Annotated in this window: 53 protein-coding genes and 1 pseudogene (1 of these 54 only partly in view); 31 read left to right on the top strand and 23 right to left on the bottom strand. The window is 71.6% G+C overall.

The features are described 5' to 3' along the window. Together glgB and AB0L95_RS32970 are read left to right on the top strand one after the other, a co-directional pair. Positions 1-1049, top strand: a 1049-nt coding sequence (glgB, locus tag AB0L95_RS32965) for a 1,4-alpha-glucan branching enzyme (protein ID WP_365168095.1), incomplete at its 5' end; no start/stop codon positions are given. 313 nt (positions 1050-1362) lie between these two features. Next, on the top strand, positions 1363-2157 hold the full coding sequence (locus tag AB0L95_RS32970; RefSeq protein ID WP_365168097.1) for a SigB/SigF/SigG family RNA polymerase sigma factor: 795 nt from the start codon (positions 1363-1365) through the stop codon (positions 2155-2157). A gap of 319 nt (positions 2158-2476) precedes the next feature. On the opposite strand, the gene AB0L95_RS32975 is transcribed toward AB0L95_RS32970, so the two are convergent. After that, positions 2477-2836 (bottom strand): ANTAR domain-containing protein, encoded by a 360-nt coding sequence (locus AB0L95_RS32975; RefSeq protein WP_365168277.1) that lies wholly within the window; start codon positions 2834-2836, stop codon positions 2477-2479. 151 nt (positions 2837-2987) lie between these two features. On the opposite strand from AB0L95_RS32975, the gene AB0L95_RS32980 reads away from it, so the two are divergent. The 4 genes from AB0L95_RS32980 (at position 2988) to AB0L95_RS32995 (ending at position 6223) form a co-directional block, all read left to right on the top strand. Beyond that, positions 2988-3647: a UdgX family uracil-DNA binding protein gene (locus tag AB0L95_RS32980; protein WP_365168100.1), complete on the top strand. Its 660-nt coding sequence runs from the start codon at positions 2988-2990 to the stop codon at positions 3645-3647. A gap of 277 nt (positions 3648-3924) precedes the next feature. Continuing rightward, positions 3925-4605 carry an ABC transporter permease gene (locus tag AB0L95_RS32985; protein ID WP_365168102.1) on the top strand — a complete coding sequence of 227 codons (681 nt, stop codon included), beginning with the start codon at positions 3925-3927 and terminating at the stop codon, positions 4603-4605. Further along, positions 4602-5273 carry an ABC transporter permease subunit gene (locus AB0L95_RS32990; protein WP_365168105.1) on the top strand — a complete coding sequence of 224 codons (672 nt, stop codon included), beginning with the start codon at positions 4602-4604 and terminating at the stop codon, positions 5271-5273. Before AB0L95_RS32985 ends, AB0L95_RS32990 begins: the two co-directional genes overlap by 4 nt. Beyond that, entirely contained in the window at positions 5270-6223 is a 954-nt protein-coding gene (locus tag AB0L95_RS32995) for an ABC transporter substrate-binding protein (protein WP_365168107.1), read from the top strand. Before AB0L95_RS32990 ends, AB0L95_RS32995 begins: the two co-directional genes overlap by 4 nt. 64 nt (positions 6224-6287) lie before the next feature. On the opposite strand, the gene AB0L95_RS33000 is transcribed toward AB0L95_RS32995, so the two are convergent. The 7 genes from AB0L95_RS33000 to AB0L95_RS33030 form a co-directional block, all read right to left on the bottom strand. Continuing rightward, positions 6288-7442, bottom strand: a complete 1155-nt coding sequence (locus AB0L95_RS33000) for a betaine/proline/choline family ABC transporter ATP-binding protein (protein WP_365168109.1) — start codon at positions 7440-7442, stop codon at positions 6288-6290. Between the two features lie 22 nt (positions 7443-7464). Next, positions 7465-8040 (bottom strand): LUD domain-containing protein, encoded by a 576-nt coding sequence (locus AB0L95_RS33005; protein ID WP_365168279.1) that lies wholly within the window; start codon positions 8038-8040, stop codon positions 7465-7467. A 65-nt stretch (positions 8041-8105) separates the two neighbouring features. Continuing rightward, positions 8106-9584, bottom strand: a complete 1479-nt coding sequence (locus AB0L95_RS33010) for a lactate utilization protein B (RefSeq protein ID WP_365168111.1) — start codon at positions 9582-9584, stop codon at positions 8106-8108. 31 nt (positions 9585-9615) lie between these two features. Then, on the bottom strand, positions 9616-10371 hold the full coding sequence (locus AB0L95_RS33015) for a (Fe-S)-binding protein (protein WP_365168113.1): 756 nt from the start codon (positions 10369-10371) through the stop codon (positions 9616-9618). A gap of 73 nt (positions 10372-10444) precedes the next feature. Further along, a complete protein-coding gene (locus AB0L95_RS33020; protein ID WP_365168115.1) occupies positions 10445-11893 on the bottom strand; it encodes a rhamnulokinase family protein in 1449 nt (482 codons plus the stop codon). Then, complete coding sequence (locus AB0L95_RS33025; protein ID WP_365168117.1) at positions 11890-13929, bottom strand: bifunctional aldolase/short-chain dehydrogenase; 2040 nt, start codon at positions 13927-13929, stop codon at positions 11890-11892. The genes AB0L95_RS33020 and AB0L95_RS33025 overlap by 4 nt, the downstream gene beginning before the upstream one ends. Positions 13930-14071: 142 nt before the next feature. After that, entirely contained in the window at positions 14072-14779 is a 708-nt protein-coding gene (locus tag AB0L95_RS33030; protein ID WP_365168120.1) for an SDR family NAD(P)-dependent oxidoreductase, read from the bottom strand. Positions 14780-14881: 102 nt separating this feature from the next. Here AB0L95_RS33030 and AB0L95_RS33035 point away from each other — a divergent pair, with 102 nt between their 5' ends. After that, positions 14882-15721, top strand: a complete 840-nt coding sequence (locus AB0L95_RS33035; protein ID WP_365168123.1) for a helix-turn-helix transcriptional regulator — start codon at positions 14882-14884, stop codon at positions 15719-15721. A 112-nt stretch (positions 15722-15833) separates the two neighbouring features. On the opposite strand, the gene rhaI is transcribed toward AB0L95_RS33035, so the two are convergent. Next, positions 15834-16994 carry an L-rhamnose isomerase gene (gene rhaI / locus AB0L95_RS33040; protein WP_365168125.1) on the bottom strand — a complete coding sequence of 387 codons (1161 nt, stop codon included), beginning with the start codon at positions 16992-16994 and terminating at the stop codon, positions 15834-15836. A gap of 335 nt (positions 16995-17329) precedes the next feature. On the opposite strand from rhaI, the gene AB0L95_RS33045 reads away from it, so the two are divergent. The 8 genes and pseudogenes from AB0L95_RS33045 (at position 17330) to sigJ (ending at position 26133) form a co-directional block, all read left to right on the top strand. Beyond that, the gene (locus AB0L95_RS33045; RefSeq protein ID WP_365168127.1) at positions 17330-18847 is read left to right on the top strand and encodes a sugar ABC transporter ATP-binding protein; all 1518 of its coding nucleotides are present in this window, start codon (positions 17330-17332) and stop codon (positions 18845-18847) included. Positions 18848-18902: 55 nt separating this feature from the next. Next, positions 18903-19997, top strand: a complete 1095-nt coding sequence (locus AB0L95_RS33050) for an ABC transporter permease (protein WP_365168129.1) — start codon at positions 18903-18905, stop codon at positions 19995-19997. Beyond that, positions 19990-20997, top strand: a complete 1008-nt coding sequence (locus tag AB0L95_RS33055; protein WP_365168131.1) for an ABC transporter permease — start codon at positions 19990-19992, stop codon at positions 20995-20997. The genes AB0L95_RS33050 and AB0L95_RS33055 overlap by 8 nt, the downstream gene beginning before the upstream one ends. Before the next feature lie 13 nt (positions 20998-21010). Then, the gene (rhaS, locus tag AB0L95_RS33060; RefSeq protein ID WP_365168133.1) at positions 21011-22093 is read left to right on the top strand and encodes a rhamnose ABC transporter substrate-binding protein; all 1083 of its coding nucleotides are present in this window, start codon (positions 21011-21013) and stop codon (positions 22091-22093) included. Positions 22094-22110: 17 nt separating this feature from the next. Next, positions 22111-22431, top strand: a pseudogene (locus tag AB0L95_RS33065) (L-rhamnose mutarotase). 172 nt (positions 22432-22603) lie between these two features. Next, positions 22604-23629 carry a LacI family DNA-binding transcriptional regulator gene (locus tag AB0L95_RS33070; RefSeq protein ID WP_365168135.1) on the top strand — a complete coding sequence of 342 codons (1026 nt, stop codon included), beginning with the start codon at positions 22604-22606 and terminating at the stop codon, positions 23627-23629. 150 nt (positions 23630-23779) lie between these two features. Further along, positions 23780-25081: an alpha/beta fold hydrolase gene (locus AB0L95_RS33075; RefSeq protein ID WP_365168137.1), complete on the top strand. Its 1302-nt coding sequence runs from the start codon at positions 23780-23782 to the stop codon at positions 25079-25081. Positions 25082-25239: 158 nt separating this feature from the next. Continuing rightward, positions 25240-26133, top strand: coding sequence for an RNA polymerase sigma factor SigJ (sigJ, locus tag AB0L95_RS33080; protein WP_365168140.1), 894 nt, complete (start codon positions 25240-25242; stop codon positions 26131-26133). Positions 26134-26137: 4 nt separating this feature from the next. On the opposite strand, the gene AB0L95_RS33085 is transcribed toward sigJ, so the two are convergent. Then, complete coding sequence (locus tag AB0L95_RS33085) at positions 26138-26332, bottom strand: DUF5999 family protein (protein WP_365168143.1); 195 nt, start codon at positions 26330-26332, stop codon at positions 26138-26140. A gap of 130 nt (positions 26333-26462) precedes the next feature. On the opposite strand from AB0L95_RS33085, the gene AB0L95_RS33090 reads away from it, so the two are divergent. Next, the gene (locus tag AB0L95_RS33090) at positions 26463-27293 is read left to right on the top strand and encodes a pentapeptide repeat-containing protein (RefSeq protein WP_365168145.1); all 831 of its coding nucleotides are present in this window, start codon (positions 26463-26465) and stop codon (positions 27291-27293) included. Here the strand turns inward: AB0L95_RS33090 and AB0L95_RS33095 are convergent. Next, a complete protein-coding gene (locus AB0L95_RS33095; RefSeq protein ID WP_365168147.1) occupies positions 27255-28778 on the bottom strand; it encodes a cytochrome P450 in 1524 nt (507 codons plus the stop codon). The two genes, AB0L95_RS33090 and AB0L95_RS33095, sit on opposite strands and share 39 nt — an antisense overlap. A gap of 130 nt (positions 28779-28908) precedes the next feature. Between AB0L95_RS33095 and AB0L95_RS33100 the strand changes: the two genes are divergently transcribed. Then, a complete protein-coding gene (locus AB0L95_RS33100) occupies positions 28909-29517 on the top strand; it encodes a TetR/AcrR family transcriptional regulator (RefSeq protein ID WP_365168150.1) in 609 nt (202 codons plus the stop codon). Between the two features lie 111 nt (positions 29518-29628). Further along, positions 29629-30354 (top strand): DUF2470 domain-containing protein, encoded by a 726-nt coding sequence (locus AB0L95_RS33105; protein WP_365168152.1) that lies wholly within the window; start codon positions 29629-29631, stop codon positions 30352-30354. Here AB0L95_RS33105 and AB0L95_RS33110 read toward each other — a convergent pair. The 3 genes from AB0L95_RS33110 to AB0L95_RS33120 form a co-directional block, all read right to left on the bottom strand. Beyond that, positions 30322-31536 (bottom strand): lactonase family protein, encoded by a 1215-nt coding sequence (locus AB0L95_RS33110; protein ID WP_365168154.1) that lies wholly within the window; start codon positions 31534-31536, stop codon positions 30322-30324. The two genes, AB0L95_RS33105 and AB0L95_RS33110, sit on opposite strands and share 33 nt — an antisense overlap. 148 nt (positions 31537-31684) lie before the next feature. After that, on the bottom strand, positions 31685-32962 hold the full coding sequence (locus AB0L95_RS33115; protein WP_365168156.1) for an FUSC family protein: 1278 nt from the start codon (positions 32960-32962) through the stop codon (positions 31685-31687). 110 nt (positions 32963-33072) lie between these two features. Next, the gene (locus AB0L95_RS33120; RefSeq protein WP_365168159.1) at positions 33073-33567 is read right to left on the bottom strand and encodes an FBP domain-containing protein; all 495 of its coding nucleotides are present in this window, start codon (positions 33565-33567) and stop codon (positions 33073-33075) included. Between the two features lie 120 nt (positions 33568-33687). Here AB0L95_RS33120 and AB0L95_RS33125 point away from each other — a divergent pair, with 120 nt between their 5' ends. Further along, positions 33688-34677 (top strand): DUF3626 domain-containing protein, encoded by a 990-nt coding sequence (locus AB0L95_RS33125; RefSeq protein ID WP_365168161.1) that lies wholly within the window; start codon positions 33688-33690, stop codon positions 34675-34677. On the opposite strand, the gene AB0L95_RS33130 is transcribed toward AB0L95_RS33125, so the two are convergent. Together AB0L95_RS33130 and AB0L95_RS33135 are read right to left on the bottom strand one after the other, a co-directional pair. Next, positions 34620-35258, bottom strand: coding sequence for a PAS domain-containing protein (locus AB0L95_RS33130; RefSeq protein ID WP_365168164.1), 639 nt, complete (start codon positions 35256-35258; stop codon positions 34620-34622). The genes AB0L95_RS33125 and AB0L95_RS33130 overlap by 58 nt on opposite strands. A gap of 77 nt (positions 35259-35335) precedes the next feature. Continuing rightward, positions 35336-35614, bottom strand: coding sequence for a hypothetical protein (locus AB0L95_RS33135; RefSeq protein ID WP_365168166.1), 279 nt, complete (start codon positions 35612-35614; stop codon positions 35336-35338). A 252-nt stretch (positions 35615-35866) separates the two neighbouring features. On the opposite strand from AB0L95_RS33135, the gene AB0L95_RS33140 reads away from it, so the two are divergent. The 3 genes from AB0L95_RS33140 (at position 35867) to AB0L95_RS33150 (ending at position 40970) form a co-directional block, all read left to right on the top strand. Next, positions 35867-39034, top strand: coding sequence for a cytochrome P450 (locus AB0L95_RS33140; protein ID WP_365168168.1), 3168 nt, complete (start codon positions 35867-35869; stop codon positions 39032-39034). Between the two features lie 257 nt (positions 39035-39291). Next, on the top strand, positions 39292-40581 hold the full coding sequence (locus tag AB0L95_RS33145; RefSeq protein WP_365168170.1) for an ROK family transcriptional regulator: 1290 nt from the start codon (positions 39292-39294) through the stop codon (positions 40579-40581). A gap of 131 nt (positions 40582-40712) precedes the next feature. Then, a complete protein-coding gene (locus AB0L95_RS33150; protein ID WP_365168173.1) occupies positions 40713-40970 on the top strand; it encodes a hypothetical protein in 258 nt (85 codons plus the stop codon). An 81-nt stretch (positions 40971-41051) separates the two neighbouring features. Here the strand turns inward: AB0L95_RS33150 and AB0L95_RS33155 are convergent, their stop codons facing one another. The 3 genes from AB0L95_RS33155 to AB0L95_RS33165 all read right to left on the bottom strand — a co-directional run bounded on the left by AB0L95_RS33155 (position 41052) and on the right by AB0L95_RS33165 (position 44156). After that, positions 41052-42020 (bottom strand): SDR family NAD(P)-dependent oxidoreductase, encoded by a 969-nt coding sequence (locus AB0L95_RS33155; RefSeq protein WP_365168175.1) that lies wholly within the window; start codon positions 42018-42020, stop codon positions 41052-41054. Between the two features lie 393 nt (positions 42021-42413). Then, complete coding sequence (locus AB0L95_RS33160; protein ID WP_365168177.1) at positions 42414-43076, bottom strand: HAD family hydrolase; 663 nt, start codon at positions 43074-43076, stop codon at positions 42414-42416. Positions 43077-43127: 51 nt separating this feature from the next. Next, positions 43128-44156: a PHP domain-containing protein gene (locus tag AB0L95_RS33165; protein WP_365168179.1), complete on the bottom strand. Its 1029-nt coding sequence runs from the start codon at positions 44154-44156 to the stop codon at positions 43128-43130. A gap of 110 nt (positions 44157-44266) precedes the next feature. Here AB0L95_RS33165 and AB0L95_RS33170 point away from each other — a divergent pair, with 110 nt between their 5' ends. Next, positions 44267-44515: a hypothetical protein gene (locus AB0L95_RS33170; RefSeq protein WP_365168182.1), complete on the top strand. Its 249-nt coding sequence runs from the start codon at positions 44267-44269 to the stop codon at positions 44513-44515. Between the two features lie 118 nt (positions 44516-44633). On the opposite strand, the gene AB0L95_RS33175 is transcribed toward AB0L95_RS33170, so the two are convergent. Beyond that, complete coding sequence (locus AB0L95_RS33175) at positions 44634-45872, bottom strand: family 16 glycosylhydrolase (protein WP_365168184.1); 1239 nt, start codon at positions 45870-45872, stop codon at positions 44634-44636. Between the two features lie 236 nt (positions 45873-46108). After that, the gene (locus tag AB0L95_RS33180; RefSeq protein WP_365168187.1) at positions 46109-46669 is read right to left on the bottom strand and encodes a VanZ family protein; all 561 of its coding nucleotides are present in this window, start codon (positions 46667-46669) and stop codon (positions 46109-46111) included. Positions 46670-46922: 253 nt separating this feature from the next. Between AB0L95_RS33180 and AB0L95_RS33185 the strand changes: the two genes are divergently transcribed. The 6 genes from AB0L95_RS33185 to AB0L95_RS33210 are packed head-to-tail and all read left to right on the top strand — an operon-like array spanning position 46923 to position 50678. After that, positions 46923-47105 (top strand): hypothetical protein, encoded by a 183-nt coding sequence (locus tag AB0L95_RS33185; protein ID WP_365168189.1) that lies wholly within the window; start codon positions 46923-46925, stop codon positions 47103-47105. Beyond that, positions 47102-47554, top strand: a complete 453-nt coding sequence (locus AB0L95_RS33190) for an MrpF/PhaF family protein (RefSeq protein WP_365168191.1) — start codon at positions 47102-47104, stop codon at positions 47552-47554. The genes AB0L95_RS33185 and AB0L95_RS33190 overlap by 4 nt, the downstream gene beginning before the upstream one ends. Beyond that, the gene (locus AB0L95_RS33195; RefSeq protein WP_365168193.1) at positions 47547-47810 is read left to right on the top strand and encodes a hydrogenase subunit MbhD domain-containing protein; all 264 of its coding nucleotides are present in this window, start codon (positions 47547-47549) and stop codon (positions 47808-47810) included. The genes AB0L95_RS33190 and AB0L95_RS33195 overlap by 8 nt, the downstream gene beginning before the upstream one ends. Then, entirely contained in the window at positions 47807-48574 is a 768-nt protein-coding gene (locus tag AB0L95_RS33200; RefSeq protein WP_365168196.1) for an MnhB domain-containing protein, read from the top strand. The genes AB0L95_RS33195 and AB0L95_RS33200 overlap by 4 nt, the downstream gene beginning before the upstream one ends. Further along, positions 48571-48918, top strand: coding sequence for a sodium:proton antiporter (locus tag AB0L95_RS33205; protein ID WP_365168199.1), 348 nt, complete (start codon positions 48571-48573; stop codon positions 48916-48918). Before AB0L95_RS33200 ends, AB0L95_RS33205 begins: the two co-directional genes overlap by 4 nt. After that, a complete protein-coding gene (locus AB0L95_RS33210) occupies positions 48918-50678 on the top strand; it encodes a proton-conducting transporter membrane subunit (RefSeq protein WP_365168201.1) in 1761 nt (586 codons plus the stop codon). Before AB0L95_RS33205 ends, AB0L95_RS33210 begins: the two co-directional genes overlap by 1 nt. Positions 50679-50703: 25 nt before the next feature. On the opposite strand, the gene AB0L95_RS33215 is transcribed toward AB0L95_RS33210, so the two are convergent. After that, the gene (locus AB0L95_RS33215) at positions 50704-51384 is read right to left on the bottom strand and encodes a DUF4230 domain-containing protein (RefSeq protein WP_365168204.1); all 681 of its coding nucleotides are present in this window, start codon (positions 51382-51384) and stop codon (positions 50704-50706) included. A gap of 302 nt (positions 51385-51686) precedes the next feature. On the opposite strand from AB0L95_RS33215, the gene AB0L95_RS33220 reads away from it, so the two are divergent. Beyond that, positions 51687-52640, top strand: a complete 954-nt coding sequence (locus AB0L95_RS33220) for a ribose-phosphate pyrophosphokinase (protein WP_365168206.1) — start codon at positions 51687-51689, stop codon at positions 52638-52640. Between the two features lie 154 nt (positions 52641-52794). After that, entirely contained in the window at positions 52795-55074 is a 2280-nt protein-coding gene (locus tag AB0L95_RS33225; RefSeq protein ID WP_365168209.1) for a DUF1996 domain-containing protein, read from the top strand. 98 nt (positions 55075-55172) lie between these two features. Here the strand turns inward: AB0L95_RS33225 and AB0L95_RS33230 are convergent, their stop codons facing one another. Continuing rightward, a protein-coding gene (locus AB0L95_RS33230; protein WP_365168212.1) for an anti-sigma factor antagonist crosses the window boundary here: on the bottom strand, positions 55173-55254 show its final stretch. 305 nt of this gene lie beyond the right edge of the window; 82 of the gene's 387 nt are visible here — the last part of the coding sequence; the start codon falls outside the window, past its right edge; it ends in the stop codon at positions 55173-55175.

A 55254-nucleotide genomic window follows, 5' to 3' on the forward strand; every position in this document is an offset into this window, starting at 1 on the left:
TCGCCAACGCGGTGTACTGGTGCGAGGAGTTCCACATCGACGGTCTGCGCGTGGACGCGGTCGCCTCCATGCTCTACCTGGACTACTCGCGCGAGCACGGCCAGTGGCGGCCGAACGAGCACGGCGGGAACGAGAATCCCGACGCGGTCGCGTTTCTGCAGGAGATGAACGCCACGGTCTACCGCCGTTGCCCCGGGGCGGTCACCATCGCCGAGGAGTCCACGGCCTGGGACGGCGTCACCCGGCCCACCGACCACGGCGGACTCGGCTTCGGCCTGAAGTGGAACATGGGCTGGATGCACGACTCGCTCGTCTACGCGTCCAAGGACCCCGTGCACCGCAGGTACCACCACCACGAGATGACGTTCTCGATGGTGTACGCGTACAGCGAGAACTACGTCCTGCCCATCTCGCACGACGAGGTGGTGCACGGCAAGCGGTCGCTGGTGTCGAAGATGCCCGGCGACTGGTGGCAGCAGCGCGCCAATCACCGCGCCTATCTGGGCTTCATGTGGTCCCACCCGGGCAAGCAGCTCCTGTTCATGGGACAGGAGTTCGCCCAGGGCGACGAATGGTCCCAGGCCCATGGCCCCGACTGGTGGCTGCTCGACCCGGGCTACGATGCCGCGGCCGACCACCGGGGCGTGCGCGACCTCGTGCGCGACCTGAACGCGATCTACCTGCGCACCCCGGCCCTGTGGCAGCGCGACACCGAACCGTCCGGGTTCCGCTGGGTGGTCTGCGACGCCGCCGACGACAATGTCTTCGCGTTCCTGCGCTTCGACGCGGACGGCGCCCCCCTGCTCGCCGTGTCCAACTTCTCGCCGGTCGTCCGTCACCACTACCGCCTGGACGTGCCCGACGACGTACCGGCCTGGGACGAGGTCCTCAACACCGACGCGGCTCGCTTCGGCGGCAGCGACGTCCGCAACACCGGCCCTGTGACGCCCGGCACCGGTCCCGGGCACGGCATCCGCCTCACGCTCCCCCCGCTCGCCACGCTCTGGCTGCGCCCCGCCACGGAAAGTCCCACGACCGGGAGCCGATGAATTCCCTGGAATTACCAGGGCCTTGAAATTCCATGCCCCGAACCGTGCTCCGGCGCTTTGCCGCGCCGCATTGCCCGCTCACTTTTCGGAGCGATGAGAAGACCATGAGTAACCCCGGTGAGCCATGAAACGTACCTCAGGAATTGTTTGGTGCCAGGAAAGTCGGGAATGGCTCATAAGAGTGCTTCGGACAGGAGGCACCTCCGTGGAAACTGGCCCAGCAGATCCCGGGTGTGTGACTCTCCGCGTGGTCCGTCGATGCGCCTTCCCACGGTGACTGCCCAGTCAGCCCCTTGAGGGAGTTGAAAGCTCGATGCGCATCACGGTCAAGGCCAAGCAACATCCCCATGACGACGCACCCGACACCACCGACGCTTTCGCGCAACTGCGCGAACTGCCCGAGGGCCCCGAACGCCAGACGCTGCGCGAGCACATCGTGCGGTCCTGGCTGCCGATGGCCGACCGCATCGCCCGGCGGTATCGAGGGCGGGGCGAGTCGGTCGAGGACCTCTGCCAGGTCGCGGCGCTGGGACTGGTCAAGGCGGTCGACCGCTACGACCCGGCGCGGGGGTACGCCTTCGAGAGCTACGCCATCCCCACCATCACTGGTGAGATCAAGCGGCACTTCCGCGACCACATGTGGGTCCTGCATGTGCCCCGCCGGGTCCAGGACCTGCGCAACCGGGTGCGGACGGCGGTCAAGGAGATATCCCAGGAATCCCCCGGGCACGGCCCGACCGTCGCCGAGATCGCCGAGCACGCCCACCTCAGCGAGGAGGACGTCCGGGTGGGTCTGGAAGCCATGGACAGCTTCACCGCCCTGTCCCTGGATGCGGAGGTCGCAGGCAGCGACGACGGATACGCACTGGGCGACGCCCTCGGTGAGGCCGACTCCGGGTACGACCTGATCGTCGACCGAGAGGCCGTCAAGCCGTGTCTGCGGTCGCTCCCCGAGCGCGAGCGCACCATCCTCTATCTGCGCTACTTCTGCGGAATGACCCAGAGCCGGATAGCGGACCAACTCGGTATTTCCCAGATGCATGTCTCACGACTGCTCAGCGGATGCTGTGCCCGGATACGCGAGGAGGCGCTCGCCGATATTGCCTGAGACTCGGCGACCCGATGTCGCGCCTGCTACCGGGAGTCCGTCCGCACCGAATCCAGAGGCTGCTCTCCCGCCCCATGCGACCGGATCGCATCCGGCCGCCCGGATCGGCCACTCGTCGACCGGACGGCCGTTTGCGGGCGGGCTCACTGCCGAACCCTCCCGGGAACGGCTTGGCAGTGCGCCGCTCCTTCCGGACTATCCGTGAGAGGGTATTTGAAACACGCGGCCCGCGGGCAACGGAGGGAAATCGACGGGATATTGACCGGGGCCCGCCGAACAGGCCGGACGAGTGACATCGGGGCGGGGCCGGGGCGGGAACTCAAGGGCGCGGCGGGTCCTCCGGGAGCCGCGTAGGTCCGTAGCGGTCGAGCGTGTCCTCCAGAAGATCGCGGACATCGGTCGGCAGATCCCCGCCGCCTCCCCAGATCAGGATCAGCTCCGCGACATGGCGCAGCTTGGTGTTCGCGTGCTGGGAGACCTCCCGGAGCACCTCCCACCCCTGGGCCGGGGTCACATGGCCGACGGCCACCAGCATCCCGATCGCCTGGTCCACGACCGCGTGCGAGGTGACGGCCTCCTTGAGCTGGCTGACCTCCTCCTCCAGCTCGAAGATCCGCTCCGTCTGGGGCGCCGTGGCGTCCGGCTCCCGCTTCCCCGGCCTGCCCGGATGGGCGTCCATGGTCATCGGCCCCTCCGAGGCGGCGTGACGGCGTGGCGCGTGCGATGTCGGCTTCCTCCATCGTCGCCACTCCGCCAGGGGTGTGCGAGCCGGGGGGAGGGGTACTCCGAGTTCTGGGCCCGGCCCGGCGGGGCCCGGAAGCGAGGCCGGTATGAGCCGTCCCGACGACGCCCGGGCGAGCGCCTACGACGCGACGCCCTTCCTGCCGGACGACGGCGAGCCGGCCGCATATCGGCGCGCCGCCGCGGACTGCCGTGGCTGCCCCCTGTACGCGAACGCCACCCGGACCGTGTTCGGCAGCGGGGACACCTCGGCACGGGTGGTGCTGGTCGGGGAGCAGCCCGGTGACCAGGAGGACCGGCAGGGCGAACCCTTCGTCGGACCGGCCGGACATCTGCTGGACCGGGCGCTTGCGGAGGCGGGGATCGACCGCGGCACGGCCTACGTCACCAACGCGGTCAAGCACTTCAAGTTCACCGTGGTTCCCGAACGCGGCAAGCGGCGCATCCACAGGGCGCCGAGCCTGCGTGAGCTGAGCGCCTGCAAGCCCTGGCTGCGTGCGGAACTGGACCTGGTCCGCCCCGAGGTCGTGGTGGCCCTCGGCGCCACCGCGGGCAAGGCACTGCTGGGCAGCTCGTTCCGGGTGACCAAGGACCGGGGGAGCCTGCTGCCGATGCCCGGCGCCGACGAGCAGTACGTCGTGGCGACCGTGCACCCTTCGGCGGTCCTGCGCGCCGACGACCGGGAGGCGGCGTACGCCGGTCTCGTCTCGGACCTGAAGGTGGCGGCACGGGCCCTGAACCAGCACTAGGGCGTGTTTCGAAAGTCCCGTCCGGCCCGCGACTCGCCCAGGCTGGCGGCTGGGAGGTGCCCCCAGGCACGGCACCTCGCCGCGTTGTCGGGGTCGTCCGCGTATGCCCAGTACGCGGACGCCCCTCCGCCTTGCGATGCACCGCACCAGACGCCGCGGGCCCCGCCCTTCGGGCGGACGACCCTACTTTCGAAACACGCCCTAGTAGCGTGGGACCGCACCCCGGACGGACCCCTACGACCTGCGGGCCCGCTCACCCACCCGGTGCAATGGACCCGTGACCGCGCCCCCGGACGACTGCCTCGCCCGCAACGAGTGGATCTGCGGCGCGTACGTGCGCACCCGCCGTCATATCCTCCTGGACGCGGTGGCTGAGCATCTGCAGCTGACCGCGGCGTCCGTGCTCATCGGTCTCGTCGTCGCCGTGCCGCTGGCCCTGCTGGCGCGCCGCTGGACCGGGATCGCCGGGCCTGTGCTCGCCGGCACCACGATCCTCTACACCATCCCGTCCCTGGCGATGTTCTCGCTGCTGCTGCCCCTGTACGGACTGTCACCGACTCTGGTGGTCGCCGGTCTGGTCCTCTACTCGCTCACCCTGCTCGTCCGGAACATCCTCGCCGGGCTGCGTGCCGTCCCCGAGGAGACCCGGCAGGCGGCCCACGGCATGGGATACGGCCCGATCCGGCTGCTGCTCGCCGTGGAACTCCCGCTCGCCCTGCCCGCCGCCATGGCCGGCCTCCGCATCGCCACGGTCTCCGCGGTCTCCCTCGTCACCGTCGGGGCGATCGTCGGCTTCGGCGGACTCGGGAATCTGATCTACGCGGGCATGAACACGTACTTCAAGGCGCAGGTGCTGACCGCTTCCGTGCTCTGCGTGCTGATCGCCGTGGCCGCCGATCTGCTGCTGCTCGGCGTGCAGTGGCTGATCACCCCCTGGGCGAGGGCGGCCCGCGGATGAGGACCCTCGGCGAGGCCTGGCACTGGCTCACCGACCCCGCGCACTGGCCGGGCGACGACGGCATCGGGCACCGGCTGACGCAGCACGTCCTGCTCACCCTCTGCTGTCTCGTCGTCAGCTGTGCGATCGCCCTGCCGGTCGCCCTGGTCCTCGGCCATCTCGGCAGGGGCGGGGCGCTCGCCGTCAACATCTCCAACGTCGGGCGTGCCGTCCCCACCTTCGCCGTCCTGGTGCTTCTGCTGCTCACCCCGCTCGGCCGCTGGGGGGAGGGGCCCACCGTCGTGGCCCTCGTGCTGTTCGCCGTACCGCCCCTGCTCACGAACGCCTACGTCGGCATGCGCGAGGTCGACCGCAGTGTCGTGCGGGCGGCGCGGGGCATGGGGATGACGGGCCGGCAGACGCTGCTGCACGTGGAACTTCCCCTCGCGCTCCCGATGGTCCTGAACGGGGTGCGGATCGCCGCCGTGCAGCTTGTCGCGACCGCGACCATCGCCGCGCTCGCGGGCGGAGGGGGACTGGGCCGGATCATCACCGCGGGCTTCAACCTGGCGAGCACACCGCAGGTCGTGGCCGGGGCCGTACTGGTGGCGGCGCTGGCGCTGATCGTGGAGGGGGTCTTCGAAGCCGTCGAGCGGCTGGCCCCGCCCCGCGCCGGAGGAGTGCGATGAGACGGTGCGCGGCGGCCGTGTGCCTGCTCCTGGGGTGCCTCATGGGCCTGCTCGCCGGCTGCGCCACGGGTCCTTCCCTGGAGACCCGCGGCCGGGTCACCGCATCGCCGCGCGACAGCGGACATCTGACCGTCGGCTCGGCCGGCTTCACCGAGAGCGATCTGCTCGCCCAGATGTACGCCCTGCTGCTGAACCGCGCGGGCTACAAGACATCGCTGATCACCGTCGCCAACCGTGAGCTGTACGAACCCGCCCTGGAATCAGGGCAGATCGACGTCGTCCCCGAGTACGCGGCCACCTTCGCGGACTGGCTCGACGCCAGGGCCAACGGCCCCGATGCCCCTCCCGTCGGTTCGCCGGACCTCGACGCCACCATGAAGGCCCTGCGCGCACTCGCCGCACCCCGTGGGCTCACCGTGCTCGACGCCGGCCGGGCGGTCGACCAGAACGCCTTCGCCGTGTCGGCGGCCTATGCCCGTGAGCACCGTCTGAGGTCGCTGAGCGACCTCGGCAGGTCCGGGCTGAAGGTACGGCTCGCGGCGGGCGACGAATGCGTACGGCGGCCGTACTGCGCACCGGGGCTGAAGAAGGTGTACGGCATCGACATCATCGGCGTCGACCCCAAGGGCGTCGGTACCACCCAGGCCAAGCGGGCCGTGCAGAGCGAACGGGACCAGATGGTGCTGACGACCACCACGGACGCGACCCTCGACGCCTTCGGACTGGTTCTGCTCGCGGACGACAGACATCTGCAGAACGCGGACTACATCGTCCCGGTCGTGAGTCGCTCCCGCGCCGGCGGCGCACGGGTCGCCCAGGCGCTCGGCGTCCTGAACTCCGTTCTGACCACGCGGGATCTGGCGTCGATGAACCAGCAGGTCGACAGCTGGCGCCGACTGCCGCAGGACGTGGCCCGCGCCTATCTCACGGACAAGGGCCTGTTGACATGACGCGGCCCCGCCGCCGGCCGGCCGGGCGGGCGCCGACGGCCCGACGTACCGACGGCCGGCGTCCTCACGCGTCCGCCACCGACTCGTAGGTCACCTCCCGGCGCGAGACGCCCCGCGCGTCCGCGTCCACCGAGCGGCGGAGCGCCTCATGGAGCTTGGCCGGCGTCAGGACCCCCAGGAAGCGGGGCCCGTCCAGTACCGCCACCCAGCCGGCGTCGTGCTGGAGCATCACCCCGAACGCCTGCCGCAGCGGAGCGCCCACCGGCACCCAGGAGTTCATCCGGTGCGCATGGTCGCGGACCGGACCGCCCCGGGCCAGTTCGTCGACGCCGGCCCAGCCGTGCAGATCACCGGCGGAGTCGAGCACGACCGCCCAGCGTGCGCCCTGCGCGTTCAGCCGGGCCGCCGCCCGCCCGCCGGCCTCGTCGAGCCGTACGACCGGCGGCTGCTCCAGGTCGCTCGGCTCGATCTCCGTCACCGACAGCCGCTTCAGCCCCCGGTCCGCCCCCACGAACGCGGCGACGCGCGGTGTCGCGGGCGTCCCCAGCACCGTCCCGGGCGTGTCGAACTGCTCGATGCGCCCCTGCCCGTACACCGCGATCCGGTCGCCGAGCCGGACGGCCTCCTCGATGTCGTGCGTGACCAGCAGCACCGTCTTGCGCACGGCGGTCTGCATCCGCAGGAACTCCTCCTGCAACTGCTCCCGCACCACGGGGTCGACCGCCCCGAACGGCTCGTCCATCAGCAGCACGGGCGGGTCGGCGGCCAGCGCCCGCGCCACCCCCACCCGTTGCCGCTGGCCGCCGGACAACTGGTCCGGATAGCGCGGCCCGTACGTCTTCGGGTCCAGGCCCACCAGGTCGAGCAACTCGGCCGCGCGGGCCCGTGCCCGCGCCCTCTTCCAGCCGAGCAGGCAGGGCACGGTCGCCGTGTTGTCGAGCACGGTCCGGTGCGGGAACAGCCCGACCTGCTGGATCACATAGCCGATCCGCCGCCGCAGCCGCACCGGATCGACGGTCGCGACATCCTCGCCGCCCACGAAGATCCGTCCCGAGGTCGGCTCGATCAGCCGGTTGACCATCATCATCGTGGTCGTCTTGCCACAGCCGGACGGTCCGACCAGCGTGACCAACTCGCCCTCACCGATCTCGAAGGACAGGTCGTCGACGGCCGTCGTGCCGTCCGGATACCGCTTGGTGACCTGCTCGAACCGGATCATTCCCTCACGCTAGCCGCGCCGGTCACACCTCGCTCACCAGCACCACCTCCAGGGTGCGCGGACCGTGCACCCCCTCGACCCGGTCCAGCTCGATGTCGCTGGTCGCGGACGGCCCGGAGATCCAGGTCAGCGGGCGGCCCGGGGTGAGCCGCCGCAGTGCCTGGGGCACGGAGTCCACGACCTGGTCCGGGACGCGTACGACACAGATGTGGTGGTCGGGGACGAGGGTGATACGGCGGCGGCCCTGATCCGGTGAGCCGTCCAGCACCAGGGTGCCGGTCTCGGCGATCGCGACCGCGCAGCCGGTGACCACACTGTCGACGCGGTCGAGTTCGTACGGGGTGCTCTCCGCCCGGTCGGGCACCTGCTCGACGCCCGTGAGCCAGCCGGACGGCAGTCCCGGGGGTACCAGCACCGTCCGCGCGCCGCGCGCCGCGAGCAGACCGGCCAGGGTCGAGGGCAGCTCCGCGGTGTCCGTCCGGTGCACGATCGCCCGGTAGTCCGCGAGGTTCTCCGCGAGCAGGTCCGCCGTCTCGGCCGGGGTGCGCTCGCCGTGCCGCTCCCGATAGTCCCGAGGAACGTCCTGCTCGTACGGCATGTCGGCCTTGGGCACGTCCGCCAGCGCGCGCCGCACCCGGCCCAGGATCAGATCCCTGCTGCCGCTCACCTGTCCGCCTCCTTCCCTCCGTGCGTGCGCTGCCACCAGTCGCGGAACGGCTCCGGGGGCAGCGTCGGCAGGTCCCGGCTCGCGCTCCACGCCCGGCCCGGGCCGGGCAGGGTCCGCGGCAGGAAGCGACGCGAACGCGACGCCAGGCGCTGGCCCGTGCGCAGCGCGTCGGGGTGGCTGAACGCCCAGAGCGCCGCCCGCATCGCCGCCCGTTCGGCCGCGTGTCCCCGCGCCGGCCGCAGCACGACCTTGTTGCCCGCCCGGGTCGCGGGCCCTCCCTCCGCCACCCGTTCCCGCAGATGCACCAGCACCTCCGGGATGTCGATGGCGACCGGGCACACGTCGTAGCAGGCGCCGCACAGCGACGAGGCATAGGGCAGCGAGGCGTCGATCGCGCTCTGGGTGCCCCGCAGCTGAGGGCTGAGGATGGCTCCGATCGGTCCCGGGTACACCGAGCCGTAGGCATGGCCGCCCGCCCGCTCGTACACCGGGCACACATTGAGACACGCCGAGCAGCGGATGCAGCGCAGGGCCTGACGGCCGACCTGGTCGGCGAGGGTGTCGGTCCGGCCGTTGTCGAGCAGCACGAGGTGGAAGGCGCGCGGGCCGTCCCCGCCCGTCGTGCCGGTCCACATCGACGTGTACGGGTTCATTCGCTCGGCGGTCGAGGACCGGGGGAGCGTTTGGAGGAACACCTCCAGATCCCGCCAGGTCGGCACGATCTTCTCGATGCCGACGACGGAGATCAACGTCTCGGGCAGCGTGAGGCACATCCGCCCGTTGCCCTCCGACTCGACCACCACCAGCGTGCCCGTCTCCGCGACCATGAAGTTCGCGCCCGAGACGGCGACCTTGGCGCGCAGGAACTTCTCCCGCAGATGCAGCCGAGCCGCCTCGGCGAGTTCGGCGGGTGTGTCGGTGAGCCCGTCGGGAGCGGGACGGCCCCACGCGCCCATCTCGGAGCGGAAGATGTCGCGGATCTCCCCCCGGTTGCGGTGAATCGCGGGGACCAGGATGTGCGAGGGCCGGTCCTTGCCCAACTGCACGATCAGCTCGGCGAGATCGGTCTCGTAGGCACGGATGCCATTCGCCTCCAGCACCTCGTTGAGACCAATCTCCTGCGTGGCCATGGACTTGACCTTCACGACCTCGGACTCGCCGGTCGCCCTCACCAGTTCGGTGACGATCCGGCCCGCCTCCTCCGCGTCCGCCGCCCAGTGGACGATGCCCCCGGCCGCCGTGACCGCCTGCTCCAACTGCACGAGATAGCGGCCGAGATGACGCAGCGTGTGGTCCTTGATCCGCTTGCCCGCCTCGCGCAGCTCCGCCCAGTCCGACATCTCCGCGACGGCCCTGGCCCGCTTGGCGCGGATGGTGTGGGTGGCGTGCCGCAGATTGGCCCGCAGTGTCCTGTTGCCCACCGCCTCGCGCGCGGCCTCGGGAAACGCCGGCATACCGACGAACGTCCCGCTCATACGGGGCCACCCTTCATCACGACGACGCCCCTCATGCCGGCGGCTCCTCCTCCGTGCTCGCCAGGATCTCCGCGATGTGCACCGGCCGCATGCCGACGCGCAGACGTGCCATCGTGCCGCCGATGTGCAGGAGACAGGAGTTGTCCGCCGCGCACAGCACCTCCGCACCCGTCGACTCGGCGTTGCGTACCTTGTCGACGCCCATGGCCGCCGAGACGTCGGGGTTCTTCACGGAGAAGGTGCCGCCGAAGCCGCAGCACTCCTCGGCACCGGGCAACTCGATCAATTCCAGTCCCTTGACGGCCCGAAGCAGCCGCGTCGGGCGGTCGCCGAGCCGCAGGCTCCGCAGCCCGTGACATGTCGGGTGGTAGGTCACCGGATGCGGGTAGTACGCACCCACGTCCGTCACTCCCAGCACGTCCACCAGGAACTCGGTCAGTTCGTACGTCTTCGGGACCACGGACGCCACGGTGGCCGCGAGGGCGTCCCCGCGGCCCTCCGCCTGCGCCCGCTCTCCCATGCGCGGATACAGCTCCCGCACCATCGCCCCGCAGGACCCGGAAGGGGTCACGATCGCCTCGTAATCCCGGAATACATCGGAGAACTTCACCGCGAGCGGCTCGGCCTGATGGCGATAGCCGGTGTTGTAGTGCGCCTGCCCGCAACAGGTCTGCGCCAGCGGGAAGTCGACCTCAACGCCCAGTCTGGTCAGGAGCTTCACCACGGCGCGGCCGGTGTCCGGATAGAGCGTGTCGTTGACGCAGGTCAGGAACAGAGCGACACGCATCGCGGCTCCTTGGGGTTGATCATCGGATGAGTACAGGGTAATCGGCGGACGCGGCCTGGGGGAGACCTCTGTCTCACGGCGCGGCGAGACGGGACTCCGCGGCACGCCACGACGCCGGGTCGCCCCGCGGCTCGTACCGGGTCGGCGGCTGCGTACGGGCGAGCAGGCGCCGCAGGTCCGTGCGGTCGCCGAGGAGCCCGTCGGCCCGGGCCTGGACGAGGACGTTGCCGAGAGCGGCCGCCTCCGCGGGCCCGGCCAGCACCGGCAGTCCGCAGGCGTCGGCCGTCAGCTGGCACAACAACGCGTTGCGGGTGCCGCCCCCGACGATGTGCACGGCGTCGACCGGATGGTCGGCGAGCCGCTGGGCATCGGCGACGGCCCGGCGGTGCGCGAGCGCCAACGAGTCGAGGATGCAGCGCGTGATCTCGGCGGGGGAGTCCGGCACCGGCTGCCCGGAGGCCCGGCACGCCTCGGCGATGCGGCCCGGCATCCGGCCGGGCGCCAGGAACGCCGTGTCTCCCGCGTCCACGACGGACCGCAGTGCGGGCACGTCGGCCGCCGCCGCGAGCAGCGCGGGCAGGTCCGGGTCGTGCCACTCCCGCAGGCACTCCTGGAGCAGCCACAGCCCCATGATGTTGCGCAGACAGCGGATCGTGCCGTCCAGGCCCAGCTCATTGGTGAAGTTGGCGGCGCGGCTCGCCTCGGTCAGCACCGGAGCCTGAAGTTCCAGTCCGGCCAGGGACCAGGTGCCGGTGCAGATGTACGCGAACCGTTCGCCCACGGCCGGTACCGCGGCCACCGCGGAGGCCGTGTCGTGCGAGGCGACCGCGGTCACCGGGACCGGACCGGTCAGCCCGGTCCGCGCCAGTACGCCGGGGCGTAGCAGGCCCGCCGGGTCACCGGGCCGGCGCAGCGGGGCGAACAGGCTCAGGTCGATGCCCAGCCGCTGTGCGAGGCCGTACGACCAGTCACCGGTATGGGGGTCGAGGAGCTGGGTGGTGGAGGCGTTGGTCAGCTCGGTGCCCTGCTCACCCGTCAGCCAGTAGCCGAGCAGGTCGGGGATGAGCAACAGCCGCCTGGCCCGCGCGAACTCCGCCGAGGAGCGGGCCGCCATGAGCTGGTACAGCGTGTTGAAGGGCGCGTACTGCACCCCCGTGGCGGCGTACAGCTCCTGCGCGGGCACGGTCGCCCACACCTTCTCCGCGATGCCCTCGGTACGGGTGTCGCGGTAGTGCACCGGGTTGCCGAGCAGAGCGCCGTCGGCGTCCAGGAGCCCGTAGTCCACCGCCCAGCTGTCGATGCCGACCGACCGGACGGGGCCGCCCGCGCGCAGCCCGTCGAGGACGCCCGTGTACAGGGACAGGATGTCCCAGCGCAGCCCCTCGGGAAGGGCGACGGGCCGGTTCGGGAACCGGTGGGCCTCGGTCAGCTCCAGGGTGCCGCGGCCCACACGGCCGACCATGACCCGACCGCTGGACGCGCCCAGATCGACCGCGGCGTACGACGTCACGGCCGCGCTCATCGCAGAAAAGCGGCCGGCACACCCGCGTCGACCGGGACATGCAGCCCCGTGGTGTGCGTCAGGTCGCCGCCCGTCAGCGCGAAGACGGCACCGGCGACATGCTCCGGCAGCACCTCCCGCTTCAGCAGGGTGCGTTGGGCGTAGAACTCACCGAGCTTCTCCTCCTGGACGCCATAGACGGCCGCCCGCTGGGCGCCCCAGCCGCCCGCGAAGATCCCGGAGCCGCGCACCACACCGTCCGGGTTGACCCCGTTGACACGGATGCCGTGGTCGCCCAACTCGACTGCCAATAGGCGCACTTGATGCGCCTGGTCGGCCTTTGTCGCCGCGTAGGCGATGTTGTTGGGACCGGCGAAGACGGCGTTCTTGGAGGCGATGTAGACGATGTCACCGCCCAGCCCCTGCGCGATCATCACCCGGGCCGCCTCACGCGAGACGAGGAAGGAGCCCCGGGCCATGACGTTGTGCTGGAGGTCCCAGTCCCGCGCCGATGTCTCGAGAAGCGGCCTGGAGAGGGAGATTCCGGCGTTGTTCACCACCAGGTCGACGCCACCGAAGGCCAGCAGTGCCGCCCGGAACGCCTCGGCGATCTGCTCCTCGGACGTGACGTCCACCGTGACGGCGACGCCCCGGTCCGCACCGCCGAGTTCCTCGGCGACCGCCGTGGCGGTCTCCGCGTTCAGGTCGGCGACGACGACGCACGCGCCCTCGGCGGCCAGCCGGTGCGCGATCGCCCTGCCGATCCCGCTGCCGGCACCCGTCACCAGCGCCACCCGGGTGGCCAGCGGCCTGGGCTTCGGCATCCGCCGGAGCTTGGCCTCCTCCAGCGCCCAGTACTCGATACGGAACTTCTCCGACTCCTCGATGGGCGCGTACGACGACACGGCCTCGGCGCCGCGCATCACCTGGATGGCGTTGACGTAGAACTCGCCCGCCACGCGCGCGGTCTGCTTGTCCTTGCCGAAGGAGAACATGCCGACGCCGGGGACCAGCACGATCGCCGGGTCCGCGCCGCGCATCGCGGGGGAGTCGGGCAGGGCGTGACGCCCGTAGTAGGCGGCGTACTCCTCGCGGTACTCGGCGTGCAGCTCCGTCAGCCGGGCGATCGCCTCGTCGAGCGGTGCGGTCGCGGGCAGGTCGAGGACCAGCGGGCGGACCTTGGTGCGCAGAAAGTGGTCCGGGCAGGAGGTGCCGAGCGCGGCGAGGCGCGGGTGCTCGGCGCGGGCGAGGAAGTCGAGGACGACACCGGAATCGGTGAAGTGCCCGACCTGTGCCCGGTCCTGGGAGGCCAGCGCGCGCACGTACGGGGCCAGCGCCGCCGCCCGCTTCCGGCGCTCCGTGTCGGACAGTGGCTCGTACCCGTCGAGCACCGGCCCGAACGGCTCCGCTTTGCCGTGCCGGGCGAGGAACTCCTCGGCGGTGCGGATGATGTGCAGGGAGTTGCGCTCGCACTCCTGGGCCGTGGTACCCCAGGCGGTGATGCCATGACCGCCGAGCACGCAGCCGATCGCCTGTGGGTGGGTCTCTTTGACGGCCGCGATGTCCAGGCCCAGTTGGAAGCCGGGCCGCCGCCAGGGGACCCACACCACCGTGTCGCCGAAGCACTCGGCGGTCAGCTTCTCGCCGTCGGCGGCGCACGCGAGCGCGATCCCGGAGTCGGGGTGGAGGTGGTCGACGTGGGCGGCGTCCACCAGACCGTGCATGGCGGTGTCGATGGACGGGGCCGCGCCGCCCTTGCCGTGCAGGCAGTAGTCGAACGCGGCGACCATCTCGTCCTCCCGCGCCACGCCCGGGTAGACGTCCCTGAGCGCCCGCAGCCGGTCCAGTCGCAGCACCGCGAGCCCGGACTCGGTCAGCGTGCCGAGATCACCGCCCGACCCCTTGACCCACATCAGCTCCACGTCACCGCCGGTCACGGGGTCGGTCGCGGTGCCCTTGGCGGAGGTGTTGCCGCCGGCGTAGTTGGTGTTGCGGGGGTCGGCGCCGAGTCGATGGGAGCGGGCCAGGAGGGCGGCGGCTTCGGGGTGAGATGCCATGACGTCTCGGTCCTCCCTGTCGGTTGAATCGTTTCAGGAACGTAGTGGGCGGACGTGGCCCCGTCAAGGTGGCGTCGGGCGGTCACATACGGCAGTAGTGGTGCGTGCCGGAGCACGCACCACCGCGTGGCGCCGGGGCGTCTTACCAGGGAAGCGAACCTTCCGCGTCGAAGTAGCCCCCGGTCGGGCCGTCCGGGCCCACCTGGGCCATGCGCACGATGATCTCGGCGCCCTGCTCCACGGTCTGGAGGCCGGTGTGGTGGTTCAGGTCCGTGGCCGTGTAGCCGGGCTCCACCGCGTTGATCCGCATGTCCGGGAACGCCTTCGCGAACTGCACCGTGACCATGTTGACCGCCGCCTTCGAGGCTGGGTAGGCGACCCCGGGATAGCCGTACGCGGGCGTCCCCTCGGCGGTGACCCTGGCCAGCGAGGCCAGACCGCTGCTGACGTTGACCACCACGGGGGCGGCCGATCGCCGCAGCAGCGGCAGGAAGGCGTGGGTGACGCGGACCAGACCGAAGACGTTCGTCTCGAACACCGCCCGCATCGCGTCGGCGGTCACCTCCGCGGCGCCCATCACGCCACCGTCCGGCGTCCGGTTCTCGACGCCGGCGTTGTTGACGAGGACGTCCAGTCCGCCGTCGGCCTCGATGCTCTTGGCCGCGGCCGCGACGGACGCGTCGTCGGTGACATCGAGCAGGACGGCTCGCGCGCCCAGCTCTTCGGCGGCCCGGCGTCCGCGATCGGCGTCCCGGCTGCCGATGTACACGGTGTGCCCCGCCTCGACGAGCCGACGGGCGGTCTCGAAGCCGAGACCCTTGTTCGCTCCGGTGATCAGTGTTGTTGTCATGGCTCCAGGGTGGTGCGCGGCCCGCCGCACAGCCAGGGACCCCCTCTTCCTGGGACCACCGGTACCAGGAAGACACGCGTTCCACAGGGGACACTGGTCGGCATGGCGACGCCGGAGTTCGGCAAGGCGGTGCGCCGCTGGCGTGACCGGGTCCCACCCGAGGCGGCAGGGCTGCCCTCCGGCGGGCAGCGGCGCGCGCCCGGCCTGCGCCGCGAGGAGCTGGCGTTGCTGGCCGGGATCTCCGTCGACTACATCACCCGCCTCGAACAGGGCCGCGCGTCCCACCCCTCGGCCCAGGTCGTGGAGGCCTTGGCCAGGGCACTGCGGCTGTCGGCAGCCGAGCGTGAGCACCTGTTCCGGCTCGCCGGGCTGACACCGCCGGGCCCCGACACCGTTCCCGCGCACCTCACCCCGAGTGTCCAGCGACTCCTGGACCGGCTGACAGGAACCCCCGTCGCCGTCTACGACGCCTCCTGGACCCTGCTTCTGGCCAACCCGCCGTATGCCGCGCTGATGGGCGATCCGTCGGGATGGCGCGGCAACGAGCGCAATGCCGTGTGGCGCAATCTGCTCGGCCAGGGCACCCGGGTGCGGCACACTCCCGAGTCCCGGCGCGCTTTCGAGGCCGCGCTGGTCGCGGACCTGCGCGCCGCCGCCGACCGCTATCCGGCCGACCCCAGGCTGCGGCGCCTGGTCGGGGAACTGCGCGCGCACAGCGAGCGGTTCGCCGAGCTGTGGGACTCCGGAGCGGTCGGCCACCATGAGTCCGCCCGTAAGACCGTCGACCATCCGCAGGTGGGCCCGGTGGACCTGGACTGCGATGTGCTCACCGTGGCGGGCGCCGACCTGCGCATCATGGTCTACACGGCCGAGCCCGGCACCGAGGACGCCGAACGCCTCGCCCTGCTGACCGTGCTCGGGACCCAGGCACTGCTGGGATAGCCGCGGCCCGGCTGCCGCCGGACGCGCGCCGGCATCCGACCGTGCGCTTTCGCCGGTCGGGCCGGTGGTGCGTCCCGTCGGTCGCCGGTGTGCGCGGCCGGCGGACCCGCGCTCACGCGCCCCAGCCGGCCTGCTGTCCGCCGAGCCGCTCCGCGGCGATCGTCTCCGCCCAGCCGGACCGGTGGTAGGCGGCGATCGGGTCCGGGTCCAGCCCGCGGTCCTCGCGGACCTCGGCGAGCAGCGGCCGTACGTCGGTGTTGTAGGCGTCCATGAGCACCGCGTTCGCGCCGAGCACATCACCGGACCGCTGCGCCGAGGCGAGCGCCTCGGCGTCCACGAGCAGCGCCTTCGCCGTCGCCTCCTGCACATTCATCACGGAACGGATGATCGCCGGGATCTTCGGTTCGATGTTGTGGCACTGGTCGAGCATGAACGCCACGTCCGGGCCGAACCCGCCGCCGCGCACCACCTCGTACATGATGCGGAAGAGCTGGAAGGGGTCGGCGGCGCCCACCATGAGGTCGTCGTCGGCGTAGAAACGGGAGTTGAAGTCGAAACCGCCGAGCCTTCCCTCGCGCAGCAGCGTGGCGACGATGAACTCGATGTTGGTGCCGGGCGCGTGGTGCCCGGTGTCGACGACGACCTGTGCCTTCTCGCCGAGCCTGAGACAGTGCGCGTAGGCCGTGCCCCAGTCCGGGACGTCGGTCGTGTAGAACGCGGGCTCGAAGAGCTTGTACTCCAGCAGCATGCGCTGACCGTCGCCGAGCCGTGCGTACACCTCGGCCAGGCCCTCCGCCAGCCGGTCCTGCCGGGCGCGGATGTCGTCCTGGCCCGGGTAGTTCGTCCCGTCGGCGAACCACAGTTTGAGGTCCTTCGACCCCGTGGCGTCCATGATGTCCACGCACTCCACGAGATGGCCGACGGCCTTGCGGCGCACCGCCGCGTCCGGGTGGCAGATGCTGCCCAGCCGGTAGTCGTCGTCCTGGAAGGTGTTGGAGTTGATCGCACCCAGCCGCAGGCCCCGTTCGCGCGCGTGCTCGGCCAGGGCCGCGTAGTCGTCGACCCGGTCCCAGGGAATGTGCAGCGCCACCGTCGGCGCGACCCCTGTGAACTCGTGCACCTTGGCGGCGTCGTCCAGTTTCTCCTGCGGCGTGCGCGGCACCCCCGGCTGCGCGAACACCTTGAACCGAGTGCCCGAGTTCCCGTACGCCCACGACGGCGTCTCGACGGCCTGGGTCTGCAGCGCGGCCTTCACCGCGGCGAGCTCGGTCACTTCGGGGCTCCTGAGGTGTCGGAGGGATCCACATGTCATGAAGCGATGCCATGAAGCCGTTTCATGAAGCCGTTTCATGAAGTGGTGCGTGAAGTCGTGCATGAAGCGATGCGTGAAACGATTCAGGACGGAAGCTAGGAGTCTCCAGGGGGAGTGTCAATCCCCCTCGCGGGCCCGTCCGTTCGTGACTCCCGTGTGACATCTGGCTCTCGGAACTTTTTCCAGGCGACCCCATTGACTCGACAAGGCTGGCGCGCCTACCGTCCCCGGCAACCCATTTGAAACCTTTCACAATGCCGGAAGGGCCGCCCCGCCGGTGTCGTCGAGGAGCTCCCATGACCCAACCGTCCGCCACGGGTCCGGCGCCGGTGCTGGCGCTCAGGGACATCTCCAAGTCCTTCGGCGCGGTACGCGCGCTGCGGGAGGTGTCCTTGGAACTGTTCCCCGGCGAGGTGCACGCCCTCGCGGGTGAGAACGGCGCGGGCAAGTCGACCCTCATCAAGACCCTCGCCGGTGTCCACCGGCCGGACGCCGGCCAGGTGCTGCTGGACGGCGAGCCGACCGTCTTCCACGGCCCGGCCGACGCACGCGACGCCGGCATCGCCGTGATCTACCAGGAACCGACCCTCTTCCCCGACCTGTCGATCGCCGAGAACATCTTCATGGGCCGCCAGCCACGGCGTGCCCTCGGCCGCATCGACCACAAGGCCACCCACGCGGCGACCGCGGCCCTGATGCGGCGCCTCGGCGTCGCCCTCGACCCGGAGCGCCCCACACGCGGCCTGTCCATCGCCGACCAGCAGATCGTCGAGATCGCCAAGGCGCTGTCCTTCGACGCCCGGATCCTGATCATGGACGAACCCACCGCCGCCCTGACCGGCAGCGAGGTGGCCCGGCTCTTCGGGGTCGTCCGCACCCTGCGGGACCAGGGCGCGGCGGTGCTGTTCGTCTCCCACCGGCTGGAGGAGATCTTCCGGGTCTGCCGGCGGGTGACCGTCCTCCGCGACGGGGCCCTGGTCGCGAGCGAGTTGCTGGAGGGGATGACCGAGGACGATCTCGTACGGCGTATGGTCGGACGCGATCTCGACGCGCTGTATCCGAAGCAGGACGTGCAGCCCGGCGGAGTGGCTCTGAGCGTACGGAGGCTGACCCGGGAGGGGGTCTTCACGGACGTGTCCTTCGATGTGCGCCGCGGAGAGATCGTCGGTCTCGCCGGGCTCGTCGGCGCGGGCCGTACCGAGGTGGCGCGGGCCGTTTTCGGCGTGGACCGGTGGGACGCGGGAGAGGTCGAGGTCGACGGGAGGGCACTGACCAACGGGGCGCCCTCCACCGCCATGGCCGCGGGGCTCGCCCTCGTGCCCGAGGACCGGCGCGCCCAGGGTCTGGTGATGAACATGTCCGTCGAGCGCAACATCGGTCTGACCGGGCTGCGCACGACCACCCGGGCCGGGCTGATGAACCGAGGCGCCGAACGCAGCCGTTCCCTCGACTGGGCCGTCAGGTTGCAGGTGAAGTACGCCCGGATCGCCGACGCCGTCTCCACCCTGTCCGGCGGCAACCAGCAGAAGGTCGTCCTCGCCAAGTGGCTGGCCACCCGTCCGAAGGTGCTCATCGTCGACGAGCCGACGCGCGGCATCGACGTCGGTACGAAGGCCGAGGTGCACCGGCTGCTCAGCGAGTTGGCCGCCGAGGGGGTGGCCGTCCTGATGATCTCCTCCGACCTGCCCGAGATCCTCGGCATGGCCGACCGGGTGCTCGTGATGCACGAGGGCCGGCTCACCGCCGACATCCCGCGCTCGAAAGCCGGCGAGGAAACCGTGATGGCCGCAGCCACCGGGAGGGCCGCCGTATGACAGCCATGGAGAGGGCCTCCGTGACGGCCCCCGTCGTCACCGGGAGGGCCGTCGTATGACAGTGACCGCGCCCCGTGCCGCCCCCGCCGCCGAGGTGCCGGGGTCCGGCGGCGCCCGGCTGGTCGACCGTGTTTTCCGGATGCGTGAACTCGCCCTCCTCGCCGTCTTCGTGGTGATGATCGTGGTCACCCAGTTGGGCAACAGCGAGTTCCTCTCCGAACAGGGCGTCAAGGACCTGCTGCTCAACGCCACCGTCCTGGTGCTGGTCGCCACCGGCCAGTCCCTGGTCGTGATCACCGGGAACGTCGACCTGTCCGTCGGCTCCACCCTCGGCATCAGCGCCTTCGCCGCCGGCATCTACCTGCACGGCGGTGGGAACGCGGTCGTGGCGCTGCTGCTCGCGGTCCTGGTGGGCGTCGGCTTCGGCCTGCTCAACGGGCTGCTCGTCAGCCTCGGTCAGGTGCCCGCACTCGTCGTCACCCTCGGCACTCTGTACGTCATCCGCGGCATCGACTCCATCTGGGTCGGGTCGCGCCAGATCACGGCGGCCGATCTGCCGGGTGGATTCGTCGACTTCGGCTCCGGCGGCATCACGGCGATCCCCTGGCTGGCCCTGATCGCCCTCGGCGTCCTGGTCGCGACCGCGTACCACCTCAAACACTTCGGCAGCGGGCGCGAGTTGTACGCGCTCGGGTCCAACGCCGAGGCCGCACGGCTCGCCGGCATTCCGGTCCGCAGGCGGATCCTGACCGCGTACATCTTCTGCGGCGCCCTCGCCGGACTCGCGGGCGGGCTGTACCTCGCCCGGTTCGGTAACGTCGACTCGGGCACCGGCAGCGGCTACGAACTCACCGTCGTCAGCGCCGTCGTGGTCGGCGGTGTCGCCTTCACCGGCGGCTCCGGCAGCGTCTACGGAGCGGCGCTCGGCGCCCTGCTGCTGACCTCCGTCAACAGTGTGCTGCCCGCTCTCGGCGTCAGTTCCGTCTGGGTGCTGGCCATCAACGGCGTCCTGCTCCTGCTCGCCATCGCGGTCGACCGCGCCGTCGCGCTGCGTGTGGCCGTGGCCCTGAAGAGGTCGGGCGCGAGAAGGCCCGCCGTGAACCAGCCGGCCCGACCGGCACCCGAGGAGGGGAACGCACCCCATGCCTGACTCGTTGACGCGCGCGATCCGCTGGGACACGGTCGTCGGCGCCCTGCTCCTCGTCCTCCTGCTGCTGTCGTTCTCCTTCGTGGACGGCTTCGGCAACGCCCTGAACCTGTCGTTCCTCATCGGCAACACCCTGCCGATCGCACTGATCGCGCTGCCGATGACTCTCCTTGTGGTCGCGGGGGAGATCGACCTGTCGGTCGCCTCCACCGCCGGCCTGTCGGGCGCCGTACTGGGCAAGCTGTGGAACGAGGGGATGGCGATCGAGACGATCATCCCGCTGTGTCTGCTGCTCGGTCTGGTGTGCGGCCTGGTCAACGGCCTGCTGGTGACCAGGCTCGGACTGCCGTCCCTCGCCGTCACCATCGGCACCCTCGCCGCCTACCGGGGCATCGCACAGATCGTGCTCGGTTCGGACGCCGTGACCGACTTCCCCACGCAGTACCTCGACTTCGCGGCCGGGCGCATCGGGAACACCTTCGTACCCCAGGCGTTCCCGGCCTTCCTGGTGCTGCTCGCTGTCGCCGTGGTCGTACTGCACGCGACCCCGTTCGGCCGGTCGCTGTTCGCGATCGGCGCGAGCGAAGAGGCCGCACGCTTCGCCGGCATCCGGGTCAGGCGGACCAAGCTGACCCTGTTTCTCGCCACCGGTCTCATGGCCTCGCTCACGGGCGTGTTCTGGGCCCTGCACTACGCCAGCGCCCGCTACGACAACGCCACCGGGCTCGAACTCTCCGTCGTCGCTGCCGTACTGCTCGGCGGTGTCGACTTCGACGGCGGCCAGGGCACGCTCGGCGGCGCGATCGCCGGGGTGTTCCTGCTCGGTGCGCTGCAGAACGTGATGAGTCTGCTGAACGTCTCGGCGCAGTCGCAGATCGTCGTCACCGGTGTCCTGCTCGTCGTCTCCGTGCTCGGCCCCCGCGTCGGGCGACAGATCTCCGTCGCGAGGGCGGCCCGCCGAGCCGTGTCCGCTCCGCCCCCGTCCCTCCGCTCACCCGCGTAAAGGATCTCCGCCCATGCGTGCTTCAGCGATCCGCCGTGGCTGCACGGCCCTCGCCGCCGTCGCCTCCCTCGCCCTCGCCGCCACCGCCTGCGGCGGCACCACCAAGAACGACGTCAAGAACGAGAGCGGCGGCTCGACCGCCTCGGCCGGCAAGGCGGACCCGGGCGCCGCCCTCAAGAAGGGCCTCACCGTCGGCTTCCTGCCCAAGCAGGTCAACAACCCGTACTTCACCTCCGCCGACAAGGGCGGCGAGAAGGCCCTCATCGAGCTGGGCTCGAAGTCGAAGGAGGTCGGCCCGTCCAGCGCCACCGACACCGCCGGCCAGGTGAGCTACGTCAACACGCTCACCCAGCAGCAGGTGAGCGCGATGGCCGTCTCCGCACAGGATCCGGGGGCCCTGTGCACCGCGCTCAAGCAGGCCATGAGCAACGGCATCAAGGTCGTCACCTACGACTCCGACACCCGGCCCGAATGCCGTGACGCCTTTGTGTCCCAGGCCAGTGCCGAGGACCTGGGCCGCACCGAGGTGCGGCTGCTCGCCCGGCAGATCGGCTACCGGGGCGAGATCGCGATCCTGTCCGCCGCGCAGACCGCGACGAACCAGAACACCTGGATCGGCTATATGAAGGACGAGTTGAAGGACCCCAGGTACAAGGACGTCAAGCTGGTCAAGATCGCCTACGGCAACGACGACGCCCAGCAGTCCTTCCAGCAGACCCAGGGCCTTCTGCAGGAGCACCCGGACCTGAAGGGGATCATCTCCCCGACCACCGTCGGTATCAAGGCCGCCGCCCAGTACCTGTCCGGGTCCAAGTACAAGGGCAAGGTCCGGCTCACCGGTCTCGGCACCCCGAACGACATGCGCAAGTACGTCAAGAACGGCACGGTCGAGGCGTTCGAGCTGTGGGACCCGGCCAAGCTCGGCGAACTGGCCGCCCGTACCGCCGTCGCCCTGGTGTCCGGGCAGATCACCGGCAAGGAGGGCGAGACCTTCAAAGCCGGCGACACCTCGTACACCATCGGCAAGGACGGCGTGATCAACCTGGGCAAGCCGACCGTGTTCGACGCCGAGAACATCGACCAGTTCGACTTCTAGTGCCCGGGAGCCCTTCGATGCAGCGCGTGTGCTTCGTGCTCCAGGTCCGGGCCGACCGTCTCGACGAGTACCGCGAGCGCCATGCCGCGGTATGGCCCGAGATGCTCAGGGCCCTCTCGACGGCCGGCTGGCACAACTACTCGCTCTTTCTGCGCGAGGACGGCCTGCTGGTCGGCTACCTGGAGACCGAGGACTTCGCCGCCGCCCGAGCCGGAGCGGCGGCCACCGAGGTCAATTCCCGCTGGCAGGCGGAGATGGCACCGTTCTGAGTCGCGCCGCACGGCGCTCGACCGGATGAGGCCATGCGGCCCCTCACCGAGGTGTTCCACCTCGCCTGACCCGGCGGCCGGCTCCCGCACACGGAGACCCGGGAGGACGCCCTTGCCACCCCGTCGGTGGACTTCCGGCTTCCGGTTCGACCCGGTGCCCGACCGGGGCGGAAGTGGGGCGGCATGCAGGTAATGTGAGGTTTTCCCCGCCGCCCCTCGTAGCCCTGGAGGTTCCCGCCCGATGGCCCAGTCGGTGGGTATCAAGGATGTCGCCCGCGTCGCCGGAGTCTCCGTGGGCACGGTCTCGAACGTCATCAACCGTCCCGAGACCGTCGCCGCTCCCACCCGCGCACGTGTGCTGTCCGCGATCGACCGTCTCGGCTATGTGCGCAGCGAGTCCGCCCGGCAGTTGCGGGCGGGGCGCAGCCGGATCATGGGGCTGCTCGTTCTCGACATGGGCAACCCGTTCTTCGTGGATGTGGCCCGCGGCGCCGAGCGGGCCGCCCGCGAGGCAGGGCTCGGGGTGATGGTCTGCAACAGCGCGCAGAACCCCGCGGAGGAGGCCGAGTACCTCTCGCTCTTCGCCGAGCAGCGGGTGCGCGGCGTCCTGCTCACCCCGGCCGACGCGACCGGCCGCAACATCGAGGCGTTCCGTCGCCACGGCATCCCGTTCGTGCTGGTCGACCGGGTCGCCGAGGGCACCACGGAGTGCTCGGTCTCGGTGGACGACGTGGCGGGCGGCGCCCTGGCCGTGCGGCATCTGGTCGACGCCGGGCACCGCTCCGTCGCCTACGTCAGCGGGCCGCCCGGACTCCACCAGGTCAGGGACCGCCGCATCGGCGCCCTGAACGCGCTGGCCGAGGCCGGGCTCGGCCCCGAGGCGCTGCGGGAACTGCCCACCGAGCGCCTGGACGTCGCCGCGGGCCGGGACGCCGGTGCCCGGCTGCTCGGGCTCGCCGACCGACCGACGGCCGTCTTCTGCGCCAACGACCTGCTCGCGCTCGGCGTCCTGCAGGCCCTGTACGCGGCCGGGGTGAGCGTTCCCGAGGATCTCGCCCTCGTGGGCTACGACGACATCGAGTTCGCCGCGGCGGCAGCCGTGCCCCTCACCTCTGTTCGGCAGCCCGCCGTCACCATGGGCGCGCTCGCCGCGGAACTGCTGCTGGAGGAGACAGAGGCGGAGGAGGGGGCGCGCGAGCACGAGCACCAGCGGGTCGTGCTCCAGCCGGAGCTGGTGGTGCGCCGCTCCAGCCTGGCGGCGCGCTGACCCCCTCCGACGCGGCGGCCCCGTCGTACGGGCGACCGGCACCGGCTGAGCGGCTGGACAGGGACGGCTTCTCGATCCCCGGGCGTGAACACCGCCGGATCATGTGCTGAACTGGCACGCGTCCTGATTCCGTCCGTCCCGGGAGCCCCTTTGAGCCTCAGCTACCGTCAGCCCGGTGTCGTCCTCACCGACCGGTGCTTCACCGTGCCCCTGGACCACGACGCGCCCGACGTGGAGACGATCGAGCTGTACGCACGGGAGGTCGTCGCGAGCGGCACGGCGGACGCCGACCTGCCCTGGCTGCTCTACCTCCAGGGCGGTCCCGGCTTCGGGGCGCACCGTTTCATCGGAAAGCAGGCCTGGCTGGGCCGCGCCCTGGAGGACTATCGCGTCCTCCTCCTCGACCAGCGCGGCACCGGCGCCTCCACGCCCGCCAACCGTCAGACGCTCCCGCTGCGCGGAGGTCCGCGCGAACAGGCCGACTACCTGACCCGCTTCCGCGCCGACTCCATCGTCCGCGACTGCGAGGCCGTCCGCCCCCAGGTCACCGGCGGCGCCCCCTGGACCGTCCTCGGGCAGAGCTTCGGCGGCTTCTGCACCGTGAACTACCTCTCGACCGCGCCCGAGGGCCTGCGGGCCGCCCTGATCACCGGCGGACTGCCTTCCCTCGACGCGCACGCGGACGACGTCTACCGGGCCGCGTACCCCCGTATCGAGCGCAAGGTCGCCGCCCACTACACCCGCTACCCGCAGGACGTCGAACGCGCTCGTCGCATCGCCGAGTACGTGCTCCAGCACGAGCCCGTCCTGCCCGGCGGCTACCGGCTCACCGTCGAGGCGTTCCAGTCCCTCGGTATCCTGCTCGGCGGCGGCGAGGGCAGCCACCGCCTCCACTTCCTCCTTGAGAACGCCTTTGTGCACACCCCGGGGGGCCTCGCGCTCTCCGACGCCTTCCAGGAGGAGGTGCAGACCCTCCTGTCCTACGCGGGCCACCCCCTGTACGCGCTCGTCCACGAGGCGATCTACGGCCAGGACGGCCGCCCCACCGCCTGGTCGGCGGAGCGGGTACGGGCGGAGTTCCCGCAGTTCGACGCGGCCAAGGCACTGGCCGGCGACGGACCGGTGCTGTTCACCGGTGAGTCCGTGCACCCCTGGATGTTCGACACCGACCCGGCGCTGCGCCCGCTGCGCGACACCGCGCACCTGCTCGCCGAGCACACCGGCTGGACCCCGCTGTACGACCCCGCCCGTCTCGCCGCCAACGAGGTGCCGGCGGCCGCGGCGGTCTACCACGACGACATGTACGTCGACACCGGGCACGCCCTGCGGACGGCCCGGGCGATCCGCGGACTGCGGACCTGGGTCACCGACGAGTTCGAGCACGACGGCGTCCGCGCGGGCGGCCCGCGGGTCCTGGACCGGCTGCTGGCGCTGGCGCGGGACGAGGTCTGACACCGGTGCGCACGCCCGTCGCCGTCCGACGCTCGGGCCGGGGCGGCGGGCGGGCGCGACGGCCGTCGAGGCGGGCACGATATTTCCTCAACACCGGCGCGCTGTCCATGCTTTGATCGTCCGTGGAGCCCAGGACGGGACCGGTCGAACGGGGATCGATGAACGACGTGGAACTGCTGGCGGACCGCTTCCAGGAACACCGGGGGCAGCTGCGCGCCGTCGCCTACCGGATGCTCGGCTCGCTCAGCGAGGCCGACGACGCCGTTCAGGAGACCTGGCTGCGCCTGAGCCGCTCCGACGTGAGCGAGGTGCAGAACCTCGGCGGCTGGCTCACCACCGTCGTCGGCCGGATCTGCCTCGATCTGCTCCGCTCCCGTGGCGCGCGGCGCGAGGAGCCGATGGAGGACACCTTCGTCCCCGACCCCGTCGTCACCCCCCTGGACCGCGTCGATCCCGAACAGGAGGCGCTGCTCACGGACTCGGTCGGGCTCGCTCTCCTGGTCGTCCTGGAGACACTGGAGCCCGCCGAACGGCTGGCCTTCGTTCTGCACGACATGTTCGCCGTGCCCTTCGACGTCATCGCGCCCGTCGTCGGGCGCAGCTCCGCCGCCACCCGGCAGATCGCGAGCCGGGCCCGCCGCAGGGTGCAGCAGGCGGGGCCGGCGCCCGATCCCGACCTCGGGCGTCAGCGCGAGGCGGTCGAGGCGTTCCTCGCGGCCTCACGCTCCGGCGACTTCGACGCCCTCGTCGCCGTACTCCACCCGGATGTGGTGCTGCGGGCCGACTCCGGCCCCCTGGTCCGTGGTGTGGCCGCGTCCAAGGTGGTGCAGGGTGCGACGGCCGTGGCCCAAGGGGCGCTCCTGTTCCGGCAGCTCTCCCCATACGCGCGGATCGTGCTGGTCAACGGCATGGTCGGCACGGTCACGGCGCCCGAGGGGCGGCCCCAGTCGGTCATGGCCGTCGCCGTCGTGGACGGCAGGATCGCCCGGATCGACATCCTGTCGGACCCCGAGCGCCTGGCGCGGCTCGACTTCACGGCGGTGCTGGCCTGACCGCTCAGCGCGCGGTCCGCTCCACCCCGCTCAGCGGAGCCACGGCCCGGCCGTCCGGCAGCAGTTCGCCGGTGTCGTCGAAGACGATCGTGCCGTTGCACAGCAGGCTCCAGCCCTGCTCGGGGTGGGCGGAGACGACCATCGCCGCATCGTGGTCGGGACGGTCGGCCGGTGGGCACGGCGGCCAGTGCACGCACATGACGTCTCTCCTGGGGTCGTACGACAGGTACCTCCGTGGTAGCGGTCCTTGTTTTCGTACGGATGAGAGGACTCCCACGGCGCAGGAAACTCGGCGGTGAGCTTTGCCTGCGGCACCTACCATGGATGCCATGCACACCACCCCGGCCGACCGCTCCGACCTGCGCGCGGACTGCAGCAACTGCTTCGCGCTGTGCTGCGTCGCCCTGCCCTTCGGGCGCTCGGCGGACTTCGCGGTCGACAAGGACGCCGGCACGCCCTGCCGCAACCTCCAGGACGACTTCCGCTGCGGCATCCACACCGGGCTGCGCTCGCGCGGCTTTCCCGGCTGCACCGTCTACGACTGCTTCGGCGCCGGGCAGAAGGTCTCCCGGATCACCTTCGGCGGTCAGGACTGGCGGTCGGGCGGCCCCGAGCACGCCCGCCGGATGTTCGACGTCTTCCCCGTGATGCGCCAACTCCACGAACTGCTCTGGTATCTGACGGAGGCGCTGACCCTGCCCGCGGCCCGTCCGGTCCACGCGGACCTGCGCCGCATGCTGGAGACGACCGAGCGCCTGACGTCGCGAACGCCGCAGGAACTGGGGGAGTTGGATGTGGGCGCGCACCGGCAGGAGGTCAATGTGCTGCTGTTGCGCACCAGCAAGCTGGTCCGCTCGGGCACGGGACGCCGTGGCAGCAACCGTCGGGGCGCCGATCTCCTCGGCGCCCGGCTCAAGGGAGCCGATCTGCGGGGTGCCGATCTGCGCGGCGCCCTGCTCATCGCCGCCGACCTGACGGGCGCCGATCTGCGCGGAGCGGATCTGATAGGCGCCGATCTGCGCGACGCGGACCTCACGGACGCCGATCTGACGGGCGCGTTCTTCCTCACCCAGCCGCAGATCAACGCGGCCCGGGGCAGCGCGGGCAGCCGCCTGCCGGCGTCAGTCACCCCTCCCGGTCACTGGACAGCGGGCCCCTGACGGGGCCGGCGGCGCCTCGTCGACGGCCGCCGGGGTGCGCGCGAGGGCGGCCCGCCGGTCGAGGTGCAGCCGCAGCCCCTCCGGGATCACCGTCAGCCGCTCCGCCACCCGCAGCCGGTAGCCGGGGTCCGGCCGCACCTCGTAGCGGCGCAGCAGAAGCGCCAGCACCAGCGTCGCCTCGTGCAGCGCGAACTGCCGCCCGATACAGGCCCGCGCCCCGGTCCCGAACGGCTTGAAGGTGTGCCCGGGGCGCGCTCGTGCCGCTCCCGCCTCGAACCGGTCCGGGTCGAACCGCTCCGCGTCCGCGCCCCACACCTCCGGATCCCGGTGCAGCAGGGGTGTGAGGACCAGGGCCCAGGCGCCCCGGCGCATCGGGTGGACGCCGTCGAGCACGGTGTCGTGCCGGGCCTCCCGCGCGTAGGCGGGGGCGGTCGGCCACAGGCGCAGGGACTCGTCCAGGACCCGGCGCACATACCGCAGCCGGGCGACCTGCTCGTAGCCGGGCCGGGCGGTGTCACCCCACACCCGGTCCACTTCCTCCCGGGCGCGTGCGGCGATGTCCGGATGCCGGGAGAGATAGTGCAGGGCGAAGGAGAGCGCCCCCGAGGTCGTCTCGTGACCGGCCACCAGGAAGGTGATCACCTGGCGCCGGATGTTCTCGGGCGCGAGCCGTTCCCCGGTCTCCGGATGCGTGGTCTCCAGCATCCGGTCGAGCAAATCGCCGCCGCCGTCGCTGCCGGTGCGTCGGGCGCGCACCAGCTCGTCCACCGTGCGGTTCAGATACGCCATGTCCGCCTCGTTGCGCCGGGCGGCGTCGCGCAGCAGCAGCGAACTCAGCGGCCCGGGAACGACGTTGCGGCGCTGCGCGAACGTCAGCGTGCCGACCATGGCGGTCACGAAGGGATGCGGCCGGGAGCGCTCGAAGGAGCCGAAGTCGTGGCCGAAGCCGGTGCGTGCGATCGTCTCCAGCGTCAGCTTGGTCATGTCCCCGGGAACGTCCACGGCCCGGCCGGCCGCCTGCTCGGCATCCCAGCGGTCCAGCAGCCGCTCGGCCACGTCCAGCATCATCGGGTGGTAGCCCGCCATCGCCTCGCGGCTGAAGCCGGGGGCGAGAACGTCGTGCGCCAGCTGCCAGTTGGGCTCGTCGTTGTACGCGGTGAACAGTCCGTCCCCGGCGATCGGCCGGAGGTTGGCGACCCCGAGGCCCACATGCTTGGCGAAGCGCGACTCGTCGGCGAGGTCGGCCACGAGGCGCCCGCCCCACACGAAGACGATCTCCCGGCTGAAGAACTTCCGCCGGAAGACGGGGCCGAGCATCCGGCCGTAGCGCATCGAGTCCTGCAGCGGCCTGCGGCGGTCGGCGCCGAACACATCCCCGATGACCGGGAGCCGGTGCGGCGGGTGCGGGATGCGGTCCAGCTGCGGCCAGCCCAGTTCCGCATTCCGGAAACCCCTGGGCAGCGCGGTCGCCGTCGTCTCCGCCATGACGCCATCTCCCTTGATGCAACGCAGGTCGGGCCCAGGTCGAGCAGGGCGAACGAGCGTGTTGTACGTCGGTTCAATAGCGCTTTCAGTCTCCTGCGCTCGTCGAACCGGCGTCAAGTAGAGTGCCGTCATGGCCGCGAACCAGGGGGAGCGCACGCGCCGCCGGCTCAGCACCGGGGAACGCAGGGATCAGCTCCTCGCCGTCGGGGCCCGGCTGTTCTCGGAGAACCCCTACGACGAGGTGTGGATCGAGCAGGTCGCCGAGATCGCCGGGGTCTCGCGCGGGCTGCTGTACCACTACTTCCCGACCAAGCGGGACTTCTTTGCGGCGGTCGTGGAACGCGAGAGCGAGCGGATGCTCCGGATGACGGAGGCCGTCCCGGGGATCGCGGTGCGCGATCAACTCGCCGCCTCGCTGGACACGTTCCTCGCCTACGTCGAAGAACACGCGCACGGCTTCCGCGCCTTCCATCGCGCCGACGCGGCCGGGGACCAGGCCGTGCGGAGGGTCTACAGGCAGTCACTGGGCGCGCAGGAACGGCAGATCCTGGCGGCGCTCGCGGCGGATCCGGAGTTCGGCCCGGCCGTCGTGGAACGGCCCGACCTGAGGATCGCCGTCCGTGGCTGGCTGGCCTTCACGACGGCGGTGTGCCTGGAGTGGCTCAGGGGGGCCGCCCTGTCCCGGGACCAGGTGCGCGACCTGTGCGCTCGCGCGCTGTGGGGTGTCATCGCCTCCTGAGGGGGCCGGTGGGCCCTGAGGACGTCCCTGCCCGGCGCGTGCCGGGGCCTGGTTGGCGCGCAACTCGATCTCTGATAAGTTAGGCAAGGCTTACCTAAGGAGGTCGAGGGAATGGGTGACCGTCATGCCTGGACGGCCGCGCCCGCGGCGGCGGAGCGCGCCCGATCGGTGCTGGCCGCCGCATGGTCCTGCGCGGTGACCGCGGAGGGCTGCCGGGAGGAACTGGTCGGAGCGCACACCGCCCTGGCGGACGGCCGGGTGCTGCTGCATCTGCCCGAGGACAGCGCGCCGGCCGCCCTCGCGCTCTGCGCACCGCGCGGAGAGCCGTCCGTGGTACTGGAATTCGCCGATGTCGCGCCGGTCCCGCTGCGTTCCCGGATCCGTGCGCGGCTCTGGCTCGCCGGCACGCTGGTGCCCGACGAGGGGAACCTGGTCCTGCGGCCGACGCGCATCGCGCTGCGCCGGGCCAGGGGTGTGGCCGCCGTCGACCCCGCCGAGTACGCGACCGCCGAGCCCGACCCGCTCGCCGCGACCGAGGCCCGGCTGCTCACCCACCTGGCCGACGCCCACCTCGACGCCGTCGAGCGGCTCACCCGTCTCGTCGAGCCGGACAGTCTGCACGGCGCGGTACGTGTCCAGCCGCTCGCCGTCGACCGGCATGGGCTGACCCTGCGCATCGAGCGGACCCGCGATCATGGCGACGTACGCCTGACCTTCCACCGGCCCGCCGACGACGTCGCCGAGCTGACCGAGCGGATGCATGTGCTGCTCGGGCAGGCCGCCCGGGCCGCCTGCCCCCGGACGCTACAGCGGCAGCGCACAGACGGCGACCGGTGAGGCGAACGGCTCGCCCGCGAGCCGCAGCTCACCGCTCGCCCGGTCCACATGGAAGACGCTGACCGTGCCGGACCGCTGGTTGGCCGTGAACAGCAGCCTCCCGTCCGGCGAGAGGGCGAGATGACGCGGGAAGTCGCCGCCCACCGGCACCGTGTCCAGCAGCCGCAGCCGGGCGCCGCCCGCCTCGACGGCGTACCGCGTCAGAGTGTTGTGGCCGCGGTTGGCGAGATAGGCGTACGCGCCGTCCGCCGTCACCGCGAACTGCGCCGGATAATTCGTCCCCGCGCCCGTGCCCGTGGACTGCGGCTCGCCCGGGGTGAGGCGGCCCGTCGCGGGGTCGTAGGCACAGACGACGGCGGTGTTGTCGACCTCGTTGGCGAGATACGCGAAGCGGCCGCCGGGGTGGAACGTGAGATGCCGCGGTCCCGCGCCCGCCCGGGTCCGCGCCAGGGAGACCTCGGTGAGCGTGCCACGGGACGGATCGAGACGGTAGGTGTACACGGTGTCGGTGCCCAGGTCCACCGCCAGCACATGACCGCCGTCGGGGGCGGTGAGGAACTGGTGCGCGTGCGGTCCCTGCTGCCCGGGCCCCGGCGGCGGGCTGGTGTGGGTGACGAGGTCGGTTCGCTCGCCCAGGGCGCCTCGGGCGTCGATGGGATGCACCGCCACGCTGCCCGAGAGGTAGTTGGCGCTCAGCAGCCACCGCCCGCTCGGATGCACCGACAGATGGCACGGACCCGCCCCGCCCGTGCTCCGGGTACCGAGGATCCGGTGCCCGTCCAGACGCACGGCCGTCACCGAGCCGTCCTGCCGCTCGTCGACGGCGTAGAGCGTGCGCCCGTCGGGATGTACCGCGAGGTACGAGGGGTCGGGCACGCCGGTCAGTGTGCCGGTGCCGGTGACCGCGCCGCTCTCCGGGTCGTATGTCGCGAGGCCGATGCCCCGGCCACCGCCCTCGACGGAGGTGTACGTTCCGACGTACAGCGGACGGGGGCCGACGGGGCGGCGCGGCGGCGGGGACGCGTCGGCCGGGGCGGGCCGGGCCGCGTCCGAGGTCTGCTCGGGCAGGGCGGGTGCCGGGATCGTGGTCACCGCGGTGGCGGCCGTGGCGGCACCGAGGAACCGACGTCGGGTCCAGCCCCCGCCGGACGAATCCCGCGCCGGTTGCGCACCCCTGTTCATGCCCGCACCTCGAAACTCGACGGCCTCACCTGCCACAGCCACCATGACCTGCACCGGCCGTCAAGTGCAAGGCGGGCAACGGGTATTGCGTCGCATGCAACGGTTGCCCGGCCGGTCCCGGTCTCCGCCGGGGTGCGGCCGAGCCGCTTCACCCGGAACGACCGGGTGGCCCAGGACGGTCCCGGCCTCGCAGGAGCTCGCGCAGCCGGGACAGCCCGGGGCGGAGCACGTTCTCCCGGAGCCTGGTGAGCAGCGGGTTCCGCTCGCGCTGCTCGCTGGCGCAGCGGTCCAGTTCCTCCAGCAGACGGCGGGTGCGGTGCTCGGTGTCGAGCTCGTCCAGGATGCGGTTGACCTCGGTCAGCACGGCGCCCTGGAACTGCCACTGCCGGGTGTCCCGCTGGACGCCCTCCAGCAACAGCTGGGCCAGCTTGTCGCGGGTCGCCCCCGCCGTGACCAGCTCCTCGGTGAGCCGGGTCTCGGCGGACTCGGCGCTGCGGCTGACATCGGTGGTGACGAGCACCGCGAAGCTGACCACGGCATCGGCGATCTCGGACAGCAGCCGCTCCAGCGTCGCCCCCGCCTCCGGCTCGAACAGGGGGTCGGGGTCGCGTTCCTTCGCCAGGTCGGCGAGGGTCCGGGTGATCACCCGCAGCACCACCGTGCAGATCTCCAGCGTGTCCAGGCCGGTGCGCAGCACGATCCGGTGCAGCAGGCCCTCGCGGACCCGGGGGTTGAGCTTGAGACTGTCCTCGGCCTGCCGCAGCGCCGCGTCCACCTCGACGATGTCGTGGTCCAGCTGGCGCGCCTCGTACAGCCGTACGGTCGCCAGGGCCACCGGGACCCGGCCCGCCGCCTGCTCGCCGACGCGCAGCATCAGCTGGCGCATCCGGCGTGCCAGGTCCTCGATGGACTGTCCGGCGGGGCCCACCCACACCGGGGGAGCGAAGAACAGGTTCGTCAGCAGGCCGACCACCGCGCCGATCAGGGTCTCCAGGACCCGCGCCCACGCCGTGCTGCCGACCTGGGTCACCCCGAGGACCAGCATGGCGCTGATCGCCACTTCGGGAACGTACTCGCTGACCCGTACGAGATGGCCGACGGCCAGGGAGGCGATGATGATCAGGGCCAGGCTCCACCAGGTCAGGCCGACCAGGATGCTGAAGCCGATGGCGATGACGACGCCCGTCACCACGGAGTTCACCCGGCGCACGCTGTTGGTGATCGTCGCGTAGAGCGTCACCTGGACCACCAGGAGCGCCGTCAGGGGCGCGGTGAGCGGAGCAGGCTCCGGACTCAGACGCACCGCGACCACATAGGCGACGGTCGCGGCCGCGGTCGAACGAACCGCCTGGACGACCTCGGGCACCTGGCGCAGCTTCGCGATCCGGGCGGTGACCCTCGTCCACGTCTCACGCACATCTTGCATCCCTATGGCTCTTCCCGCTCCACCTGGGCATCGAACGTAAGGGTGGGGAGCGTCACCGTGTGCGGGGTGCCGGGCCGGGCCGACGGGCGGCTTGCCGCCCCCGCCCCCGGTCAGGCGTGCAGCTTGTCCAGGAAGGCCGACAGGTTGTCCGTCATCCGGGCGAGCTGCTGCTCCGTGGTGAGCGTCTCCTCGAAACGACCGCCGGCCTCGGGCACCTTCTTCCCGCGTATGTACAGGGGGCAGGCGAGGTCGGTGCACATGTAGATCCCCACCGAGTTCCCCTCGCGCCCCGCCGCGCCCGCCTTGCGGGCCGTCATCAGGGAGACGCCGTTGCCGGGGTGCGTGGTCAGACAGAGCGAGCACATGCTCCGGTGCAGGAAGCCGCGCTGCGAGGACGGGAAGCGCAGCGCGATGCCGACGAGCCGGTCGGCCCGCTCGGTGACGAGGTAGCTGCGGTCCGGTGCGCCGGGGTCCCGCCAGCCCAGGAAGTCCAGGTCGTCCCAGGGGCGTTCGTCCAGGTCACGGGGGATCGCCAGCCGCTTCGCCTCTCCCTTCGAGCAGTTGACGAACGAGCTGCGGATGTCCTGCTCGGTGAGCGATCTCATGAGGGGTCCTTCTGCGGAACGGTGCTGAATCCAGAGAACATGGGCCCTCGGCTCCTGGGTCAATAACCTAGGGCCCATAGGTTTCTGCCTAAATTAGCAAGCAGGATCGGGGGAGAACCAATGAATTTCCGAAGCGACCCGAAGGCGACCACGAGGCCCGAGCGAGCCCTACGCCATGTGGCCGCCCGCTCCGCGGGGCCGGTGGTGAGCCGGGAGCTGCGGGTGACGCTCAACTTCCATCCCGACCGGTTCGCCGACGGTCGGCCGATCCTCGAGGCCCTGGCCGCGGACGGCGCGTACCGCTCGCAGTTCGTCACCGGCACCAGCAACGGCGGGCTCACCGCCCACCCCGGTGGCGATCGTTGGCGCTGGGAGAGCCGGATCTTCGGCGGGGCGTACGACACCGCGCCGGCGCACCAGCGACCGGTGTACGGGGCGCTGAACTTCCGGCATCAAGTCGTGGGCGCGGCGCCACGCTTCGGCTCCTCCCACTTCCGGCTGACCGCCGACGCGCTGGCGCGGGCCACGTTCTGCTACCCGGACAGCGCCGCCGAGCCGTCCCACTTCGGGGTGGCCGCGGGGATGGATCTGATCGAGCGAGCCGAGGCCGACGACCGGGACGCCCTCGACGACTACATCGAAGCGCATGTGCACGGTCCTGTCGTGCCGGCACGGGACGCGGAGGCCCTGGTCCTGGACGCGAGCTACCGCGACACCCCGGTCGAGGCCGCCGCCCGCCGGCTCCCGTGCCCGCTCGAATGGCACCCCGGGTACCGGCTCTCCGTGGCCGAGCTGCGCCGCCATCCGGACTTCCGTGGTCCGCAGTACGTCGAGTTGGGGGCGCACATCGCCGTCGGGGGACACCTCGACCCGAGGATCATCGGTGACGCCGTGCGCACGGGCCGATACGATCCGCAGGACCTGAAGAAGGTGCGGCACTGCCTGGCGCGCTTCGGCGCGCCGCACGGCGCGGGAACGGCGTCGGTGCCGCGGGCGGCGCCGCTCGTGCCCGGCGCGATCCACGCGGACGGCGGATCCGAGGCGCTCGCGACTCAGCAGCCCGCCACCACCGGCGGCCACACCCCCGGCGCGAGAACGCCCAGCGCATAGGCGCGTGCCACCAGCTCCGTACGGTTCGCCGCGCCCCAGCGTTCGGACAGGCGGCGCAGGTGGTAGGCGACGCCGTCGGCGGTGAGACCGGTCTCCCGCGCCGCCTGGGCCGTGGTCGCGCCCCCGGCGAGCAGGGCGAGGATCCGGGCCTCGGCGGGACTCGCCGACGGGGCCGGGGAGCACTCCTGCGCCGTGGGCCGCTCGCCCAGTACGCGCACCACGATCAGCAGCGCGGTCGTCGCCTCGGCCGAGTCGCTCACCGGGTCCGCGGTCAGCTCGCCGCGGCGCGGCACGCCGTCGGCCGCGTCCCAGCACACGGACACCGGATAGCGCGAACGGTGCCGCAACCGCAGCGCATGGGCGATGCGCTCGATCTGGGTCGGTTCCTGTGGCCGGAACAGGTCCAGTACGTTCCGCCCCCGCAGGCTCCCCGGCGTGCCACCCCACTCGGCCGCCATCGCCGGATTGGCCAGTACGACCGTCCCGTACACATCGCACACCGCGACCGGTATCGGGATCCGGTCGAAGAGCGTCAGGGCCCGATTCCGCCACACGACGTCGGGCGCCTGCCCCGACTCCATCCGCACCCTCCCAGCCTGCCTGGGCAACGATAGACGCCCAGGTCAGGGGTTGAGGACGAGGCCTCTCGGCGGAGCCGTCAGGCGTCTTCCTCCGGAACGCCTGCCTGTGCTCGCGCCTCGGCCTCGACGTCGCTGCGTGTCCTGCTGTGCTCCTTCGCGTAATCGGCGATCTCGATCTGAAGATCGCGGTCGAGATCCCGCCACGCTCGCAACGCGGTCTCGTACAGGTCGGACTGCCGCTTGGTCCACGTCGTCGCGGTGGGCGGCCCGTACATCTCGCGCAGCCCGGCCGCCTTCGTCTCCGCCTCGCTCGCCGCCCGCTGCATCTCCACGATTTCTTCAAAAGTCTTCGCCACGGCCGGATATTAGGCGGGCTCCTGGGGGCCGCCTTCCATGACCCGCTCGACAGGCAGCGAGATCGTCCGGTCGGCCCTGGGGCACGGCATCGTGCCGCGCCCGGCCCGCCTCTTGCGCACCCCGGCCCACTTGGCAAGGGGCGGCACCCGGATTGCCACTGCAGATTCCTGTAGTGCGGAGCCACGGACAGCCCACGGCCGGCGCGCAGTCTGGGAGCAGTACTCCCTTACGGCGAGAGGAAGTTGTCGCCCATGCCCCCCACCGTGTCCCCGCAGCCACCGCACACCCGGCACGGCGTCCCCGTGATCGATGTGTCCGGCGAGGGCCCCCGCCGCGACCCCATCCAGCAGATCATGGAGCTGATGCGCCGACACGGACCGGTGTTCGTCCGCCGGCTGCACGGACGGGACGCCCTGTTCGTGAGCGATCCCGATCTGGTCACCGAGCTCGCCGACGAGACACGGTTCGCGAAAGCCATCGGACCGGCGCTGGAGAACGTCCGTGAATTCGCCGCGGACGGCCTGTTCACGGCGTACAACGACGAACCGAACTGGGCCAAGGCCCACGACATCCTGATGCCCGCCTTCGCGCTGGGGTCGATGCGCACCTACCACCCCGTGATGGTGCGCGTCGCGCGTCGCCTGATCGACTCCTGGGACCGGGCGAGCCGGGAGGGCCGTCCGGTGGACGTCGCCGACGACATGACGCGCATGACCCTCGACACGATCGGGCTCGCCGGGTTCGACTACGACTTCGGTTCGTTCGGACGGGACGAGCCGCACCCCTTCGTCGCGTCGATGGTCCGTTGCCTGGAGTGGAGCATGACCCGGCTGAGCCGGAAGCCGGGCGAGGACACCACGGCGGCGGACGAGGCCTTCCGCGCGGACGCCGCCCATCTGGCCAACGTCGTCGACGACGTCATCTCCGCACGTACGGCGGACCCGGGACAGACCGAGGCGCGGGATCTGCTGGGCCTGATGCTCACCGCCCGGCATCCCGCCGACGGTACGCCCCTCGACACCGCCAACATCCGTCACCAGGTCATCACCTTCCTGATCGCCGGCCACGAGACCACCTCCGGCGCGATGTCCTTCGCCCTGCACCACCTCGTCAAGAACCCCGCCGTGCTCCAACTGGTGCAGCGGGAGGCCGACGCCCTGTGGGGCGACACCGCCGACCCCGAGCCCACGTACGACGAGGTGGGCAGGCTCACCTACACCCGGCAGGTGCTCAACGAGGCACTGCGGCTGTGGCCGACCGCCGCGGCGTTCAGCCGGGAGGCCCGCGAGGACACCCTGCTCGGCGGACGCATCCCGGTGCGCGCCGGACAAGCCGTCACCATCATCGCGCCGATGCTGCACCGGCAGCCGCTGTGGGGCGACAACCCCGAGCAGTTCGACCCCTCCCGCTTCACGCCCGAGGCGGAGGCGGTCCGCTCACCGCACGCCTTCAAGCCCTTCGGCACCGGTGAACGCGCTTGTATCGGACGGCAGTTCGCCCTGCACGAGGCGACCATGCTGCTCGCCATGCTGGTGCACCGCTACCGCCTGAACGACCACGCCGACTACCGGCTCACGATCAAGGAGACGCTCACCCTCAAGCCCGAGGGCTTCACCCTCACCCTGACCCCGCGCACGGCAGCCGACCGGGAGCACGCACCCCTGCCGGGCGCCGCCCCCGCGGCCGTGACGTCCCCGGCCGACGTCGTCGCCCTGCCCGCCCGGGTGCGCCCCGGCACCCGTACCCTCTTCCTGCACGGCAGCAACTACGGCACCTGCCGTGCCTTCGCCGCGCAACTCGCCGACGAGGCGGCCGCGCTGGGCTGCGAGACGGAGGTCGCGCCCCTCGACGCCTACGCCGCCGGACTGCCCACCGACCGCCCCGTCGTGATCACCGCCGCCTCCTACAACGGCCGGCCCACGGACGACGCCGCCGCCTTCGCCACCTGGCTGTCCGAGGACTCCTCGACCGCGACGGACGTCACCTACGCGGTGCTCGGCGTGGGCGACCGCAACTGGGCCGCCACTTATCAGCACGTCCCGGTCCGGATCGACGAACGCCTGGCGGAACTCGGCGGCACCCGCCTGCTGGAGCGCGAGGCGGCCGACGCCTCCGGAGACCTCGGCGGCGCCGTGCGCGCCTTCACCGCGCGGCTGCGCACCGCCCTCCTGGAGCGGTTCGGCGACCCGGACGCCATCACCGCAGCCGAGGAGCCCGCCCGGGCCTACGGGGTCCGGACCCTCACCGGTGGGCCCCTGGACGCGCTCGCCGAGCGACACGAGCTCGTCCCCATGACCGTCACCGCCGCGTACGACCTGACCGCCCCCGGCCACCCCCGGCTGAAGCGGTTCGTGCGCGTCGCGCTGCCCGAGGGCACGACCTACCGGACCGGCGACCATGTGGCGGTCCTCCCCGTCAACGACAAGGCCCTTGTCGAGCGGGCGGCCGACGCGCTCGGCGTGGACCTGGACACCGTTCTGGACATCCGCGCGACCCGCCCCCGCCGGGACGGCCTCGCCGTCGACCGGCCCCTGACGGTACGTCAACTCCTCACTCACCACGTCGAGTTGCAGGAACGCCCCACGCCGGCCCAGCTGGCCGTGCTGGCCGAGGCCAACCCGTGCCCGCCCGAGCGTGCGCGCCTGGTCGCCCTCACCGACGACCCGCGTACTCTCCTGGAGGTGATCGAGGCCCATCCCGCGCTGCGCGGCGCCCTGGACTGGCCGACGCTGCTCGATGTCCTCACGCCGCTGCGCCCGCGCCACTACTCGGTGTCCTCGTCGTCCGCCGCCGACCCCGGTCACATCGACCTCATGGTCTCGCTGCTCCAGGCCCCCGCCCGGTCCGGCAACGGTACGTACCGGGGTGTGGGCTCGGGCCACCTCGCCACCGTCCAGCGCGGTGACACCGTCCTGGCGCGGATCCAGCCCTGCCGCGAGGCCTTCCGCGTGGACCACTTGGTCCCGGTCATCATGATCGCCGCGGGCACCGGCCTCGCCCCGTTCCGCGGCGCCGTCGCGGACCGTGTCCAGGCGCTGGCCGAGGGCGCCCGACTCGCGCCCGCCGTCTGCTACTTCGGCTGCGACGCGCAGGACGCGGACTTCCTGCACGCCGACGAACTGCACGCGGCCGAGGACGTCGGCGCGGTCTCGCTTCGCCCCGCGTTCAGCGCGGCGCCCGTCGACGGCATCCTTTTCGTCCAGCACCGCATCGCGGCCGAGGCCGACGAGGTGTGGCGGCTGCTCGACGCCGGAGCCCGCGTCTATGTGTGCGGCGACGGCTCCCGTATGGCGCCCGGCGTCCGCGCGGCGTTCCGGGCGCTGCACGCCGAGCGCGCACCGGGCGAGGAGTCGGAGCGGTGGCTGAACGAGCTGATCGCGTCCGGCCGTTACGTGGAGGACGTGTACACGGCCGGCTGAGCAGTGAACGGACCGTGTCGCCGGGGCCCGCAGCGCGCGGCGGGCCCCGGCGACACGGACATTTCGGGGCTACTGGGCAGGGAGCCACGGGGCATGGCGGGGAGCGCGGGGACGCGGATACGAGTGGTGAGCGAGTGGCGCAATCCGCCCGCGATTGTCATGTCTTAAATTAGGTCCTGATTTAAGATCGCGTTAAGGGGCGCCCGAAGGGCGGCGCGACGGTATCGTGCAGATCGGACAGGGCCGGAAGGAGTCACATGGCGGGGCGGAACGGGCGCACGGTACGTGATCTGCGCCGGGGCAATCGCGCCGAGGTGCTGCGGCGGTTGTACTTCGACGGCCCGATGAGCCGGTTCGAACTGGGCCCGGTGACCGGCCTGAGTTCCGGCTCCATCAGCAACGTGGTCGCCGAACTGGTCGCGGACGGACTGGTGGAGGAGGCCGGCAGCGTCGACTCCGACGGGGGCCGCCCGCGCACGCTCCTGCGTGTCGCGCCCGCCAGCGGGCACATGATCGGCGTCGATGTCGGCGAAACCCGGGTCCGCGTCGAGCTGTTCGACCTGGCCCTCACCGAACTCGCCCGGACGGATCGACCGTTGGAGCATCAGCGCTACGACGTCGAGGTCGTCGTCGGGCACATCCGGGACGGCATCGCGGAGGTCCTGGCCGCCGCCGACATCGCCCCCGAACGGCTCCTGGGCGTCGGCATCGGCGTACCCGGCATCGTGGCCCGTACCCCCGAGCAGGGCGCCGTCGTGCACGGCCAGACCATCGGCTGGGACGCCGTACCGGTGGAGTCCCTGCTCCGTTCCACGTGCCGGCTCCCGGACTCCGTCCCGTACTTCATCGACAACGGAGCCAGGACCCTCGGTCAGGCCGAGATGTGGTTCGGCGCCGGGCGCGGCGCCCACAGCGCGGTCGTGGTCCTGTTCGGCTCCGGCGTCGGGGCCTGCCTGGTCACCGAGGAGGGCGGCAGCGGGCAGGCCGTGGAGTGGGGTCATCTGACGGTACGGGTGAGGGGGCGGCGGTGCCGCTGCGGCGCCCTCGGCTGCCTGGAGGCGTACGCGGGTGCGGAGGCGCTCATCGACCGCTGGCGCGAGCAGGGCGGCAGGCCGCCCGAGCACACCGACGAGGAGACGGCGCTGACCTCCCTGCTGGCCGCCGCCTACCCTCCCGAGGGCACCGCGGCGGACCCGGTGGCGCTCGCGGTCCTCGAGGAGACGGCGGAGTATCTGGGCGCGGGCCTGTCGGACCTGATCAACCTCTTCCAGCCCGAGCGGATCCTCATCGGCGGTTGGGCAGGCCTGCAGCTCGGTTCCCGCTTTCTGTCCTCGGTGCGCCGGCACGCCATGGCCTACGCCCTGCGGTATCCGGCCGAGCGGGTCTCCCTCGACATGGGCAGGCTCGGTCCGGACGCGGTGACGGTCGGGGCGGCGATCCTGCCGCTCGCGGACTTCTTCGCGCGCGGCGGGCGGCGTGCGGAGCCGGCGGACGAGGGACGATGGCCGACCTGGCGGACGGCGCTGGAGGAACGGACACCGCGCTGACCGCTGTCTCGCGGGGCGTCGCCCGCCGTTTCGCCGATGCCGGCCGGGGTACCCGGGTCTCGCCCGGAAAGGGGCCCGCATCCCGCTCGCGGGCCCCGAGAGCCAGGCGAGCGAAGAACGGAGTGAGCGCCGTGACCGAACAACGGCACCAGGGTCCCGGCGAGCGCCCCCGTCCGATCCCGCGGGACATGCCGGACCAACAGGCCGGCTCGGTCGAGGACCCGTGGGACATCCGCACCGGCAGGCGCGGCCCCGCCCACACGCCGGACACCACGGAGTCCGCGAAGGACGTACCCGACACCGACGAGGCGGGCACCGGCAGGCGGGGCGCCCCCCATCAGGACACGGCTCCCACGGACCACCCCGTCCCGGACGAGCCCTCCGACTGACTCGCCGCCACGCGGACAGCGACCAGCACCCCCGATGCGGACCGGGGCCGACCGCACGCCGGCCGGCCCCGGTCCGTCGTCTCAGGCGCGGGACGCGAACGCGTCGACGCCGGTCAGTTCCGCGGACAGCTCCCACAGGCGCGCGGCCTGCTCCGGGTCCGTCGCCCAGGCCTTGACCCCACCGCGACCGCCGTCCGCCGGCGCAGGCTCCGCGATGTCACAGTCCTCGCAATACACCCCGCCCATCCCGGCGAGCTGAGGCGAGGTAGCGGCCCACACCTGGGTGGCCGCTCCCTGCTCGGGGGTCTTGAAGGCGTCGGGGTCCACCAGTGCACCGGTCTCGTCGATCCAGCCGCGCTCGACCATCTCCTCGCGGCTGAGGTGGCGCTGCAACGGGGTGAGGATGCCGCCGGGGTGCAGGGAGAAGGCGCGCACGCCACGGTCCCTGCCGAGCCGGTCCAGGTGCACGGCGAACAGGACGTTCGCGGTCTTCGCCTGTCCGTATGCCTCCCACTTGTCGTAGCCCTGCTTCCACTGCGGGTCGTCCCAGCGGATCGGCGAGCGGTGGTGACCGGCGGACGACACGGACACGACCCGGGCCCCGCCCGGCTCGATGGCCGGCCACAGATGGTTGACGAGCGCGTAGTGGCCCAGGTGGTTGGTGGCGAACTGGGCCTCCCAACCGGGACCGACCCGGGTCTCCGGGCAGGCCATGACGCCGGCGTTGTTGATCACGAGATCGAGGGTGCGGCCGGAGGCGAGGAAGCGTTCGGCGAAGGCGCGCACGCTCGCGAGGTCACCGAGGTCCAGCTCGTCCACCTCCACACGGTCGAGGCCCGCGAGCGCCGCCTCGGCGGCGGCACGGCGCCGCGCCGGGACGACGACCCGGGCACCGGCCTCGGTCAGCGCCCGCGTGGTCTCCAGTCCGAGCCCGGAGTAGCCGCCGGTCACGAGCGCGAGCTTGCCGGAGAGGTCGATTCCGTTCAGGACGTCCTTCGTGGTGCTCCTGGCGCCGAAGCCCGACCTGATTCTGTGCTGTGCAGTGCTCATACGTCGCACGCTACGAATTGGAGCGCGCTCGAAGTCAACTTGGAACCCGCCCCGGCCTCGTCCGGCCCCGTGCGGAAGGCCCCTGGCCGGTCCCGCGCGGAGGGCCCCTGCGGGTCCAGGGCAAGAAAGAGCCCCGACCGGACGGGGGAATCGCGGTCGGGGCCGACTGTGGTGGGGGCGCACGGCGGTCGCCTCTCGGCGAAAGGCTCCACAGGGCTTCAGCCGAACGATCGTCCCTGTGGGCTGGAGATGAGGCCCGGGGACACTGTCCCGTCCGCTCCCACGGCTGGTTCAACGGGAAACTACCGGTCAGTGTTCCGAAAAATCGACGACCTGTGCGTGACCTGTGTCACGTCGTCCGCCCGCCCGGTCGCGGGCACTCGGACCTCGGAGCTACGCGTCCGGCGCCAGCGGACTGTCGCCCAGTCTGGCCAGCAGATGTGCCGGATCCTGGAAGACGGCGCGGGCGCCCGCCTCCCGCAGGTCCGCCTCCGGAATGCCGCCCGACAGCAGACCGACGCACGTCACCCCGGCCCGGGTGCCCGCCCGCATGTCCCATACCGTGTCGCCCACGAACACCGCCGACTCGGGCGGCACCCCGGCCAGCTCCAGGGCGTGCTCGACGGGCTCGGGCGCCGGCTTCCCGGCCTGCACGTCGTCGGAGCTCGCCGTCGCCGCGATGGCGTCGTCCGCCCCGATCGCCCGGCGCAGCGCCGACAGCTCCCGTCCGCTCGCCGACGTGGCCAGGACGACGTTCCAGCCGTCGTGGTCGAGGCGCCGCAGCAGCCGCCCGGCGTCCTTCAGTGGGGGCAAGCGGTCGAAGTACGTCCCGTACAGGGCCGTGTGCGTGGCGACCAGCATGTCGATCTCGTCCCGGTCGCCGCCGCCCAGAAGACGGGCGATCAGGTCCTCCGACCCGAGGCCCACCGACCGGTGGATCGCATGCATCGACACCTGGTGGCCCGCCTGCCGGAACGCCTCCCACCACGTCGTGACATGGAGATGATTGGTGTCGACAAGGGTCCCGTCCACGTCGAACACGGCCGCCCGTCCCATGATGGATCTTCCTCCCTCGCGTACGGGTTCGGGTACCACGGGACATGCCCGTCACACGCGCGAGGGCACCGTCCGCTCCCGGGTCCAGGCCAGCAGTTCCTCGACGCTCCAGGTGGTGACCACACGCTCGGCGGGCACCCCGCACTCCTCGGCCCGCGCGCAGCCGTGGATCTGCCAGTCGAGCTGACCGGGCGCGTGCGCGTCGGTGTCGATCGAGAACAGCACGCCCGCCTCCACCGCCTGCCGCAGCAGCCGACGCGGTGGGTCGAGCCGCTCGGGCCGGCTGTTGATCTCCACGGCCGTACCGGACTCGGCGCACGCGGCGAACACCGCGTCCGCGTCGAACTGCGACTCGGGTCGCCCACGGCCGGTGACCAGCCGCCCCGTGCAGTGGCCGAGCACGTCGGCCCGCGGATCACGGACGGCGGCGATCATCCTGCGAGTCATCGAGCGCGCGTCCATACGCAGCTTCGAGTGCACCGAGACCACCACGACGTCCAGCCGGTCCAGCAGCTCCGGCTCCTGGTCCAGCGCGCCGTCGTCGAGGATGTCGCACTCGATGCCGGTGAGCAGCCGGAACGGCGCCCACTGCGCATTGAGCGCGGCGACCACCTCCAACTGCTCGCGCAGCCGCTCGGCGGACAGACCACGGGCCACCGTGAGCCGCGGGGAGTGGTCGGTGAGCACTGCCCACTCATGACCGAGCCGTGCGGCCGCCCTGCCCATGTCCTCGATCGGGCTGCCGCCGTCCGACCAGTCGGAGTGCAGATGGCAGTCGCCGCGCAGCAGCTCCCGCAGCCGCTCGCCGCCCTGGGCCAGAGGCGTCGCGCTCTCCCGCTCCAGCTGCTCCAGATAGCCCGGGACCCGCCCGGCCAGTGCCTCCCGCACCACCTGGGCGGTCTTGGGGCCGATCCCGCGGAGGGTCTCCAGCGTCCCGGCCGCTGCCCGCTCGGCGACCTCCTCCTCGTCCAGCGCGGACAGCACGGAGGCCGCGGTGCGAAAGGCCCGTACGCGATAGGTCGGCGCCCCCGTGCGCTCCAGCAGGAACGCGATCCGGTCCAGCGCTGCGACGGGACCCATCGGCACCTCCTCACCCCCAGCGTTGCCCACGGGCGCCCTGCTCGCACGGCGGACGCATCGCGGATGCCGCCCGAAGCGCTCCGACTCCCCGGGCGCTCTACGCTCTATGCATGACCGAAATCGCGAGCCCCCACATCTCCCATCCGCGGATCATGGTGCTCGGAGTCCAGCCGGGCAATCCGCCGTTCCGAATCGTGGAGATCGACGGCCAGGTGGTCGCCGAGGCGAGGTCGCTCACCGACGTGCTGGCGGTCGCCGCGGAGGCAGGCATCCCGATCCATGACGTCGACGATCCCGATGTGGTCCGGTGGGTGGGCGGCGACAAGCTGACCTGGAGGCTGCACCGCTACCACCACTGAGTACCACCGGCAGGTCCGGTCCCGCGCCCCGGCGCACCCGTACGGCGGGCTTCGGCGTTGCCGCCGAAGCCCGCCGTCGAGTGGGTCCCCGGCTCCCGTCGTACGAGCCGACGACGGGTCAGCCGACCGTCCACTTCTGGTTGGCGCCCCCGGAGCAGGACCAGATCTGCAGCCGGGTGCCGTTCGCGGAGTTGTTGTCGCTCACGTCCAGGCACTTGTTCGCCTGTGGATTCACGATGTCGTGGGCCGCGCTGACCGTCCACTTCTGGTTCGGGCCGCCGGTGCAGTCCCACAGCTGGACCTTGGAGCCGTCCGCTGTGCCGTTGTCGACCACGTCCAGGCACTTGCCGAGCGCCCGTAGGGTGCCGTCCGACGCCACCGTCCACTTCTGGGCGGCCGTGCCGTTGCAGTCGTACAGCTGGACAGGGGTGCCGTTGGCCGAGTTCGCGCCCGCCACATCCGCGCACTTGCCCGCGAGCCCGGTGATCGGGACACCGGTGCCGCCTGAGCTGTCGCTCGTCGTCACCTTCACCGAGTCCACGACGAGTTGCTGGGGGAACGCGGTGGAGCCGTCCGGGTCGCCCGGCCAGTAGCCGCCGACGGCGAGATTGAGGATCAGGAAGAAGGGCTTGTTGAACACCCAGGTCTTGCCGCCCAGATCGGCCGGGGTGCGCCGCTCGTAGACGGTGCCGTCCACGGACCAGGTGATCGAGTCGGGGGCCCAGTCCACGGCGAAGGTGTGGAACGCGTCCGCGAACGCCTGGCCGTTCGGCAGGGAGTACCCGGCGCCGATGCCGGCGGAGCCCGAGTAGCCGGGCCCGTGGATGGTGCCGTGGACGGTCCCCGGCTCGAAGCCGACGTTCTCCATCACGTCGATCTCACCGCTGTTGGGCCAGCCGACCTGTCCGATGTCGTTGCCGAGCATCCAGAACGCCGGCCACATGCCCTGCCCGCGCGGAATCTTCATCCGGGCCTCGACATGGCCGTACTGCGCCGCGAACTTCCCCGAGGTGTTGAGCCGGGCCGAGGTGTACTGGCAGGTGCCGTACCAGCACTGGTAGTTCGCCGGGTTCTCGCGGCGGGCCGTGATCACCAGATGTCCCTGACCGTCCAGCGCCGCGTTCTTGTTGCCCGACGTGTAGTACTCCCGCTCATGGTTGTTGACGTTGTCGCCGGTCTCGGTCTGCCACTTGGACGAGTCGACGGCGGCGCCGGCCGGCCCGTCGAAGTCGTCGGAGAAGACGGTCGCGTCCGCCGCCTGCGGGGCCGCGTGGGCCGCCGGCGTGAAGGCGGACGCGGCGAGTATCGCGGAGAGCGCGGCGAGGAGACATCTGCGCAGCAGGCGTGGGGAGTCCATGACGCTGCCTTTCCGTACGGCCGCCCGGACCCGGGTGGCCGACTGAGGTGGGGGGTGGGGCCGGTGCGGCCGGACATGCCGGGCGCGCCGGAAGCGGCGTGTTGGTTCAGTTCTTGATTCAAGAGGTGAGGTAAGGGGTCGTCAAGACTTTGGTCCAGACTCATCATGCGACGTGTGCTGATGGGTGCTCATGCCGAGCGTGTGCCCCGCCGCACACGTCGGGCGGGCGCCTCTGGTCAGTTCTTCTTCATCCGGTCCTTGTCGCCGCGCGGCCGCACACGCGCGTGCACGGCGCGCCCCAGCCGTCGTCCGAGCAGCAGATAACCGAGCAGCGCGCCGGTCGTGTTGAGGATGACGTCGTCGATGTCGAACGCACGGCCGGTGACGAGCGCCCCCTGCGCCAGCTCGACCAGCAGCATCACCACGGCGGTCACGATGCCCACGCGCACGATGCCCCGGGTGCCGGGCGCCAGCACCGGCAGCAGGATCCCGAACGGTACGCCGAGCAGGACGTTCCCGCCGATCTGCTTGACGGCGTCGCGCGCCGCGGGCTGATCCAGATAGGCGCGCAGCGAGCGGCCCGGGTGCAGATTGCTGTGGACCAGGGCCCGGGAGGCGGGCGACGGCTCCAGCGTCATCCGGGCCAGTGCCGCCGCGAAGGCCACCATCGCCACGAAGGCGAGCGCCATGACCAGCAGCCGGACGGGGAGCGCGAGCGGCCGTCGCTCCTTTGGTGACCCCGTGGTCCCGCGGCGACCGGCCTTCGCGGTGCTCGCGCCCGACGCTGTGCGTGCCATCTGGCCCTCCCGGTTTCGACGTCCCTCTGGCTAGGCCCTGTTACCCCCGTTGGGTCCGCTGATGCCGGGTCGCGCCCGGCCTGGGGGCGCAGTCGACCCGATGCGCCTCAGGCGTGGCGCAGGCGGTTTCCCGTCCCGCGGGCGGGGCACTCCGGGCAGCAGTCGCCAAGCGCGCCGTCGCTTTCCGGGAGGGGCGCGATGCTTGGATGACATGCCGGACATTGCCGGAGGAAAGGGCGATCGGAGGAGGAGCATGAACGCGCGCACGGCACTCGGGGCCGCCTCCGAAGTGCTCGGCTGGTGGGCCGCCCTCACTCTGCTCTGGCTCGTCCTCATCAGCACGGTCGACACCCTGGAGTGGGCCGTGGGGACCTCCGCCGCGCTGGTCTGTGCGATCGCGGCCTGCGCCGCACGGCGGGCGGTGAGCGCACGGTGAACGGCTGGATCTGGACGGCCACCGTCGCGCTCGGCGCGGGCGTCGGCGCCACCGTGTGGGGTGTCGCCACCGGGCCGCTGCGTCGGCGCGTCGTCGCCCAGAACCTGTCCAGCGCGGTGGCCGCCCCGGGACTGCTGCTGCTCGCCCAGGGCTACGGACGCCCCGCGTACATCGATCTCGCCCTGCTCCTCGCCCTGCTCGGCCCGGTCGGCACCCTCGTCTTCGCCCGGCTGCTCGCCGACGACCTCGCCGCCGACCCGCCCCGCTCCCGGGCCGTCACCTTCGCCGTCGCCGGGTACGGGGCCGTGGTGGTGCTGATCCTGTGCGCCGTCACCGGCCCGGGACGCGCCATGGTCAAGCTGCTGGTCGTCGGGGCGCTGCTGATCGGCGGCAATCTCGTGGCCTCCCGGGCCCTGTCCGGCGGATTCACGGAGAACCGGCGTGGATGATCCGCTGATCGTCGTCGTCCTGCTGCTGGTCGCCGCCGCCGCGACCGCGGCCGTCGCCGTGCGCGACCCCGTGCGCCAGGCCCTCGTCCTGGCCCTGCTCGGCGTCTGCCTCGCCGTGCTGTTCACCGTCGCGCAGGCCCCCGACGTGGGTCTGTCCCAGCTCGCCGTGGGCTCCGCGGTGACCCCGCTCCTGATCATGCTCTCGGTGCGCAAGGTCAGACGCAGGCAGAAGGACGGGAAGGGCAGGGCGCGATGACCCGGCGCCTGCGTATGGTCCTGTTGGCCCTCGGCGGCACCGGCCTCGCGGCTCTGCTCGTCGCCGCGTGCCTCGGCCTGCCGGACTTCGGCGGCGACCGGCACCCCTACGGCGACCGGGCCGTGCGTGCCTCGCTCGCCCGGCACACCGCCAACACCATCGCCTCCGTCAACTTCGACCAGCGTGCCTTCGACACACTCGGCGAGCTGAGCATCCTGTTCGCCTCCGTGCTCGGCACCGTCGTACTGCTGCGGCAGACCCGCGACGAGAAACGCGGACGACCGGACCCGGAGGAGGCCGCGCTCCCCGTGCGGCGCTACGCACTTGTCGTGCTGCCCGTCGCCCTCGTCTGCGGCCTCTATGTGATCGCCCACGGCCAGCTCAGCCCCGGCGGCGGCTTCCAGGGCGGAGTCGTCGCGGCGACCGCCCTGCATCTGCTCTACCTCGGCGCCGACTACCGCGCACTGGAACGCATCCGGCCGCTGGGCCTGTTCGAGGTCGGCGACGCCCTCGCCGCCAGCGCCTACCTGGTCACGGGGCTCGCGGGTGTCCTCGTCGGCACGTCCTTCCTCGCCAACACCCTGCTTCCCCACGGCACGTTCAACACCCTGTCGTCCGGTGGGACGGTGCCCCTGCTCAACGCCGCCATCGGGATGGAGGTCGCCTGCGCGGTCGTCGTCCTGCTCGCCCGCTTCCTCGACCAGGCCGTCGAGATCGAGGACGACACCGAGCACGACACCAAGGAGGACGAGGCGAAACGATGACCGTACTGCCGTACCTCGTCGCCGTGTGGATCTTTCTGACCGGCTGTTACGGCCTTGCCACCAGCCGCAATCTCATCCACGCGGTCGGCTGCCTCGCCGTCTGCCAGTCCGCCACCTACGTCCTGCTGCTGGCCGTCGGCTACCGCGCCGGCGCCACCGCGCCCGTCTACTCCGACATCAAACCCGGCTCGCGCCCGGTCGTGGACCCGGTGGTACAGGCCCTCACCCTCACCGACGTCGTCGTCGGCGCCACGGTCACGGCCCTGCTGCTCGCCCTTGTCATGCAGGTCTCCAAACGCCATGGCACGGTCGACCCGGACGCACTGCGGGAGCTGCGCGGCTGATGAATCATCTGCTCCCCCTGCTGGTGGCCGCGCCGCTGCTCGGTGCCGGCCTGCTGATCGTGTGCGGGCGCCGACTGCCGCGCATCGCCGCCGAGAGCTTCGCCTGCGCCGTCTCGGCCGGGACCGCGGCTCTCGCGATCCTGCTGTGCCTCAACTCCTCACCTCCGCTCACCGAATGGGTCGGAGCGTGGACGCCGCACAACGGTGTGAGTGTCGGGATCGTCCTCATCGGCAACGGCCCCGGGCTCGGCATGGCCGCGCTGGCCTCCCTGCTGACCCTGGCCGCCCTCGCCTACTCCTGGCGCTACTTCGAGGAACCGCCCCGCAGACACGCCGGTTCCTACCCGGCCCTCATGCTGCTGTTCCAGGGCGGCATGTGCGGGTTCGCGATCACGGGTGACCTGTTCAACGCGTTCGTCTTCTTCGAGCTGATGGGCGCCGCCGCCTACGCCCTGACCGGCTATCGCGTCGAGGAGGCGAAGGCCGTCCAGGGCGCTCTGACCTTCGGCGTGATCAACTCGCTCGGCGCCTACGCCATGCTCATGGGCATCGGGCTGCTCTACGCGCGCACCGGCGAACTCTCCATGATCCATATCGGCCGGGCGCTGGACACCCACGGCGGACCGGACGCCCTGACCCTCGCCGCCTTCGTGCTCGTGCTGACCGGGCTGCTGGTGAAGGCCGCCGCCCTGCCGTTCCACTTCTGGCTGCCCGACGCGCACGCCGTCGCACCCACCCCGGTGTGCATGCTGCTGTCCGGTGTCATGGTCGAACTCGGGGCGTACGGGGTCTGGCGCGTCTACGGCACCGTCTTCGCCGGACCGGGCGGGATCCCGGCGGCCGACTTCGAGCGCGCGCTCACCGTGCTCGGTGTCCTGACGGGGGTGATCGGCGCCCTGATGTGCTGGTACCAGCGCCATGTGAAACGCCTGCTGGCCTGCTCGACCATCGCCCATATGGGCCTGTTCCTCGTCGGCATCGGCTCCCTGCTGCCCGAGGCCGACGACGGGGTCGCGCTGTACCTCCTCGGCCACGCCGGTGCGAAGGCCGCCCTGTTCGCCTGTACCGGCCTGCTGCTGGACCGGTTCGGCTCGGTCGACGAACACGCGCTGCACGGGCGCGCCCGGCGGCTGCACGGGGTCGCGGTGATGTTCGTGCTCGGCGGACTGGCGCTCGCCGGACTGCCGCCGTTCGGCATCGCTCTCGGCAAGGCGGTCGTCGAGGAGGCGGTGGGCGGGCCGCTGACCGTGGTGTACGTCCTTGTGTCCGCGGTGACGGGCGGCGCGGTGCTCCGGGTCGCCGCGCGGGTCTTCTACGGACTGGGGCGCCGGCCGCGGGTCGGGTCCGCGTACGAGACCACCGGGACCGGCGAGGAGCCCGAGACCCGGCACCGGTTGAGCCGGATCCCGGACACCATGACGGCCGTGCCCGGCCTGCTGCTCGCCGGCTCGCTCGCCGTGGGGGCGGTGCCGGGCTTCGCCGGGGTCGTGGCGCGCTCGGTGAACGAGGCCGGATCCGGCGGGACGGTCGCCACCCCGCACTGGACCGTGGCCGGTGTCCTGCTGGGGCTGGCCTCCACGGCGCTCGCCCTCGCCCTGGCGGCGCTCGCCGTCAGCCGCCCGGAACTGCTCGGCGCACGGCCGTGGACAGTGCCGCTGCGACGGCTGCAGTCCGGGCACATCGGGGACTACGTGGCCTGGTTCCTGGTGGGCACGGTTCTGCTCGGGGCGCTGGCGCTGCCCGGGATCCTGACCGGCTGACGGGCGCCCCTCGTGTGCGGAGCTCTCAGGTGCCGTAGGACACCTTCACCTCCTTGAAGCCGAGGGACCTGAGCAGACCGTCCAGCATGCTGGTGGTGTTCGTCTCGGCGCGCTTGGTCAGTTCGCTCTCCTTCGCGGCCTCGCCGATGTGCCGGACCGCCAGCTGCTGCACGGCGCGTTCGCTGTTGGGGTTGTCCGAGAAGAGGTCGCCGATCCGGTCCAGCAGGCCCCGCTGCTTGGAGACGGCGTAGGAGCGGTCGGGGTCGAGCGTGGGCTTGCCCAGCGCCGCGTGCGGCAGCCGGAGGGTGGCGGACGTCCGGTCGCCGTTGACCGTCACGTCCTGGGTGCCGACCTTGCCGAGGTCGACGTACGCGTCGACGGTGCCCGCGCCCACGTACAGCGTGCGGGTGCCGCGGATCGCGGACGGCAGGAACCTGGAGTCCTTCTCCAGGTCCACGACCACCTGGAAGTTGCCGGAGGCGGCCTCGTAGCGGCTCATGTCCTGGATGGACGCGAGGAGCACGGGCCCTGACCGGTCGTGCGTGTCCATGCCGAACAGATCACGCAGTCCCGGCAGCACACTCAGCCGGAGCCCGGCGAACAGCACCGCGAGCACCGCGACGAGGGCGATGACCGCCTTGGCCCAGCCGGGCGTCCGCCGCTGCACGGGCGTCGGCTCGGACCTCTGCTTCGTGGACGTCGTCATGTCGACAGTCCTCCCTTCTTCTCGCCGGTTTCCCGCCACATGCCGTTCCGGAACGCGGAGTTGGCCGTTTGCGGCCACCGAAGGCGACGCGCCCCGGTCCCGCGTACGGACGGCTGTCCGCTGCCACCGCGACAGTCGTACGGTGACTGCGCATCGCGTCTGCTCCGGGTACTGCGTCCGTGGGGGTTGTCTCGCACCGAGGGGGACACCCCACGGACGCCGGACCGCGTCACCGGGCGGCGCGGGGGCCGGTCAGTAGCATGTGGCGCGCAGTTCGTTTTCGATCATTCGAGGAGCGGATCGTGCGTGACATCGCCGTCTTCAGCGGCAGTGCCCATCCCGAGCTGGCGGCGGAGGTGTGCGCGCACCTGGGGGTGCCGCTCAGCCCGGTGCGTGTCAGCAGATTCGCCAACGACTGCTTGGAGGTACAGCTCCAGGCCAACTGCCGCGAGCGGGACGTCTTCCTCGTGCAGCCACTGGTCACCCCCGTGCAGGAGCACCTCGTCGAGCTGCTGCTGATGTGCGACGCGGCACGCGGTGCCTCCGCCGGGCGCATCACGGTGGTCATGCCGCACTACTCGTACGCCCGCTCGGACAAGAAGGACGCGCCGCGGATCTCGATCGGCGGGCGGCTGGTGGCCGATCTGCTGGTCGCGGCCGGGGCCGGCCGCGTCCTGGCCATGACCCTGCACTCACCCCAGGTGCACGGCTTCTTCTCGGTGCCGGTCGATCATCTGCACGCCCGCCGGGAGCTGGCCGCGTACTTCCGCCGGTACGACCTCTCGCATGCCACCGTCGTCTCGCCCGACCTCGGCAACGCCAAGGAGGCGGCGGCCTTCGCACGGATGATCGGGGCACAGGTGGCGGCGGGCGCGAAGCAGCGGTTCGCGGACGACCGGGTCAGTATCAACTCCGTCATCGGCGATGTCGCCGGACGGGATGTGATCGTGCTGGACGACGAGATCGCCAAGGGGAGTACGGTCCTGGAACTCCTGGACCGGCTGCGGGAGGCGGGTCCGCGGTCGATCCGGATCGCCTGCACCCACGGCCTGTTCGCGGCCGGTGCCCTCAAACGGCTGAGCGAGCAGCCCGATGTCCTGGAGATCGTGTGCACGAACACGGTGCCGGTCTCGGTCGGGGAACGCACCGAGAAGCTGCGTGTCCTGTCCATCGCCCCCGCCCTGGCCGAGGCCGTGCGACGCATCCACAACGGCGAGTCCGTCAGCGCTCTGTTCGAAGCGCCCCGGGACGAATAGGGAGAAGGCGTACGTCGGCATCGCGAAGACATATGAGCTCACTGTGAATTCGTGATGCGTTTGAACACGTCCGGGATCGGCTGCGTACAGGGGAGGGGATTTTCGTGCCAGGCCCCACGACGTGCCAGGCTCCACAACGTGTAGGAGTACTCCCTTGAGACGCAACTCGCGCAGACGCCCGACCGGCGCACGGCGCGCGACTTTCGCTGCAGTCGCGCTGATCATGGGAGGAGGGGGACTGGTAGCGGCGAACGTCTACGCCTCGGCGAGCGAGGGCGGCTGGGGCGGTACGTCCGGCCAGGGCGGCGACCAGACCCTGGCGTCGCGCACCGTCACCCTCGACTGCCCGGACGTCGGCCAGCAGCTGACCCAGACTCCGCCCCGGGCGAAGCAGCAGGTCGACACGGAGCTGGCTGCCCTCGACAAGCAGATCACCGAGGCGTACGAGCGGCTCGCCTCGACGCGCCAGGCGCAGACGGACGACGGGAACTACGTCCAGAACGCGATCCTCGGCCCGCTGAAGGACAGGCGCGCCGCGGTGATCGACCGCATCAAGGCCGACTACCAGCAGGCGGGCACCACCGCTCCCGGCGCGATCGACGGCATGGCCCCGTGCACCGGGGTCCCCGCCGACCAGGGGCAGCCTCCGGCCGACGGGCAGAACGGCACCGGGCAGAACGGGACCGGTCAGAACGGAAACGGCCAGAACGGCGGCGGCCAGAGTGGCGGCGGCCAGAGTGGCGGCGGCCAGAACGGCACCGGCCAGGGCGGCGACGGGCAGAACGGAAGCGGCCAGAACGGTCAGCAGCAGGGCAACGGCGGACAGGGCGCCAGTGGTCCCGTCGCCTCGGACTTCGTGGACATCCGAAGCGTGCAGCCGAACGCCCAGAAGCCCGCTCGGCAGGGCGACGCCTCGACCGGCGCCTTCGTCACCAAGTGCGGTGTCAACGCAAACGGCAACCACAACACCGACAATGTGATCGTGGCGCCGGGCGTCAAGAACGGCGCTCACCATCTGCACGACTACGTCGGCAACCAGTCGAACGACGCCTTCGCCACCAACGACACGTTCGCGGCGGCCCAGACGAGCTGTGAGAACCAGCAGGACAAGTCGTCGTACTACTGGCCGGTGCTGCGGGTGCAGGACGGCACGCAGGACTTCGACCAGAACAACGACGGCGGCGGCAAGGAAGGCAACATCGGCAAGATCCTGGTGGCCAAGCAGGCCCAGATCACCTTCGTCGGCAGCCCGACGAGCAAGGTCGTCGCGATGCCGAGGTTCCTGCGGATCATCACCGGTGACGCCAAGGCGTTCACCAACGGTCCGGCGAACGCCAACGCTCACTGGAGCTGCACCGGCTTCGAGGACCGCCAGCTGACCGACAAGTACCCGATCTGCCCCTCCGGGAGCAGCGTCGTGCGCTCGTTCGCCTTCCAGAGCTGCTGGGACGGCCAGAACATCGACAGCGCCAACCACCGCACCCACGTCGCCTTTGCCGATGCCGACGGGAACTGCCAGAACGGCTTCAAGGCGATCCCGCAGCTCACGATGCGCCTGGTGTACGACGTGCCGCCGCCGGTCATCGAGAACGGCCAGGTGAAGAACCCCTACGCGGTGGACGGCTTCCCCGAGCAGCTGCACAAGGCGATCACCGACCACGACGACTTCATCAACGTCATGACCGACGAGCTGATGGGCCAGGTCGTCGACTGCATCAACAGCGGCCGCGAGTGCGGTGGCGGCGCCGGTGACTCGTCGCAGAACACGCCCCCGCCCTCCGACCCTTCGTCCGGTGGCAACGCGGGTTCCGGCCAGGGCTCGTCGAACGGTGGCAACGCGGGTTCCGGCCAGGGTTCTTCGTCCGGTGACAACTCGGGCTCGGGTCAGGGTTCTTCGTCCGGTGACAACTCGGGCTCGGGTCAGGGTTCTTCGTCCGGTGACAACTCGGGCTCGGGTCAGGGATCCTCGTCCGGTCACCACTCGGGTGCGGGTGCCGGTTCCTCGGCGGGCGGCAACGCGGGCTCGGGGTCCTCGGCCGGTGACCACTCCGGGTCCGGGGCCGGATCCGGCGGCGGGCAGACGGCGCAGCCGACGACCGGTACCACGGGCACCTCGGGTGCCGGTACGGGCTCGGGCGGTGGCAACCCGCGTGTCTTCGCATCGGCCTCGGCGGCCCATGGTGAGACGTCCGCCGCGCCGCAGGGTGCCTCGGACGACAGCCAGAGCGGGTCGGGAGCCGGCCGGCCCTCGGCGACCGCGCAGCCTTCCGCCGCGGGCGGGGTCGCCCCGTCCGTCCCGCCGCAGACCGAGCCCCAGGCGGTCACGGGCGGACTGGCCGAGACGGGCGCCCATCTGTGGCCCGCCGCGGCCGGAGCGGTGCTCGTGATCGCGGGTCTGGTGCTGCTGCGCCGCATCGGACGCAGGTCCTTCTGACCCTGCTCGCGGACGGCACATGAAGGCGGCGGGACCTGCCGACTGGTCCCGCCGCCTTCACTCGTGCCGGCCCGGGCCGCTCCCGCACCCCCACCGGATCAGTTGATCTCCAACGTCCCGGTGGCCTCCGACCGGCCGAGCACCTCGTCCAGCGACGCCACCGGCGGCAGCACCTCGGCG

It is taken from the genome of Streptomyces sp. NPDC052036, assembly GCF_040680495.1.
Lineage (GTDB): Bacteria > Actinomycetota > Actinomycetes > Streptomycetales > Streptomycetaceae > Streptomyces.

Coding starts and splice junctions, on each gene's coding strand:
- AB0L95_RS32970 (WP_365168097.1), top strand. CDS start 1,363: ATGCGCATCACGGTCAAGGCCAAGCAACATCCCCATGACGACGCACCC.
- AB0L95_RS32975 (WP_365168277.1), bottom strand. CDS start 2,836: ATGGACGCCCATCCGGGCAGGCCGGGGAAGCGGGAGCCGGACGCCACG.
- AB0L95_RS32980 (WP_365168100.1), top strand. CDS start 2,988: ATGAGCCGTCCCGACGACGCCCGGGCGAGCGCCTACGACGCGACGCCC.
- AB0L95_RS32990 (WP_365168105.1), top strand. CDS start 4,602: ATGAGGACCCTCGGCGAGGCCTGGCACTGGCTCACCGACCCCGCGCAC.
- AB0L95_RS32995 (WP_365168107.1), top strand. CDS start 5,270: ATGAGACGGTGCGCGGCGGCCGTGTGCCTGCTCCTGGGGTGCCTCATG.
- AB0L95_RS33000 (WP_365168109.1), bottom strand. CDS start 7,442: ATGATCCGGTTCGAGCAGGTCACCAAGCGGTATCCGGACGGCACGACG.
- AB0L95_RS33005 (WP_365168279.1), bottom strand. CDS start 8,040: ATGCCGTACGAGCAGGACGTTCCTCGGGACTATCGGGAGCGGCACGGC.
- AB0L95_RS33010 (WP_365168111.1), bottom strand. CDS start 9,584: ATGAGCGGGACGTTCGTCGGTATGCCGGCGTTTCCCGAGGCCGCGCGC.
- AB0L95_RS33015 (WP_365168113.1), bottom strand. CDS start 10,371: ATGCGTGTCGCTCTGTTCCTGACCTGCGTCAACGACACGCTCTATCCG.
- AB0L95_RS33020 (WP_365168115.1), bottom strand. CDS start 11,893: ATGAGCGCGGCCGTGACGTCGTACGCCGCGGTCGATCTGGGCGCGTCC.
- AB0L95_RS33025 (WP_365168117.1), bottom strand. CDS start 13,929: ATGGCATCTCACCCCGAAGCCGCCGCCCTCCTGGCCCGCTCCCATCGA.
- AB0L95_RS33030 (WP_365168120.1), bottom strand. CDS start 14,779: ATGACAACAACACTGATCACCGGAGCGAACAAGGGTCTCGGCTTCGAG.
- AB0L95_RS33035 (WP_365168123.1), top strand. CDS start 14,882: ATGGCGACGCCGGAGTTCGGCAAGGCGGTGCGCCGCTGGCGTGACCGG.
- AB0L95_RS33045 (WP_365168127.1), top strand. CDS start 17,330: ATGACCCAACCGTCCGCCACGGGTCCGGCGCCGGTGCTGGCGCTCAGG.
- AB0L95_RS33050 (WP_365168129.1), top strand. CDS start 18,903: ATGACAGTGACCGCGCCCCGTGCCGCCCCCGCCGCCGAGGTGCCGGGG.
- AB0L95_RS33055 (WP_365168131.1), top strand. CDS start 19,990: ATGCCTGACTCGTTGACGCGCGCGATCCGCTGGGACACGGTCGTCGGC.
- rhaS (WP_365168133.1), top strand. CDS start 21,011: ATGCGTGCTTCAGCGATCCGCCGTGGCTGCACGGCCCTCGCCGCCGTC.
- AB0L95_RS33070 (WP_365168135.1), top strand. CDS start 22,604: ATGGCCCAGTCGGTGGGTATCAAGGATGTCGCCCGCGTCGCCGGAGTC.
- sigJ (WP_365168140.1), top strand. CDS start 25,240: ATGAACGACGTGGAACTGCTGGCGGACCGCTTCCAGGAACACCGGGGG.
- AB0L95_RS33085 (WP_365168143.1), bottom strand. CDS start 26,332: ATGTGCGTGCACTGGCCGCCGTGCCCACCGGCCGACCGTCCCGACCAC.
- AB0L95_RS33090 (WP_365168145.1), top strand. CDS start 26,463: ATGCACACCACCCCGGCCGACCGCTCCGACCTGCGCGCGGACTGCAGC.
- AB0L95_RS33095 (WP_365168147.1), bottom strand. CDS start 28,778: ATGGCGGAGACGACGGCGACCGCGCTGCCCAGGGGTTTCCGGAATGCG.
- AB0L95_RS33100 (WP_365168150.1), top strand. CDS start 28,909: ATGGCCGCGAACCAGGGGGAGCGCACGCGCCGCCGGCTCAGCACCGGG.
- AB0L95_RS33105 (WP_365168152.1), top strand. CDS start 29,629: ATGGGTGACCGTCATGCCTGGACGGCCGCGCCCGCGGCGGCGGAGCGC.
- AB0L95_RS33110 (WP_365168154.1), bottom strand. CDS start 31,536: ATGAACAGGGGTGCGCAACCGGCGCGGGATTCGTCCGGCGGGGGCTGG.
- AB0L95_RS33115 (WP_365168156.1), bottom strand. CDS start 32,962: ATGCAAGATGTGCGTGAGACGTGGACGAGGGTCACCGCCCGGATCGCG.
- AB0L95_RS33120 (WP_365168159.1), bottom strand. CDS start 33,567: ATGAGATCGCTCACCGAGCAGGACATCCGCAGCTCGTTCGTCAACTGC.
- AB0L95_RS33125 (WP_365168161.1), top strand. CDS start 33,688: ATGAATTTCCGAAGCGACCCGAAGGCGACCACGAGGCCCGAGCGAGCC.
- AB0L95_RS33130 (WP_365168164.1), bottom strand. CDS start 35,258: ATGGAGTCGGGGCAGGCGCCCGACGTCGTGTGGCGGAATCGGGCCCTG.
- AB0L95_RS33140 (WP_365168168.1), top strand. CDS start 35,867: ATGCCCCCCACCGTGTCCCCGCAGCCACCGCACACCCGGCACGGCGTC.
- AB0L95_RS33145 (WP_365168170.1), top strand. CDS start 39,292: ATGGCGGGGCGGAACGGGCGCACGGTACGTGATCTGCGCCGGGGCAAT.
- AB0L95_RS33155 (WP_365168175.1), bottom strand. CDS start 42,020: ATGAGCACTGCACAGCACAGAATCAGGTCGGGCTTCGGCGCCAGGAGC.
- AB0L95_RS33160 (WP_365168177.1), bottom strand. CDS start 43,076: ATGGGACGGGCGGCCGTGTTCGACGTGGACGGGACCCTTGTCGACACC.
- AB0L95_RS33165 (WP_365168179.1), bottom strand. CDS start 44,156: ATGGGTCCCGTCGCAGCGCTGGACCGGATCGCGTTCCTGCTGGAGCGC.
- AB0L95_RS33170 (WP_365168182.1), top strand. CDS start 44,267: ATGACCGAAATCGCGAGCCCCCACATCTCCCATCCGCGGATCATGGTG.
- AB0L95_RS33175 (WP_365168184.1), bottom strand. CDS start 45,872: ATGGACTCCCCACGCCTGCTGCGCAGATGTCTCCTCGCCGCGCTCTCC.
- AB0L95_RS33180 (WP_365168187.1), bottom strand. CDS start 46,669: ATGGCACGCACAGCGTCGGGCGCGAGCACCGCGAAGGCCGGTCGCCGC.
- AB0L95_RS33185 (WP_365168189.1), top strand. CDS start 46,923: ATGAACGCGCGCACGGCACTCGGGGCCGCCTCCGAAGTGCTCGGCTGG.
- AB0L95_RS33200 (WP_365168196.1), top strand. CDS start 47,807: ATGACCCGGCGCCTGCGTATGGTCCTGTTGGCCCTCGGCGGCACCGGC.
- AB0L95_RS33205 (WP_365168199.1), top strand. CDS start 48,571: ATGACCGTACTGCCGTACCTCGTCGCCGTGTGGATCTTTCTGACCGGC.
- AB0L95_RS33210 (WP_365168201.1), top strand. CDS start 48,918: ATGAATCATCTGCTCCCCCTGCTGGTGGCCGCGCCGCTGCTCGGTGCC.
- AB0L95_RS33215 (WP_365168204.1), bottom strand. CDS start 51,384: ATGACGACGTCCACGAAGCAGAGGTCCGAGCCGACGCCCGTGCAGCGG.